Raw genomic sequence first — 55,521 nt, 5'->3', positions numbered from 1 at the left:
GCCGGGCGCCTCGCAGTGGGAGCGCTGCCGTTCCCTGTTCACCTCCGACGTCAACGCCGCCGTCCTCGGCTTCCACGACGGCGGCGCCGATGAGGTGATCATCAACGAGGCGCACTGGTCGATGCGCAACCTGCTGCTGGAGCAGCTCGACGACCGCGCCCAGCTGCTCACCGGCCGGCACAAGACGCTGTCCATGGTCGAGGGCGTGCAGCACGGCGACGTCGACGGCATCGCGTTCGTCGGCTACCACGCGGGCGCCGGCATGGAGGGCGTCCTCGCGCACACCTACCTCGCCAACTCCATCACTGGCGTGTGGCTGAACGACGTACGGGCGAGCGAGGGACTGCTCAACGCCCATGTCGTCGCCGAGTACGGAGTGCCGGTCGTGCTGGTCACCGGGGACGACGTCGCATGCGAGGACGCGCTCGGGTACGCGCCCGAGGCGCTGAAGGTCGCGGTCAAGGACCACGTGTCGCGCTACGCGGCGGTGTGCCGCACCCCCGCCCGTACCGCGGCCGACATCCGGGCGGCGGCCAAGGAGGCGGCCTTGCTGGCGGTGCGTCACGAACCCGTGCGGGGCGGCCCGTTCACCGTGGCCGTGGAGTTCGACGCCGAGCACCTGGCGATGTCCGCCACCGTCGTCCCCGGGGTGGACCGGATCGCGGAGCGGAAGGTGGCGTACACGAGCGAGACCATGTACGAGGGCATCCGCGCCTTCAAGGCGGTCACCACGATCGTCTCGGCCGCGGTGGAGGATCAGTATGGCTGAGCAGGTCGACGGACCCGCGCTGGACGAGGTCGTGACGTTCACGTCCGACCTCATCCGGATCGACACCACCAACCGGGGCGGCGGTGACTGCCGGGAGCGGCCCGCCGCCGAGTACGCCGCCGCACGGCTCGCCGAGGCCGGCATCGAACCGACCCTGCTGGAGCGCACCAAGGGGCGGACCAACGTCGTCGCCCGGGTCGAGGGCACCGACCCCTCGGCCGAGGCGCTGCTCCTCCACGGCCACCTGGACGTCGTGCCCGCGCAGGCCGCCGACTGGAGCGTGCACCCGTTCTCCGGGGAGATCCGCGACGGGGTCGTCTGGGGGCGCGGCGCCGTCGACATGAAGAACATGGACGCGATGATCCTGGCCGTCCTGCGCGGCTGGGCCCGGCAGGGCGTCCGGCCCCGCCGGGACATCGTCGTCGCGTTCACCGCGGACGAGGAGGCCAGCGCCGAGGACGGCTCGGGGTTCCTCGCCGACGAGCACCCCGCACTGTTCGAGGGCTGCACCGAAGGCGTCAGCGAGTCGGGCGCCTTCACCTTCCACGACGGCGACGGACGGCGGATCTACCCGATCGCGGCCGGGGAACGCGGCACCGCGTGGCTGAAGCTCACCGCCCGCGGACGCGCCGGGCACGGCTCCACGGTCAACCGGGACAACGCCGTGACCCGCCTCGCGGGCGCGATCGCCCGGATCGGCGCGTACGAGTGGCCGCTGCGGCTCACCCCGACCGTCCGCGCCGCCCTCACCGAACTCGCCGCGCTCTACGGCATCGAGACCGATCTCACCGACGTGGACGCGCTGCTGGAGAAGCTCGGACCGGCCGCCGCACTCGTCGAGCCGACCCTGCGCAACAGCGCCAACCCGACCATGCTGGACGCCGGTTACAAGATCAACGTCATTCCCCGCGAGGCCGTGGCGCACGTGGACGGCCGGTACATGCCCGGCGGCGAGGAGGAGTTCCGCAGCACCCTCGACCGGCTCACCGGGCCGGACGTGGACTGGGAGTTCCACCACCGCGAGGTCGCCCTCGAATCGCCGGTGGACTCGGCGACGTTCGCGGGCATGCGCGCCGCCGTCGAGGAGTTCGCACCCGAGGGCCATGTCGTGCCGTTCTGCATGTCCGGCGGCACCGACGCCAAGCAGTTCTCCCGCCTCGGCATCACCGGCTACGGCTTCACCCCGCTGAAGCTGCCGGACGGCTACGACTACGCGGCCATGTTCCACGGGGTCGACGAGCGGGTACCGATCGAGGCGCTGCACTTCGGTGTCCGCGTACTCGACCGGTTCCTGCGGACGGCCTAGGAGAGTGGGGGAGACGGTGCGGACGCTGGCCTACGGGGCGTGGCCCTCGCCCATCGACGCGGCCCTGACCGCCGCGCACGACGGGCACCCGGAGTACGTGGGCTTCGTCGGCGACGAGGTGTGGTGGACCGAGCCGCGCCCCGCCGAGGGCGGCCGGCGCACCCTGGTGCGGCGGCACACCGACGGCCGGGAGGAGTCGCTGCTGCCCGCGCCGTGGAACGTGCGCAGCCGGGTCATCGAATACGGCGGGCACCCGTGGGCCGCGCTCGACCGTGACACAGGACCGCTGGTGGTGTTCGTGAACTTCGCCGACCAGCGGCTGTACCGCTGCGAGCCGGGCGGTGAACCCCGCCCGCTCACCCCTGTGTCCCCCGTGGGTGGGGGACTGCGCTGGGCCGAGCCGCTGCCGCTGCCCGAACGGGGTGAGGTGTGGTGCGTGCTGGAGGAGTTCACCGGCGACGGGCCCACCGACGTGCGCCGCGTCCTGGCCGCCGTTCCCCTGGACGGATCCGCCGCCGAGGACCGGGGCGCCGTACGCGAACTCACCGACGGCCGGCACCGGTTCGTGACCGGGCCCAAGCTCTCGCCCGACGGGCGCCGGGCCGCCTGGCTCGCCTGGGACCATCCCCGCATGCCCTGGGACGGCACCGAACTGCTCCTCGCCGACGTCGCCCCCGACGGCACCCTGCGCGACGCCCGGACCGTGGCCGGCGGCCCCGGCGAGTCGATCGCCCAGGCCGACTGGACCCATGACGGCCGTCTGCTGCACGCGAGCGACCGCACCGGCTGGTGGAACCTCTACCTCGACGGGCAGCCGCTGTGCCCGCGCGAGGAGGAGTTCGGCGGTGCGCTGTGGAAACTGGGGTCGAGATGGTTCACCCCGCTCGACAGCGGTCTGATCGCCGTCGTGCACGGCCGGGGCGCCACCGCCCTCGGCGTACTGGACCCGGAGACCGGCGAGGTCGTCGACGCCGCCGGGCCCTGGACCGAGTTCGCCCCCACCCTCGCCGCCCACGGCGAACGGGTCGTCGCCGTCGGAGCCAGCCCGCGCAGCGCCTACGAGGTCGTCGAGCTGGACTCCCGCACCGGCCGGGCCCGGGTCGTCGGCGCCGAACACGACGACGCCGTCGATCCCGCGTACTACCCCGAACCGCAGATCCGCACCTTCACCGGCCCGGACGGCCGCGACATCCACGCCCACATCTACCCGCCGCACCACCCCGGCTGCGTCGCGCCCGGCGACGAACTGCCGCCCTACGTCGTCTGGGCGCACGGCGGGCCCACCGACCGCGCGCCGCTCGTGCTCGATCTGGAGATCGCCTACTTCACCTCGCGCGGTATCGGCGTCGCCGAAGTGAACTACGGCGGCTCCACCGGGTACGGCCGCACCTACCGGGAGCGGCTGCGCGAGCAGTGGGGCGTGGTGGACGTCGAGGACTGCGCGGCGGTCGCCCTGGCCCTCGCCGACGAGGGCACCGCCGACCGCGGCCGGCTCGCCGTCCGGGGCGGCAGCGCGGGCGGCTGGACCGCGGCGGCCTCGCTCACCACCACCGACGTCTACGCCTGCGGCACCATCAAGTACCCCATCCTGGACCTGGCCGGCTGGGGCACGGGCGAGACCCACGACTTCGAGTCGCGGTACCTGGAGGGCCTCATCGGGCCGCTCGCCGAGGTGCCCGCCCGGTACGCGGAGCGCTCGCCCGCCGCCCACGCCGACCGCCTCACCGTGCCGTTCCTGCTGCTGCAGGGCCTGGACGACGTGATCTGTCCGCCCGTCCAGTGCGAGCGGTTCCTGGCCCGGCTGGAGGGCCGGCGGGTGCCGCACGCCTATCTCGCCTTCGCGGGGGAGGGGCACGGGTTCCGCAGGGCGGAGACCATGGTGCGCGCCCTGGAGGCCGAACTCTCCCTCTACGCCCAGGTGTTCCGCCTGGATCCGCCCGGTGTCCCGACCCTGGAGCTTGCCGAGTGAACCCGTTGGTACGACCGCCCCGGCTCGCGCCCGGCGCCCGCGTCGCCGTCGTCGCGCCGAGCGGGCCGGTACCCGAGGAGCGGCTCCAGGCCGGGCTCGACATCCTGCGCGGCTGGGACCTCGACCCCGTGGTGGCACCCCATGTGCTTGCCCGGCACGGCGAGTTGGGCTACCTGGCCGGCACGGACGAGCAGCGTGCCGCCGACCTCCAGGGTGCATGGTGCGATCCGTCCGTGGCGGCCGTGCTGTGCGCCCGCGGCGGATACGGGGCGCAGCGCATGGTCGACCTGCTCGACTGGGAGGCGATGCGGGCGGCGGGCCCGAAGGTGTTCGCCGGTTTCAGTGACATCACCGTCCTGCACCAGGCGTTCGCCACCCGTCTGGGCCTGGTCACCCTGTACGGGCCCGCGGCCGCCGGCCTCGACTTCCTCAAGAGCGCCCGAGCCCAGGACCATCTGCGGGCCACCCTCTTCGAGCCGGAGTCCGTACGGACCGTCACGGCCGTTCCCCCGGGCGGCACCGCACTGATACCGGGCCGAGCCAGGGGCGTCACGCTCGGCGGCTGTCTCAGTCTGCTCGCGAGCGACCTCGGCACCCCGCACGCCCACCCCGGGGCGCGGGACGGGCTGCTGCTGATGGAGGACGTCGGCGAGAGCCCGTACCGCCTGGACCGCTGCCTGACCCAACTCCTGCGCACCGGCTGGCTCGACGGGGTCGCCGGCATCGTCCTCGGTTCCTGGGCAGGGTGCGGACCGTACGGGGAGCTGCGCGCGGTCCTCGCCGACCGGCTCGGCGGTCTGGGTGTCCCGGTTGTGGAGGAGTTCGGGTTCGGGCACGGCGTGGGCGCGCTGACCATGCCCCTCGGGGTGAGGGCCGAACTCGACGCCGGGTCGGGCACGTTGACGCTGGAGGAACCGGCCCTCAGCTGACGACATCCGCTTCTGAAATACCGTCGAGAACCCTCGTTTCGGTGATTGACGGCTCCTGACACGTGTCACACCATGACATTCGGCCAGTACCTACTGGTCGGTATCCGGGTTGCCCTCACCGTGGAGGTCCGAGTGTCCCGACGCGTGCCCAGAACCCGCGCAGTCCTCGCTCTCGCGCTGGGCGCCGCCCTGGCCGTGCCCCTCACCCTCACCCCGCCGGCGACCGCGGCCGACGCCTACACCGTCACGCCGCTGAAGTTCACCGTGCGGGCCGGCGGACGCGCCTGCACGGTCGACGCCGACCTGTACCGTCCCGCGGGCGTGGACCGCGAGCACCCGGCACCCGCCGTGCTCGGCACGAACGGCTTCGGCGGCAGCAAAACGGACGGCTCGACGGACGCCGTCGGCAAGGCCTTCGCCCAGCGCGGCTACGTCTCGCTCGTCTACTCCGGGCTCGGATTCGGCCGCAGCGGGTGTCTCATCTCCCTCGACGACCCGCACATCGACGGCGCCGCCGCCTCACGGCTGGTCGATTTCCTCGGCGGCACCCGCGCCGCCGACGACGGCACCACCGCCGACTTCGTCACCCAAGACGCACCCGGCGACCCACGCGTCGGCATGATCGGCGGCTCCTACGGCGGCGCCGTCCAACTCGCGACGGCCGCCGTCGACCACCGCCTCGACGCACTCGTCCCCATGATCACCTGGAACGACCTGGCGTACGCGCTCGATCCCAACAACGCCGTCGGCAGCGAGGACGTCCCCGGGGCCTTCAAGTGGCAGTGGACGAACGGCTTCTACCTCATCGGCGAGGGCCAGCCGCTGCTCCAGCCCGCTCTCGACCCCTCCCGCATCAACTCCCTGGCCTGCCTGCACTTCGTCACCGAGGCCTGCCGGACCGTCCACACCCTCAACGCCGGGAGCTACCCGGCCGACCGGACCGCCCGGCTGCTCGCCTACGCGCGCCGCGTCTCCCCGGTGTCCTACCTCGACCGCGTCGACACACCCACCCTGCTGGTCCAGGGGCAGGCCGACACCCTGTTCAACCTCAACGAGGCGACGGCGACGTACCGGACGCTGAAGGCACGGGGCACACCCGTCAAGATGATCTGGCAGTCCTGGGGTCACAGCGGCGGGCTCACCGGCCCGGCCGCCGCCGGGGAACTCGACCTCTCCAAGGGCAACCTGGAGACCAGCTACGTCGGCCGGCGCGTCCTCACCTGGTTCGACCGGCACCTGCGCAAACGATCCCACGTCGACACGGGACCGGCGTTCGCCTACCACCGCGACTGGATCACCGACCCGGACCGCACCTACGCCACCGCCGAACACCTTCCCGCCCTCAGCCGCACGCTGTACCTCTCCGGTGACGGCAAGCTCGTCGACGACCGCCGTAAGGTGGCCCGCGGCAGCCGCGGCTACACCAACCGGCTGATCCCCACGAGCCACTCGGACAGCTCGCTCGCCGGGCTGATCGGGCTGCCGGACTCACCGCCGAGCGACACCGAAGGCACCTACCTCGATTGGACGACCCCGCCGCTGGAACGCCCCCTCGACGTCGTCGGCGCCCCCCGGGCCACGCTCAAGGTCGTCTCCCCGAAGGCCGAGCGCACCCAGAACAGCTCCGACGCGGCTGACAAGCTCGTGCTGTTCGCCAAGCTCTACGACGTCGCCCCCGACGGCACCCGCACCCTGGTGCGCCGCCTGGTCGCACCGGTGCGCGTCCCGGACGTCACCCAGAGCTTCACCGTCACCCTGCCCGGCATCGTGCACCGGTATGACAGAGGGCACCGGCTGCGGTTCGTGATCGCCGCGAGCGACGACGCGTACTTCGGCAACCGGGGCATCAAACCGGTGACCGTGGTCAGCGCGCCGCGCGACACCGGGGTGCTGCGGCTGCCGGTCGCCGGCTCCTGACGCCCCGACTGGGGACGCACGGGCAGCGCGGTTACTGTGGCGGGGTGCCGCACCACGCATCCCGCCACCTCGCCGAAGGCCCCCGGGTGGGCATACGCCACTTCACCTACGGGGACGGTGCCGAGTTCACCGCCCGCGCCCGGGAGAGCAAGGACCTGCACCACCCGTGGCTCTTCCCGCCCACCACGGCACAGGCGTACACCGCCTACGCGGGCCGGCTCATCGAGGACCCGTCCAAGGCCGGCTTCCTCGTCTGCGAGAAGAACGACGGGGCCATCGGCGGCTTCATCAACATCAACAACATCGTCGAGGGCGGCTTCCAGTCCGGGGCGCTGGGCTACGGCGCCTTCGCGCACGCCGCCGGGCGGGGGCTGATGCGCGAAGGGCTGGACCTCGTCGTGGGGTACGCGTTCGGTCCGATGCGGCTGCACCGACTGGAGATCAACGTCCAGCCGGGGAACGCCGCGTCGATCGCCCTGGCCCGTGGCTGCGGGTTCCGTCTGGAGGGCTTCTCGCCGAAGATGCTCTTCGTCGACGGGGCCTGGCGCGACCACGAACGCTGGGCGATCACCACCGAGATGATCACAGGGCCGGGACGGCGCCGAGGCCCCGGCGGCACCTACGCGTGACGGTCCACGTACTCGTAGATCGACCCGTCCGGATGCAGGGCGATCAGGTTACGGCCCGCCGGTGAGGCGATCGGACCCGCGACGATGTGAGCACCCAGCTCGGTCAGCACCTTGTGGGTCTCGTCCACGTCCGTCACGGCGATCGTCGCGGCGACCTTGCGCAGCACCTCCAGTTCGGCCGGGGGGCCGCTCATCAGCAGGAAGCAGCCGATCGCCGCCACCTGGACACCTCCCCGCTCGAAGCGCTGGGCTCTGCCGCCCGCCAGTCGCTCGTAGAAGGGGATCGCGGTCTCGAGGTCGTCGACGCAGACGCGCAGTGTGGCACCCAGAATCTCCATACGGCTGAGCCTAGTTACGCGCAGGGGGCCGAGGGTACCCGGCCGGGCATGAAGCCGCTGGATCACCTGGAGCCTCTGGACAAGCACCTCGTCGACGAGCCGGCACAGGTGGCGCGCGAGACGGTACGAGAACAGCCGCGCGAGCAGACCCGCAAGCAGCGCCCCGTGCCCCCGCGGCCGACGGGCGACCCGGACGTACCCCGCCGCGGGGTGTGATGCCGGATGCGCACACCAGGGACATCGCACCGGCGCGGACGTGTGGTGGTGGTGACCGGAGCCAGCGGCGGTGTCGGCCGGGCCACGGTCCGGGCCTTCGCCGCCCGCGGCGACAGGATCGCCCTGCTCGCCCGCGGCCGTGAGGGACTCGCCGCCGCGGCGGACGAGGTGGAACGCGCCGGAGGCGAGGCGCTCGTCGTCCCCGTGGACGTCTCCGACGCCAAGGCCGTCGACGACGCCGCCCAGCAGGTCGTCGATGCCTACGGCCACATCGACGTCTGGGTCAACAACGCCTTCACCGGGGTGTTCGCGCCGTTCACCGAGGTCGCCCCGGACGAGTTCCGACGCGTGACCGAAGTGACGTACCTGGGCTACGTGTTCGGCACCCGGGCGGCCCTGCGCCACATGCTGCCGCGCGACCGCGGCACCATCGTGCAGGTCGGCTCCGCACTCGCCTACCGGGGCATTCCGCTGCAGTCGGCGTACTGCGGGGCCAAGCACGCGATCCAGGGCTTCAACGAGTCGCTGCGCTGCGAGCTGCTGCACGCACGCAGCGGGGTGCGGACCACGATGGTGCAGCTGCCGGGTCTCAACACCCCGCAGTTCGACTGGGTGCTGAACCGGATGCCGGGGCGGGCCCGTCCGGTCGCGCCCGTGTACCAGCCGGAGGTCGCCGCCCGGGCCATCGTGCACGCGTCGTCGCACGCACGGCGCCGGGAGTACTGGGTGGGCGGCTCCACCGCCGCCACGCTCCTCGCCAACGCGGTGGCCCCCGGCCTGCTCGACCGCTACCTGGCCCGCACCAACGTCGACGCCCAGCAGGAGGACGGCCCGCCCGAGGGGCCCGCCAACCTGTGGTCCCCGGCGGACGGGCCGCACGGCCGGGACTTCGGCGCCCACGGGCGCTTCGACGACGAGTCCACGGACGACAGCCCGCAGCAGTGGCTGTCCCGGAACCGGGGGTGGATGGGCGCGGCCCTCACCACGGCAGCCGCCGCCCTGACCGTACGCAAGCTGGCCGGCCGGGCGCGGCGCTAGGGTCTGTCGTTCGGACGGGGGACGGCACGAGGGGCGGTTGTCGCGGCACGCCCCGTCTGCCGGTTCGGAGGCGGCGGCCCGGGTGGGCCGAAACCTTGGGCGCCGGGAGCACCCCTGCCCGCACGGCACCGGCAGTCGGCCGGGCGGTTCGGCTTGTTCACCATCCAGCGGCCAATCGGTGGGGAGGCCTGAGGAACGCCTCCGTGAAAGACCGGGAACCGCGGCGTTCCGGAGACGGACACCGTCCCTTTAGCATGGATGCCGCGACCTCTGCCGGGCCTGCGGCAGCGTCATGCCGTAGCCACCCGTCGGCCCAGCCGGCACATGCGGAGGTGCGCCATGCCCGATGACCGCGAAATCCGTCACCGCGCCGTCGGCGCCGAGATCGCCGAGACCCTGGGCACCGCTCGCGGATGGCTACGGGACGCCGCCTGCCTGGGCGAGGATCCGGAGCTCTTCTTCCCGCTGGTGGAGCGGGAGACCGATGCCCAGGTCGCCCGGGCCCGCGCGGTGTGCCGTCGGTGCCGCGTCCTGCTCGCCTGCCGTTCCTGGGCCATCGAGCAGGGCGAGGACGCCGGTATCTGGGGCGCGACCACAGCACGGCAGCGTCGCGCCATCAGTCGCGAGAAGCGCGGCGGCATCGGCAGACGACCGGCGTCGTAGGACGATTCCTGGCGTGACGCAAGGCGACGGGTCGGTCGCCGAACGTGGCAAGCGGCGCGGCGGCCACGGCGGGCGGCCTGTCGCGGCACGGCGGCATCCGTACGGCCGTTTCGGACGGGCAGCCGCGCGGGCGCGGTGGTTGTCTGGCCCGGAGGACGTTCTTCCCGCCTGCAGGAGAAAGGTACGGCCGTGGCTTCTGAGCCCTCCCTCCAGTACACCGTCCCAGGCATGTCCGCCGAGGACAGTTCCGCCATCATCGAGCTGCTCCAGCGGCGGCTGCACTCGCTGAACGATCTGCACCTGACTTTGAAGCACATCCACTGGAACGTCGTCGGTCCGCACTTCATCGCGGTGCACGAGATGCTCGACCCGCAGGTCGAACAGGTGAGGTCCATGACCGACGATCTCGCCGAGCGCATCTCCACGCTCGGCGGTGTGCCCCAGGGCACGCCGGGGGCGCTGGTCGCCGACCGTACCTGGGACGACTACTCCATCGGAAGGGCGGAGGCCATCGAGCACCTGGGCGCTCTCGACGTGGTCTACACCCGGCTCATCGAGGACCATCGTGAGGCGATGGAAGCGACGGAGACCTCCGACCCGGTCACGCAGGACATCCTCATCGAGCAGTTGCGCGGGCTGGAGCTGTTCCAGTGGTTCGTCCGCGCCCACCTGGAAAGCAGCGGCGGGCGCCTGAGCACCGCCGACGCCAGGACGGAGCACGCGGCAGCCGACCAGGCGGCCGAACAGGCCCGCCGACAACCCTGAGCGGCGGGGGCGGCGCGCACCCTTCGCGTCGGTGGTGGGCGCGCGTCGTTCGGCCCGAGGACGGGGGCTTCGTCGTAGAGCCGACTGCGGGCCCTCTGAACCTCTCGCGGGCCTTCTCGCGCGACGCGCGGCGGCGCGTGTCCCCTCAACGGCCGACGGGGCCCGCTTCATCGCGGGCCCCGCCGCGGTCGTGCCGCCGTCAAGCGGGTGAGGGCTGTGTCCGCGTCCGGGCGGGCGTGGGCTCGAGACGGACGACGATGCCCTTCGACGTGGGCTGATTGCTGATGTCGGCGACACTGTCCAGCGGCACCAGGACGTTCGTCTCCGGGTAGTAGGCGGCGGCCGAGCCCTTGGCGGCCGGGTAGGGCACGACCTCGAAGTTCTCGGCCCGGCGCTCCGCGCCGTCCGCCCAGACACTCACCAGGTCGACGTGATCGCCCGGGGCGAGTCCGAGTTCTGTCAGGTCGGCCGGGTTGACGAGCACGACGTGACGGCTGCCGTGGATCCCGCGGTAGCGGTCGTCGTTGGTGTAGGGGACGGTGTTCCACTGGTCGTGCGAGCGCAGCGTCTGCAGCAGCAGGTGTCCCTCGGGCGCCCGGGGCACCACGCGCTCGTTGCAGGTGAACAGGGCCTTGCCGACCTTGTTGTTGAAGACACCCTCGTTGACCGGGTTGGGCAGTTGGAAACCTCCGGGGCGGGTCACCCGTGCGTTGAAGTCGTGGAAGCCCGGCACGACGCGGGAGATGCGGTCGCGGATGGTGCCGTAGTCGCCCTCGAACTCTTCCCAGGGGATCTCCGCCTTGCCGTCCAGGGTGCGGCGGGCGAGCCGGCACAGGATGGCGACTTCGCTGAGCAGCTGCCGGGAGGCCGGTTCGAGGCGCCCCTGGGAGGTGTGCACCTCGCTCATGGAGTCCTCGACGGTGACGAACTGCTCGCCGTCGGCCTGGACGTCACGCTCGGTGCGCCCCAAGGTCGGCAGGATCAGCGCGGTGTCACCGCAGACCGTGTGCGAGCGGTTGAGTTTGGTGGAGATATGGGCGGTCAGCCGGCACGAGCGCATCGCCTCCTCGGTGACCGCGCTGTCGGGAGCGGCGCGGACGAAGTTGCCGGCCAGGGCGAGGAAGACCTTGACGCGCCCCTCGCGCATCGCCCTGATCGAGTTCACCGAGTTCAGGCCGTGCGGGCGCGGCGGGTCGAAGCCGAACTCCTCCCGCAGGGCGTCGAGGAAGGTGTCCGGCATCCGCTCCCAGATGCCCATCGTGCGGTCGCCCTGGACGTTGCTGTGGCCGCGCACCGGGCAGGCGCCGGTACCGGCGCGCCCCAGGTTGCCGCGCAGCATCAGGAAGTTGACGATCTCCCGGACGGTGGGCACACCGTGTTTGTGCTGGGTGATGCCCATCGCCCAGCAGACGATGACGCGTTCGCTGTTCAGAACCTCGTCGCGGACCTTCTCGATCTTCTGGCGGGTCAGTCCGGTCGCCGTGTGCACGTCGTCCCAGTCGACGGTGCGTGCGTGCTGGGCGAACTCCTCGAAGCCGGTGGTGTGGGCGTCGATGAAGTCGTGGTCCAGGACGCTGCCGGGCCGCGCGTCCTCGGCCTCCAGCAGCAGGCGGTTGAGGGCCTGGAACAGGGCGAGGTCGCCGCCGGGCTTGATGTGCAGGAAGCGGTCGGCGATCTGGGTGCCGCGACCGACGACGCCGCGCGGTTTCTGCGGGTTCTTGAAGCGCCGCAGCCCGGCCTCCGGCAGCGGGTTGACCGCCACGATGCGGCCGCCGCCCCGCTTGGCCTCCTCCAGGGCGGAGAGCTGGCGCGGGTGGTTGCTGCCCGGGTTCTGCCCGACCAGGAAGATCAGGTCGGCGTGGTGGAGGTCGTCGAGGCTGACGGTGCCCTTGCCGCTGCCCAGGGTCTCGCTCAGGGCGAAGCCGCTGGACTCGTGGCACATGTTGCTGCAGTCGGGCAGATTGTTGGTGCCGAAGGCGCGGGCGAAGAGCTGCAGGACGAAGGCGGCCTCATTGCTGGCGCGGCCCGAGGTGTAGAAGACGGCCTCATCGGGGGAGGCCAGTGCCTTGAGTTCCTGCGCGAGGACGCCCAGAGCCTCGTTCCAGCCGATGGGCTCGTAGTGCCCGGAGCCGGGCCGCTTGATCATCGGCTCGGTGAGCCGGCCCTGCTGGTTGAGCCACATGTCGGAGCGGGCGGCCAGGTCCAGGACGCTGTGCTCACGGAAGAAGTCGGCGGTGATCCGGCGCGTGGTGGCCTCGTCATTGATGTGCTTGGCGCCGTTCTCGCAGTACTCGTTGCGATGACGTCGGCCCGGGGCCGGATCCGCCCACGCGCAGCCGGGGCAGTCGATCCCGCCCACCTGGTTCATGGTCAGCAGGTCCACCCCGGTCTTGCGCGGGGAGGTCTGCTCCAGGGAGTACCCCAGAGCGTGCGCGACCGCGGGGACTCCGGCCGCCCACTTCTTCGGCGGTGTCACGGAGAGGGAGGTCTCCGGCTCCTCGCCGGGCGGGTTCTGCATCGGTTCGCCTTTCTCTTGCCGTGTCCGTCTCGCCGGTCAGCCGACGGGCCACTGGGCCACGCGGCTCCTGGGCGGTTCCGGGTGATCGTGCTGTACACGGCCGTTGCGGATGGTGCCGCGCCAGGCCCCGCACTCCTGCCCCAGTCCCTCGATGAACCCCTTGAAGTTCATGAGTTCCCCGTGCACCAGCCGCGCGGTGAGCCGGACGGCCCGGGACGAGCCGGTGAGGATCCTCGCGGCTCCCTGCGGTTCCAGGAGCATCCGGACGGTGATCGCGGTGCCGCCGGACTCCGTCGCCGCGAACTCGATCTCGCCCTGGTGGGAGGGGCTCTGCTCCAGAGCGCGCCAGGCCAGGTAGGCGTCGGGGTCCTGCTCCACGATCTCGACCGTGAAGCGGCGGCGCAGGGGGCCGTAGCCGATGGTCCAGGCGGTCACGGTCGGCCTGATCTGCTCGACGCCGTACACCAGGCGCGAGAAGCGCGGAAAGGTCTTGAACTGCGTCCACTGGTTGTACGCCGTCCGCACCGGCACCGCGATCTCGACCGTCTCCTGGACGTGCCGCTCCCGCAGTGGACGGCGGCGCGTGACGCCGTCGCCGTCCGGGCGCATCCCCGGGGTGTCCGGTACGGCCTGCTGGGCGTCGTCTTCGTACGCCATCGTCGTCTCTCTTCCGGTGACGGAGCCGGGTGTCCGGCAACCCGCCTCCCCTCGTGCGTCAGGGCCTCTCTTCCGGTTCCCCCGTCGTGTATGTCGAGTCGCCCCGGTGCGTCGGTGTCCCGTGCCATCCCGGCCACGAGAGGGGCGGGTCTGGCACAGGCGCTTCCCTGCCGCGGCTGAGCCTGCCGGTCAGCGCCGGCCGTGCGGACGGTGTGGGGAGTCGTCGCCCCCATGCCGGCGGCGATCGTGTCGCCGGGGCCGGCCTCGCCGTCCGGCGAGAGGCCGGCGATGTGGTTGTCGAGCTGGTTCCGGACGGTGCGGTGCGGCAGCCGGCAGGGCGCCGAACCGCTCGGTCCCCTCCCAGCTTCACCCCCTGCGCGTCCACCCGCCACTCACCGTGATCCAGCAGGTGCTCGGCCATCGAGCCCAGGGCATCGGCGGGGGAGGGCGTGGAAGACGATCATGCCGTCGATCCGGTCGGCGACTCCCGGCGACCGGTGGGTATCCACGGGAGCTGCGTACGGTCACCGATTCGCAACAGACGGCGCAGAGCACAATGCGATCAGGCAACCGTGGCTGAATATGGTCTCTCAAGCTGACGCGGCTACGTAGTAATCGCTGCCGCCACAACGGGGGACACATCGTGATGATCACACGTTGCTACAGACCGATCGCGTTCCGGACGCTCACCCTGGGCGCCTGCGTGGCTGGGCTCATGGCGCTCACCGGCTGCTCCCCGGACTCCCCGAGCCCGGGCGGCACGGCAACGCCGGCCGTCACTTCCTCGCCGACCAAGGGAGAGCAGGGTACCGACGGGACCGCGTCCCCCCAGGCGCTGCCCGCCAACAAGGTCTCCCCTCCGGCAGGCGGCAAGGTGTCCCCACCCCCGGTACCAGCGGGGACACCCGCTGCGTCGGCCCCCGGCTCGACGGCATCCGCGGGCGCCGGTGGTGGGGACGACGGCTGCGATCACAAGATGCCGATCTCGCCGGATGAAATCGCCGTGTACCGCTACACACCCGAAGGCGGGTCCCTCAGTCTGATCATCCGGCACGGCAACTGGGGTTGCGGCACCCCGGATTCCGACGGCGCACCGTTCGAGACGGTCGGCAAGGAGACCTACCTGCCCATGGACCAGGCCGCGTACGTCACTGTCACCGATCCCATCGTGGCAAGCACCGAGAATCAGCCCATCGGCGTGCAGGAGTTTCTCAACTGGCTGGAAGCGCACCCCGACAGCGGCCTGGTCTTCCGCTACCACCTGGGCGCGGACGGAGCCATCGACCGTCTCGAGCAGGTCTTCACCCCCTGAACCGACATGGGCGCACGTCGCTGCCGAGAGAGTCAGAGGGCCTGCTGGAGCTGCGGCAGCACCTTCGTGCGGTAGAAGTCGAAGAAGCCGCGCAGGTCCGGGCCGATCTGGTTGACGTAGACCCGGTCGAAGCCCGCGTCGGCGAACTGCTTCAGCTCCGCCACGTGTTCGTCCACGTCGTCACCGCACACCCGGTTCTCCCGCACCATGTCCTCGGTGACGAGCTGCTGCGCCTGCTCGAAGTGCTTGGGGGAGGGCAGCACCTGGCCCAGCTCGCCCGGCAGCTGCTCGTTCGCCCAGAGCCGGTGGACGGTTCGGACGGCCTCGTCCTTGTCCGTGTCGTAGCAGACCTTGGTGCCGCCGCTGACCAGCTTTCCGCCGCCTCCGCCCTTGCGGTACTGCTCCACCATCGCCTCGTCCGGCATGACCGAGATGTAGCCGTCGCCGACGCGGGAGGCGAGCTGGGTCGCGGCGGGGCCGAACCCGGAGATGTCGATCGGGATCGGCTCGTCCGGGACGGTGTACAGGCGGGCGTTCTCGACCGTGTAGTGCGGCCCGTGGTGGTTGACCTCCTCGCCGCTGAACAGCCGGCGCATCACCTGGATGGCCTCCTCCAGCATGTCCAGCCGGACGTGCGCCGGGGGCCAGTGGTCGCCCAGGATGTGCTCGTTGAGCGCCTCACCGGAGCCGACGCCGAGCCGGAAGCGGTTGTTCGTCATCACCGCACTGGTCGCCGCGGCATGCGCCACCACCGCCGGGTGCATACGTACGGTCGGGCAGGTCACCGCCGTCTCGATCGGCAGGGACACCGCCTCGGACAGCGCGCCGATCACCGACCACACGAACGGGCTCTGGCCCTGCTCGTCGTTCCAGGGGTGGTAGTGGTCGGAGATCCACAGCGCCTGGAACCCGGCCTGCTCGGCCATCCGCGCCTGCTCGATCAGCTCGGCGGGCCCGTACTGCTCGCACGAGAGGAAGTAGCCGTACTCGGGCATGGGAAAGTGCCTCCGCGACGTCGGCGGTCCGTATCCCGCACCGGGTACCCGAGCAAGGGGCCGGAAACCGGCGGCGTGCGGGTGAGCAGGCTCCTTGCCGACGTTTGGGTGCCCTGGCCAGGGGGACGCGGAAGGCTCCCGAGCCACGCGACAGCGCCGGAGGCGAGCGACCGTGAGTCGACCCCGCATCCTGATCGTCGGTGCCGGCTTCGCCGGGTACCGCACGGCCCGCACCCTGTCCCGGCTCACCCGGGGCCGGGCCCACATCACCCTGCTCAACCCGACCGACTACTTCCTGTACCTGCCCCTGCTGCCCCAGGTCGCCGCCGGTGTCCTGGAGCCGCGCCGGGTCACGGTCTCCCTCTCGGACTCGCTGCCGGACGTGCGGCTGGTGCTGGGCGAGGCCGACCGCATCGACCTCGACGAGCGCACGCTGCACTTCACCGGACCCGAGGGGGAGGACGGCACCCTCGCCTACGACCGGCTGGTGCTCGCCGCGGGCAGTGTCAACAAGCTGCTGCCCATTCCCGGTGTCGCCGAGCACGCGCACGGCTTCCGAGGGCTGCCCGAGGCGCTGTACCTGCGCGACCACGTGACCCGGCAGGTGGAGCTCGCGGCCTCCTCCGACGACCCCGAGACGCGCGCCGCGCGGTGCACCTTCGTGGTGGTCGGCGCCGGGTACACGGGCACCGAGGTCGCCGCGCACGGGCAGATGTTCACCGACGCGCAGGTGCGCAGGCATCCGCTGCGGCAGGGCATGCGGCCGCGCTGGATGCTGCTGGACGTGGCGCCGCGGGTGCTGCCCGAGATGGACGAGAGGCTCTCCGCCACCGCCGACCGGGTGCTGCGGCAGCGGGGCGTCGACGTGCGGATGGGGACCTCCGTACAGGAGGCCACGCACGACGGGGTCGTGCTGACCGACGGCGAGTCCGTGGCGACCCGGACGCTGGTGTGGTGCGTGGGCGTACGTCCCGACCCGCTGGTCGAGTCCCTCGGGCTGCCCATGGAGAAGGGGCGGCTGCTCGTCGACCCGCACCTGCAGGTGCCCGGGCGGCCGGAGTTGTTCGCGTGCGGTGACGTGGCCGCGGTACCCGATCTGGAGAACCCGGGGAGCTTCACGCCGATGACCGCGCAGCATGCCTGGCGGCACGGCAAGATCGCTGCGGAGAACGTCGCCGCATCGCTCGGTCTCGGCGGTGCGCGCAAGCCCTACCGCCATCGTGACCTGGGCTTCGTCGTCGATCTGGGCGGGGCGAAAGCCGCCGCCAATCCGCTCGGCGTGCCCCTGTCCGGCGTACCGGCGGGCGCGGTGACGCGGGGCTACCATCTCGCCGCGATGCCCGGAAACCGCGTCCGGGTCGCGGCCGACTGGCTGCTGGACGCCGTACTGCCGCGCCAGGCCGTGCAGTTGGGGCTCGTACGGTCCTGGTCGGTGCCGCTGGACACCTCGTCGCCCGAGGTGGCCCGGGCGCCGGGCGGGCCCGGGCAGCGGCACGAGGCGAGCGCCCGGTCCGGGCCGGGGGCGGCGCTCGCGGCCGACACGGACGACGGGGGCACCGGCGCCGGTCCGGGCCGGTACCGGGCCCCCGGTGAGCCCGCGAAGGGGCAGCCCGGATCCGGGGCGACGCAGGTACGGCCCGGATCCGGGGCCGCGGAGCCGCGGTCCGAGTCGGAGACGGCGAAGGGCCGCCCGGCCGCGGGCCGCGCCGGCTCGGGACACGGGCAGCTGCGGTCCGAGTCGGAGACGGCGAAGGGCCGCCCGGCTGCGGGGGCTACGGGGAGTGCGGCGGCCGCGAGGGCTGCCGACGAGCCTGCGAGGAACCAGCCGGGTGGTGAGCCTGCGAGGAACCAGCCGGGTGGTGAGCCTGCGAGGAACCAGCCGGGTGGCGAGCCGGCCAGGAACCAGCCGGGTCCCGCGCATCCGCCCGACCCCGGTCAGCCGCCCCTGGCCCCCCATCCCGCCCCCGGCCCCGTCAAGCGAACCGACGTCCCGGACGACCCGGACGACTCCACGAAAGGAGACTCATGAACACCGGTGAACTCACCGACCTCGGACAGCAGCTGCGGGTGGACAGCGTCCGCGCCGCCGCCGCGGCGGGATCCGGGCACCCGACATCCTCGATGTCCGCCGCCGATCTGATGGCCGTCCTGTTCGCACACCACCTCCGCTACGACTTCGACCGCCCCGCCCACCCGGGCAACGACCGCTTCGTCCTGTCCAAGGGCCACGCCTCCCCGCTGCTCTACTCCGCCTACAAGGCGGCCGGCGCCATCGACGACGAGGAACTGCTCACCTTCCGCAAGCTGGGCAGCCGCCTCGAGGGGCACCCCACCCCGCAGCGCCTGCCGTGGGTCGAGACGGCCACCGGCTCGCTCGGGCAGGGACTGCCCGTCGGGGTCGGCATCGCGCTGGCCGGCAAGCGGCTCGACCGCACCGACTACCGCACCTGGGTGCTGTGCGGCGACAGCGAACTGGCCGAGGGGTCCGTGTGGGAAGCCGCCGAGCACGCCGGGTACGAGCACCTGGACAACCTCACCGTGATCGTCGACGTCAACCGCCTCGGCCAGCGCGGCCCCACCCGGCACGGCCACGACCTGGACGCCTACGCCCGCCGCTTCCAGGCCTTCGACTGGCACACCATCGAGATCGACGGCCACGACGTGGACGCCGTCGACCGCGCCTACGGCGAGGCCGTCTCCACCAAGGGCCAGCCCACCGCGATCCTCGCCCGCACCCTCAAGGGCAAGGGCGTCGAGGGCGTCCAGGACCGCGAGGGCCTGCACGGCAAGCCGCTCCCGGAGGCCGAGGAGGCGATCACCGAACTCGGCGGCCCGCGCGACATCCGTGTCCGGGTGCAGGAGCCGGCCACCGCCCGCATGCTGCACTCCGTCCACACCGGGAACTTCGAACTCCCCAAGTGGGACAAGGGCGAGGAGATCGCCACCCGCAACGCCTTCGGCGAGGCGCTCGCCGCCCTCGGCACCGGCCGCGGCGACATCGTCGCCCTGGACGGCGAGGTCGGCGACTCCACCCGCGCCGAGTTCTTCGCCAAGGAGCACCCCGACCGCTACTTCGAGTGCTACATCGCCGAGCAGCAGCTCGTGGCCTCGGCGGTCGGGCTCGCGTCCCGCGGCTGGGTGCCGTACGCGACCACCTTCGCGGCCTTCCTCACCCGCGCGTACGACTTCATCAGGATGGCGTCCGTCAGCGGCTCCGGCATCAACCTCGTCGGCTCGCACGCGGGCGTCGCCATCGGCCAGGACGGGCCCAGCCAGATGGGCCTGGAGGACCTGGCGATGATGCGGGCGGTGCACGGCTCGACCGTGCTGTACCCGTGCGACGCCAACCAGACCGCACGGCTCGTCGGCGCGATGGCCGGCCTGGAGGGCGTCCGCTACCTGCGCACCTCGCGCGGCGAGAGCCCGGTGATCTACGCCCCCGGCGAGGAGTTCCCGGTCGGCGGCAGCAAGGTGCTGCGCTCCTCCGGCCGGGACCGGCTGACCCTCGTCGCGGCGGGTGTCACCGTGCACGAGGCGCTGGCCGCCGCCGAGGCCCTGGAGCAGGAGGGCATCGCGGTGCGGGTGATCGACCTGTACTCAGTGAAGCCCGTCGACCGGGCCACCCTGCGCCGTGCTGCCGAGGAGACCGGCTGCCTGGTGAGCGTGGAGGACCACCACCCCGAGGGCGGCCTCGGGGACGCGGTCCTCGACGCCTTCACCGACGGACGCCCCGTACCGCGCCTGGTGCGGCTCGGCGTACGGAGCATGCCGGGCTCGGCCTCCCCGGAGGAGCAGCTGCGTGCCGCGGGCATCGACGCGGACTCCATCGCGGCGGCCGGGCGGCTGCTGGTGGAGGAGGCGGTCGTGCGGTGAGCGGCGACGACGGCACGCGCAGGGTGCGGGCGGGCCGCCGCACGGTGGAGGTGCACCGGCCGGACAAGGTGCTCTTCCCCGGTGGCGGTGACGCCAAGGAGTACACCAAGGCCGACCTGGTGGACTACTACCGGGCCGTCGCGCCCTTCATGCTGCCGCACCTGCGCGGCCGGCCGCTGATGCTGGAGAGGCGCCCGGACGGCATCGACGGCCCGACGTTCATGCAGAAGAACACCCCGGACCACTACCCCGAGTGGATCGAGCGCGTCGAACTGGCCAAGGAGGGCGGCACCGTCCGCCACGCCGTCTGTGACGACACCGCCACCCTCCTCTACCTGGCCGACCAGGCGAGCATCACCCTGCACCGCTGGCTGTCCCGCTCCGAGAGGATCGACCACCCCGACCGGCTGGTCTTCGACCTCGACCCTCCCCCAGTGCCTGAGGGGCCTGGGGGGACTCCGAGGGACGACTTCGAGGCCGTACGCGAGGCCGCCCGGCTCCTCGGGGAGCTGCTCGACGAGCTGGAGCTGCCCTCGGCGCTGATGACCACCGGCTCGCGCGGGCTCCACGTCATCGTGCCGCTCAACGGCCGGCACGACTTCGACGAGGTGCGCGCCTTCGCCCGGGACGTCGCCGACACCCTCGCCGGCGCCCACCCCGACCGGCTCACCACCGCCGCCCGCAAGAAGGAACGCGGTGAGCGGCTCTACCTCGACATCCAGCGCAACGCCTACGCCCAGACCGCCGTCGCGCCCTACACGGTCCGGCCCCGCCCGGGCGCGCCGGTGGCCGCCCCCATCACCTGGGACCAGTTGGACGACCCAGAGCTGCACGCCCGCCGCTGGACCGTCGCCGACGCCGTCGAGCAGGCCCGCACGAACCCCTGGTCAGACCTGCTGAGCCGCGGCCGGGCGCTGGGACCGGCCCGGCGACGGCTGGACGCCCTGCGCGGATGAGACCCCCCGGCGATCTCCCGGTGGGTGTCAGATGCATGCGCCTGTAGAGGTTTGGCGAACACTCTTGCGGCCACACGGAGGGGGAGGTGGCCATGTCGAACACAAAAAACACGCAAGAGTCACAGAGTTCACAGAAGTCTCAGGACTCTCAGAATTCGAGCAAGACGAACGACAACCAGAAGGCCGACAGCCGGCCGAGGCCGATGGAGGTGCTGCGTCAGGCGCGCGGCCAGCTCGCGGAACTCACCGGCATGGAGGCCGAGTCCGTGTCGTCCTTCGAGCAGACGGAGGAGGGCTGGGCGCTGGAGGTCGAGGTTCTCGAACTCGAGCGCGTGCCCGACACGATGAGCCTGATGGCGAGCTACCAGGTGGAGCTCGACGCAGAGGGGCAGCTCACGGGTTACCGGCGCGTCCGCCGCTATGAACGCGGTCGATCCGACGCGCGCAGGTCCGGCGGCCGCTAGGCCGCCCGACCACCCGACCCGCACTCACACACGAGGAGGAACATCCGGCATGACTGTCGTACCGGCACAGCAGTCCGGCGGCGGAGGCGGCAGCAGCGGTCTCTATGACGTGCTCGAACTGGTTCTTGACAGGGGGCTCGTGATCGACGCGTTCGTCCGTGTCTCCCTGGTGGGCATCGAGATCCTCAAGATCGACGTACGCGTCGTCGTCGCCAGCGTGGACACCTATCTGCGCTTCGCCGAGGCGTGCAACCGGCTCGACCTGGAGGCCGGGCCCCGCAAGGACCCGGGCCTGCCAGACCTCGTCGGCGAGATGACCGAGTCCGGCGCCCGCGGCAAGTCCAAGGGGGCGCTGTCCGGCGCCGCCGAGACGATATCCGACGCCTTCAAGCAGGCGCGCACCGAGAGCGAGAGCGAGGCCGAGTCGCGTCCGCGAGCCCGCAAGAGCACGTCGTCCCGCCGTAAGGAGGAGCAGGAGTGAGCACTTACGTCTACGGCATCGCGGCGAGTTCGCACCCTTCCCTGCCCGAGGGCATGGGCGGCGTCGGCGACCCGCCCCGCGAGGTGCGCATCCTGCGGGAGGGCGACCTGGCGGCCGTCGTCAGTGAGGCGCCCGAGGGGCTGCGACCCAAGCGCAAGGACCTGCTCGCCCACCAGAACGTGCTCAGCGAGGCCGGTGCGGCCGGCTGCGTGCTGCCCATGCGGTTCGGCAGCGTCGCCCCGGACGACAACTCCATCACCGGGGTGCTCGCCGAGCGCGCCGAGCACTACAAGGAGCGGCTGCGGGCCCTGGACAACCGGGTCGAGTACAACGTCAAGGCCAACCACGTCGAAGAGGCCGTCCTGCACCAGGTGATGGCCGAGAGCCCCGACATCCGTGGGCTCGCGGAGGCCAACCGGCAGGCGGGCGGCGGCAGTTACGACGACAAGATCCGGCTCGGCGAGCTGGTCGCGGCCGCGGTCAAGGCCAAGGAGGCCGATGACGGTGCCGCCGTGCATCGCGCCCTGGAGTCGGCCGCCGACGACGTGAGCGTGGGCCCGGAGTCCACCGGCTGGCTGGCCAACGTGTCGTTCCTGGTGGACCGGGATGCGGCCGAGTCCTTCCTGGCCGCGGTCGAGCAGGTCCGCAAGGACATGCCGCACCTGGAGGTGCGGGTCAACGGTCCGCTGCCGCCGTACAGCTTCGTCGAGCCCGGCCCTGCCGAGCCCGCGGGCACCGTGGCGAGCGGAACGGACACCGGAGCGGGGTGACGTCGTGGGCCTGATCTCTGAGGTGCTGCTGCTGCCGTTCGCACCGGTACGCGGCAGTGCCTGGGCCATCAAACAGGTGGTGCAGGAGGCTGAGCGGATCTACTACGACCCCGCCACGATCCGGGCCGAACTGGCCCGCCTCGAGGAGCAGATGGAGGCCGGAGAGATCACTGAGGAGGAGTTCGACCGTCTTGAGGACGACCTCCTCGACCGGTTGGAGATCGCTTCGCGCGGCAGCGCGGGAACAGGCAACGGGACAACACAATGAACCGAACGGGACTGGGTCTCGCCATAGGGGCCGGATACCTCCTGGGACGGACCAAGAAGCTGAAGATGGCGATGGCCGTCGGCGGGCTGGTCGCCGGGAAGAAGCTGAACCTGAGCCCGCGCATGGTCGCGGATCTGCTCCAGCAGCAGCTGCGGAACAACCCGCAGTTCAAGGAGATCGGCGACCAGCTGCGGCAGGACCTGCGCGGGGTCGGCAAGGCCGCCTCGGGCGCCATGGTCGAGCGGCAGATCGACGCCCTCGCCGACCGGCTGCACGGTCGTACCGCGCAGGTGCGCGACCAACTGTCGGGCGTGGTGCCCGGAGGTCAGGACGAGGACGCCGAAGACGCCGAGTACGAGGACGAGGAGCCCGCGGACTCCGAACTCGACGAGGACGAAGAGCCCGAGGGTGACGAGCCCGAGGACTCCGGTGCCGATGAGGAAGAGGAAGAGGACGAGGAAGAGGACGAGGAGCCGGAGGCTGAGAAGGCCCCCGCCAAGAAGGCGCCGGCCAAGAAGGCGGCGAAGAAGGCTCCCGCCAGGAAGGCCCCCGCCAAGAAGGCTCCCGCCAAGAAGGCGGCGAGCCGCAAGACGGCGGCCAAGAAGACCTCGGCCGCCAAGAAGGCGACCTCCGGGGGCAGGGGCGGTAGCGCCCGGTCCCGACTGCCGAAGGGAGGCGGTGAGGGATGAGCGACACACTCGGCTCGGCGAAGTCCGCCGCCAACGGAGCGGCGAAGAACCCGCTCACCGACCTGGCCCACAGCGAGGCCGCAGACCGGCTCAAGGCCGAGTTGCAGGAGTATCTCGCCGCCCAGGCCACCCGCATGCTCACCGGTGCCGGCCGCAAGCTCGGCGAGACCACCGGCAAGCTGAACGACATCGCCGAGGGCAAGAGCCCCGGTTTCGCCAAACTCGCCCTCGAGGGCGGCCGCAAGATAGCCGAGGGCAAGGGGCCCCTGCGCTCCGCACTGGAGCTGGGCGGCTCACGCATCAAGGACAAGGTCACGGGCGCCTTCAAGGGCCTGGGCGGCAAGGGCAAGGGCAAGGGCCGTTCCGGCAACAAGCCCACGGTCATCATCGAGCACATCGATGTCGGCGTACCGCTGCGCACGGCGTACGACCAGTGGACCCAGTACCAGGACTTCAGCACCTTCGCGAAGGGTGTCAAGGCTGCGAGCAAGGCCGACGACACCACTTCCGACTGGCAGTTGAAGGTCTGGTGGTCCAACCGCAGCTGGAAGGCGACCACGACCGAGCAGGTCCCCGACGACCGCATCTCCTGGACCTCCGAGGGGGCCAAGGGCACCACGAAGGGCGTCGTCTCCTTCCACCGGCTCACCGACAACCTCACCCGTGTCCTGCTCGTCATCGAGTACTACCCCTCCGGCTTCTTCGAGAAGACCGGCAACATCTGGCGTGCTCAGGGCCGCCGGGCCCGGCTCGACCTCAAGAACTTCGTCCGCTTCATCACGATCAAGGGCGAGGCGGAGGACGGCTGGCGCGGCGAGATCCGCGACGGCGAGGTCGTCCGCAGCCATGAGGACGCGCTCGCCGAGGAGGAGTCCGAGGAGGGCTCCGAGGAGGAGCGCCCTGAGGGTGAGGACGCCGAGGAGGAGCGCCCCGAGGGTGAGCACGCCGAGGGCGAGGAAGCCGAGTACGACGAGGAGGAGCCGGAAGAGGAAGGCGAGGAGGAAGAGCCCGAAGGCGAGTACGAGGACGACTCCGAGGCCGAGTACGACGAAGAGGACGAGGAGGAGCCCGAGGAGGAGCCCGAGGACGAGGAGCAGCCCGAAGGGGAGTACGACGAGGACGAAGTGGACGAGGACGAGGAAGTCGAGGCGGGGAGCCGGCGATGACGACGCCCAGCAGGATGCCCGAGCCCTACGGTCAGGGAAGCAGTGCCAACCTCGCCGACATCCTTGAACGGGTGCTGGACAAGGGCATCGTCATTGCGGGCGACATCCGGATCAATCTGCTCGACATCGAACTCCTCACCATCAAGCTGCGGTTGATCGTCGCGTCGGTCGACAAGGCGAAGGAGATGGGCATCGACTGGTGGGAGACCGACCCGGCCCTGAGCTCACGGGCCCGTCGTGACGAACTGACCCGTGAGAACGCCGAGTTGCGCGAGAGGCTGGCCCGGCTGGAGGAACTGGAGCCCGGCCTCGCGGAGAAGAAGGAGGCACCGTGACCGGACTGCGGTACGTCTACGCCGTCTGCCGCCCCTTCGGCACACCCCTCCAGGCCCAGCTGACCGGGGTCGCGGGTGATCCACCCAGAGCACTGACTCACCACGGCCTGGTGGCCGTGGTGAGCCACGTGCCGGAGCGGGACTTCGCCGAGGAGCCGCTCCGGCGCCATCTGGAGGACCTGGACTGGCTCACCGAGACAGCCCGCGCCCACCAGGGCGTCATCGACGCGCTCACCACCGTCACCACCCCGTTGCCGCTGCGTCTGGGCACCGTCTTCCACGACGACAGCGGCGTGCGGATGATGATAGAGGCCCGCGAGGAGGACTTCCGGCGCACGCTCGACCGGCTGGAAGGCCGGGTGGAGTGGGGCGTCAAGGTCTACGCCGAGTCCGAACCGCAGGAGAGCGCCCCGCCGCAGCAGAAACCCGCGTCGGGCCGGGACTACCTGCGCCAGCGGCGTGTGCAGACCAGGTCCCACGAGGAAATGTGGCAGAAGGCCGAGGCCTTCTCGACCCGGCTGCACGAAGAGCTCTCCGCCTTTGCGGAGGATTCCCGGATGCATCCCCCGCAGAATCCCGCGCTTTCCAAGGCGACCGGGCGGAACGTACTGAACGCCGCCTATCTCGTTCCGCGTGCGCATTCCGAGGAATTCGTGGAACTGGTGGACCGCACGAAGGGGGAGATGCCCGGAATGCGCATCGAACTCACCGGCCCCTGGGCGGCTTATTCCTTCGCCGGGGAGACCACATGAACGACGGGGAGAATCCGTGACCCTAGTGGAACGCCGTGAGGTCGCCCTCGTGGACCTGCTCGACCGGCTGCTCGCCGGCGGCGTCGTGATCACGGGGGACATCACGCTGCGCATCGCCGACGTCGATCTCGTCCGCATCGACCTCAACGCGCTCATCAGCTCGGTGAACGCCCAGGTTCCCTCACCGTTCGAGGAGTTGCTGTGACCGCCCCGGAGAACCCCCGCAGGCGCTCCAACCACATGGATCTGGAGCCCGACACGGTCGAGCGCGACCTGGTCAAACTCGTGCTGACGGTGGTGGAGCTGCTGCGCCAGCTCATGGAGCGCCAGGCGCTGCGCCGGTTCGACGTGGGGGACCTGAGCGAGGAGCAGGAGGAGCGGATCGGGCTCACGCTCATGCTGCTGGACGAGCGGATGACGGAACTGCGCGAGCGCTACGGACTGCGGCCCGAGGACCTCAATCTGGACCTCGGGCCGCTCGGACCGCTGCTTCCGCGGGACTGACTCCCACTCACCCCTCTCCCCGGGGCCAAACCCCCTCCCCGGGGCCAAACCCGGGGAGAGGGGCACTCATTCACCACCTGTACCAACGGCCCCTGCCGCCGGCTGCCGACGTGCCGCGGACGAAGAAGCCCAGCAGCCACAGGACGAGAACCGCGAGGGCGATCCACCAGAGAATCTTTACTGCAAATCCGGCGCCGAACAGAACCAAAGCCAGAAGCAGCACCAGCAGGATGGGAACCATAATTCGAACCCCTTGCTTTCAGGGTGTCCGCGAAACTGGGTTTCAGGCTTCCTTTCGGCAGAGAATTTCTCCGTGCAGCACGCTGAACCATCCGTCCTCCTGCGTGCCCCACCGGCGCCAGGCCTCGGCCACCGCCCGCAGCTCCGCGTCGTCGGCGTGCCCGCCCAGCCGGGCCCGGTCCGCGTACGCCGACGCCAGCGTGCGGTCCGCCCACAGCCCGCTCCACCAGGCCCGCTCCGCGGGTGTGGCGAACGTCCAGGTGCCGGAGGTCGCCGTGATGTCCGTGAAGCCGGCCTGCTGCGCCCAGGCCTTCAGCCGGCGTCCGGCGTCCGGCTCGCCCCCGTTGGCCCGGGCGACCCGGCGGTAGAGGTCCAGCCAGGCGTCGAGCCCCTCGGATGCCGGATGCCAGGTCATGGCCGCGTAGTCCGCGTCCCGCACGGCGACGATCCCGCCGGGCCTGACGACCCGCTTCATCTCGCGCAGCGCCCGCACCGGGTCACCCACGTGCTGAAGCACCTGGTGGGCGTGGACCACACAGAACGTGTCGTCCGGGTAGTCCAGCGCGTGCACGTCGGCGACCGCGAAGTCGATGTTGGCCAGACCTCGCCCGGCCGCCGTGGCGCGTGCCCGGTCCAGGATCTCCGGGGCCCGGTCGACGCCGGTGACCCGCCCGTCGGGCACCAGCTCCGCCAGGTCGGCTGTGATCGTGCCCGGCCCGCAGCCGATGTCCAGGATCTTCATGTGGGGCCTGAGCGAGGGCACCAGGTACGCGGCCGAGTTGGCGGCGGTCCGCCAGGTGTGCGAGCGCAGTACGGATTCGTGGTGCCCGTGGGTGTAGACGGCGGTGTCCCGGGATTCCGGCATGGCGGATCCCACCCCTTCCGGTCGGGTCGGCAGGAGATCACCGTACGCGGGGCAACCGCATATTGAGACTTGAATCCTGCTATATGGACTGACTGTGCGTCAGGTCGAGGAAGCTGGACACACCAGCGGCGGCCGGGATCATGAGCGTGGGGCGGGAGGGGGCGTGGTGCGCCCCGGCGACCGGATCGAGGTGGAGCTCCCGAGCGAGCCGCGCCGGCCGATGGAGCGGGTCTGACCGGCACCCCCGGCGCCGAAACCCGTTTGCCCCGGAGACCCGCGCCCGCACAGAATCGCGCCCATGGGACACCTCGAAGCCGCGCACCTGGAGTACTACCTGCCTGACGGAAGGGCGCTGCTGGGTGATGTCTCGTTCCGGGTGGGGGAGGGGGCCGTCGTGGCCCTCGTCGGGCCCAACGGCGCCGGCAAGACCACTCTGCTCCGGATGCTCGCCGGTGAGCTCAAACCGCACGGCGGCTCCGTGGTCGTCGGCGGCGGGCTCGGCGTCATGCGGCAGTTCGTGGGATCCGTACGCGACGAGACGACCGTGCGGGACCTGCTCGTGTCCGTCGCGACGCCCCGCATCCGCGAGGCGGCCCGGGCCGTGGACACCGCCGAGCACGCCATCATGACCGTCGACGACGAGGCCGCCCAGCTGGCGTACGCGCAGGCCCTCGCCGACTGGGCCGAGGCCCGCGGCTACGAGGCCGAGACGCTGTGGGACATGTGCACGATGGCCGCGCTCGGGGTGCCGTACGACAAGGCGCAGTTCCGGGAGGTCCGCACCCTCTCCGGCGGCGAGCAGAAGCGGCTCGTCCTGGAGGCGCTGCTGCGCGGCACGGACGAGGTGCTGCTCCTCGACGAGCCCGACAACTACCTCGACGTCCCCGGCAAGCGGTGGCTGGAGGAGCGGCTGAAGGAGACCCGCAAGACGGTTCTGTTCGTCTCCCACGACCGTGAACTCCTCGCCCGCGCGGCCCAGCGGATCATCTCCCTGGAACCCGGCCCCGCGGGGGCCGACGCCTGGGTGCACGGGGGCGGTTTCGCCACCTTCCACGAGGCCCGGCGCGAGCGCTTCGCCCGCTTCGAGGAGTTGCGCAGGCGCTGGGACGAGAAGCACGCGCAGCTGAAGAAGCTCGTGCTGACGCTGCGTCAGGCCGCGGCCGTCAGCCATGAGATGGCCTCCCGCTACGCGGCCGCGCAGACCCGGCTGCGCAAGTTCGAGGAGGCCGGCCCGCCGCCGGAGCCGCCGCGCGAGCAGGACATCAGGATGCGCATCAAGGGCGGCCGTACGGGCGTCCGGGCGGTGACGTGCGCAAAGCTGGAGCTCACCGGCCTGATGAAGCCCTTCGACCTGGAGGTCTTCTACGGCGAACGGGTCGCCGTCCTCGGCTCCAACGGCTCCGGCAAGTCCCACTTCCTGCGCCTGCTCGCCGGTGACGACGTGGCGCACACGGGGGACTGGAAGCTGGGCGCCCGGGTCGTGCCCGGCCACTTCGCGCAGACGCACGCCCACCCGGAACTGGAGGGTCGCACCCTCCTCGACATCCTGTGGAAGGAACACGCACAGGACCGCGGCGCCGCGTCCTCGCGACTGCGCCGCTACGAACTCACCCAGCAGGCGGAGCAGACGTTCGAGCGTCTCTCCGGCGGCCAGCAGGCCCGCTTCCAGATCCTCCTGCTGGAGCTCCAGGGCGTGACGGCGCTGCTGCTGGACGAGCCGACCGACAACCTGGACCTGGAGTCCGCCGAGGCGCTCCAGGAGGGCCTGGAGGCCTTCGACGGCACGGTCCTCGCGGTCACCCACGACCGCTGGTTCGCCCGCTCCTTCGACCGCTTCCTCGTCTTCGGCAGCGACGGCCGGGTCCGGGAGACCCCGGACCCGGTCTGGGACGAACGCAGAGTGGAACGCGCCCGCTAGCGGGGACGCGCCCCGTCAGGGGCGCGGAGAACCGCGCGACCAGCCACGACGTACCCGCACACGCGACGGGTGAAGCAACGCCGCGCAGGCCGGCCGCGCGGAAGCCCCGCTCACTTCCAACGCAGCAGTGCGCCGAGGCCCCCCACCGGCACCTGCTCCTGGGCGACAGCCAGCGCGGGCGCGTCCGTGGCCACCGCGGAACGGATCAGCGCGTCGTCGGCCCGGGCCGGCCACGAGTGCTGCTCGCCCAGGACCTTCAGGTCCGTGCGGCGCACCGCGAGCTGGTCGGGATCCTCCCCGATCCACACCTCGCGGTGCGCGTCGGGCCCGTCCACCCTGACCAGCAGCTCGTCGATGCGGTGCTCCCGCGCCGCCTCGACGAGGGCCGGCACGCCTTCGACGGCTCCGGCCCGGCCCTCGTCGTCCGGGGTGCGGGCGGCGCGGAAGCGCTCCAGTTCCGCCTCGGCCTGCCGCCCCACGTGCTCGGCCCGGGCCCGCTCCACGTCCTCGTCGAGCAGCCGGCTGCCCGTCCCGTGCGGGGCCTCCACCACCAGGTCGTGCAGCCGCTTGGGCAGCCGCTCGTGCACGGACCGCCGCTCCCGGTCGTCGCCGACGAGAATCAGCAGGTCGGCCTTGGTCTCCTCCTGGCACACCGCGAGCGCGTCGGCGATCTCCGCGGCGTTGTGCTCCCAGGTGTTCTCCACCCGCAGCTGGAAATGCCGCTCGGACCAGTCCGCGGAGCTCGTCCGGTGCACCGGCCACTGCCGCCCGGTGACGCTCCCGGCGTCCTCCCGGCCCAGCGCGTTGCGCAGCTCGAAGTCCGCGCCCTTGCGGTCGACGTACGCCACCACGCACACCGGGTCCTCCCCGGCCAGCTCCAGCAGCGGCGCGACCCGCGGCAGCGGCGCCCATTCGGCCCAGTCACCGCCCTGCGGCGGACGGACCAGCGGCGGGTCGAGGACGACCTGGCCGGCGCGGGCGAAGAGGGCCCGGCCGTGCGGCTCCGAGGAGTGCTTCAGATCCTCGATCGCGCTGCGCACGGCCTGGCACGTCGCCTCGTCCGCTCCCTGTTCGGCCAGTTGCCCGGCCATCGCCTGGGCGGTCAGCTCCCGCTCGTGGGGAGTGCCCTCCGTGTGCCGTGAGGTATCGACGTACACGGAGGCCCAAGGCCCGGGGTGTTCGTACAGTGGGTGCAGAAAGGCGAGATCCATGGTTCCTCCCGGATGCCGCTCGGGGGTAGTGCTCAGTTACTCCGGGGGCGGGTACCCGGACCGCAGAGACGAACACGACGAGCGGGGCGACACGATGACCGGAGTGGACCCTGACCGGCTGGACGACCAGCAGCTCATGAAAGAGCTGGAGACCATCCACCGCACGCGCCACGACACACTGCTCTACGGCTCGAACGACGCGCTGCACGCCCACAACGAGCGCATGGCGCAGCTCGAGGGCGAGTATCTGCGCCGCAACCCGCGCCGTCCGGTGGCCGCGGGCCGCACACGCGAAGGGGCCCGGGAGCGGGGGAGCGGGGAGTCGACGACTCCCATGACCCCCGGCACCTGAGCCCCTCGCACGCGAGCGGAGCGTGCCCACCGGCTCGCGTGCACCAACCTGTGCACCGACCTTCTCCGCCGCCTCACAGGCGTGAGAGGGCCGGTGGGAACCCCTCATGGCCGAACCGGACGGGGTTCTCCTGCTTGTGGTCGGCGGGAGACGCCGTCAGGCGGCCTCCTGTGCGAAGACGTCCAGGAAGGTCTCGCAGAACGCCTTCAGATCGTCCGGCTTGCGGCTGGTGACCAGCTTGTTCGCACCGTGGTCACAGACCTGCACCTGCTGGTCGACCCACGTGCCGCCCGCGTTGCGGATGTCCGTCTGCAGGCTCGGCCAGGAGGTGAGCTCCCGGCCGCGTACGACGTCCGCCTCGACCAGCGTCCACGGCGCGTGGCAGATCGCCGCCACAGGGCGGCCGTGCTCGAAGAAGTCCCTGACGAACGCGACGGCCTTGTCGTCCATCCGCAGGAAGTCCGGGTTGGCGACACCGCCCGGCATCACGAGCGCATCGAACGAATCCGGTGCGGCGTCCCCCACGACCTCGTCCACGGGGAAGGTGTCCGCCTTGTCGAGGTGGTTGAAGGCCTGGATCTCACCCTGCTGCGTCGACACCAGCACGGGCTCGTGACCGGCGTCCTTCGCGGCCTGCCACGGGTCGGTCAGCTCGACCTGCTCGACGCCCTCGGGCGCGACCAGAAACGCGATACGCATGATGTCGAAGTCCTTTCCCGGCGCGGACGGCGCTGCAGCGCCCCGCGTCGCTCCCTGCGTGGTTCTCGTGTTTCTCGTGTTTCTCGTGGTCTCGTTCTTCGTGTCGCCGGTGACGCCGACCGGCTCGGCCCGATCCGGGCTCACGCATCGCCCCGGGCGTCCGGGGCGGCCCGGCTGATGTCGGCGAGTGCCGACGCGGGGTCCTCGGCCTCGGCCACGTCGCCGAGGCTCACGATCCCGACCGGCAGCCCGTTCTCCACCACGGGCAGCCGGCGTACCGCGTGCTCGCGCATCAGCTCCACCGCGGTCGCCACCCGGTCGTCCGGCGTCACCGTCACCGGATTCCTGGTGCACACGGTCTGCGCGCTGACCGTCGTCGGGTCGGCGCCGTCCGCGACGGCCCGTACGGTGATGTCACGGTCGGTGAGCACACCGATCACGTCCTGCCCCTCGGCCACCACCACGTCGCCGATGTTCTGGGTCCGCATCAGCTGCGCCGCCTCCACGAGCGAGGCGTCCGGGCGCACGGCGACCACCCCCGCTGTCATCACGTCCTTCACGTACTCGGCCATCACCTGGGCCTTCCCTCCGTTTCCAAGCCGGTGGGGGCACCGCGGCGGACCGCGGTGCCCCCGACGTGGTCCCTACGCGTACTCCTCCGGACCGGTCTCACGGGCCCGGACGAGGGCCTGGGCCAGCTCCTGGACACTGGCGTAGCGCTCCTGGCGCGGCAGACCCTCCAGGGCCTCGACGAGGGCGTCGGGCGCCTGGTGGCCGCGCAGCTCGCGGGTCAGCTCCCGCGGACTCGCGGGGAACGCCCTGCGACCCAGGATCCGGGCCAGTTCCAGCCGCACCGACTCCAGTGACGTCGGAGCGCGGCTCGGCGTCACCGGCCCGTGGGCGACCTCGGGGTCGTCCTCGGCGGCCGGCTCCGGGTCGTGCCACTCCTCACTGCGCGTGGGGTGCCCGGACCTGAGCAGACCCTGCAGTTCGTGTTTCATCTCGTCGTCCCGGTGGACGCTCAGCCGGTCGCTGCCTCGCTGCATGTCTCCCTCCAGACGTTCGGGGGCCCGCACCGCGTACCCGAACACCGGAGGGCGACACAGGTTCCGTCCGTCCGATCGCCGCTGTCCGGACTGGTTTGCGCCACGGCCCGCGGGAGACCCGGATCACACCCCCCACACCTCCCTGGGGAAGGACACGTCATGGCGTTGCTCGCTGTGCTCATCCCGCTGCTCATGCTCGGAGTGGTGCTGGTGCTGGGCCGTTACGAGGAGCTGCTGCTGCCGCAGGACGACGGCGACCGGCGTGAACCGGCCGGCGTTTCGCCCACCGCCGCGGTGGTCACGTCTTCTCCCGCCCCGGCCGGAACTGCTGCACCTTCGCCTTGAAGCCCTGCTCGACCATCGGTCCACGGTCCGCGCCATCCTTCGTCCAGGGCGTCCTCGCCGTGCCGCTGCCCGGCGAACGCCGCCCCACCGACTTCAGGACCGGCGCGGCGGTCGCCTCCAACCGGCCCCAGGGGACGACTGGCGCGCCCCTTCATGGCCCGCAGCTCCCATGCGACCTGACCAGAGCTGCCGACGGTACGAGTCACGGTACGAGTCACGCTGCGCGACGGCGCAAAACCTCTCCGGGTTTGCGGGTGGGGGCCGGGGGCAGGCGCCCTTCAGTGCTTCGGACAGGAGGCACGCCCGTGGGAGCGGCGTCGCGCGCCGCCACCGAGGCCCTGTCCCACAGCGGATGCGCTTCCACGGTGACCGGCCCATTGCATTGATCAAGGGAATTGCGACGCATCATGCCGACCCGAATCCGTGCGCAGAAGCACCCCCACGACGACGCCCCCGACACCGCCGAGGCCTTCCGCAGGCTCACCTCGATGCCCCCCGGCCCGGAGCGCGACGCCCTCCGCGACGAGATCGTCGAGGCCTGGCTGCCCATGGCGGACCGCCTCGCCGGACGCTTCCGCAGCCGCGGCGAGAACTTCGAGGATCTGCGCCAGGTCGCGGCCCTCGGCCTGGTCAAGGCCGTCGACCGGTACGACCCCGAGCGCGGCAACGCCTTCGAGAGCTACGCCGTGCCGACCATCACCGGCGAGATCAAGCGGCACTTCAGGGACCACATGTGGACCCTGCACGTGCCCCGCCGCGTCCAGGATCTGCGCAACCGGGTGCGGGCCGCCGGCCGGGACCTGTCCCAGAGCATCTCCGGCCGGCAGCCCACCGTGGCAGAACTCGCCGCACACGCGAACATGAGCGAGGAGGACGTCCGGGCCGGCCTGGAGGCGCTGGAGAGCTTCACGGCGCTGTCCCTGGACGCGGAGCTGCCCGGCAGCGAGGACGGGTACTCCCTGAGCGACGCGCTGGGGTCCACCGACCCCGCCCTGGACACGGTCGTCGACCGCGAGTCCGTGAAGGCCAGGCTGGCCGCCCTGCCCGAGCGGGAGCGGGCGATTCTCTACATGCGGTTCTTCGGCGACATGACGCAGAGCCGGATCGCCGAGGAGCTGGGGATCTCGCAGATGCACGTGTCCCGGCTGATCAGCCGGTCCTGCGGGCGGGTGCGGGAGCAGGTCATGCGGGATGTCGCCTAGCGCCACGGGGGTCGACGCGGTCGTGCGGGTGCGGGCCCGTGGTGGCTCGTCGCGCCCACGCCGCGGAGCCGCACACCGATACAGCCCCGCGCCCCTGGGTCGCTCGATTCACCCGGTTGAGTGGCACTGTCCCGCCAATGGGGCCGCGCCGCGGGCGACGCTGTAGAGGCCTGGCTGTCATGGCAGAGGGGTATCACCACCGAAGGAGTCCCCTCGATGCGCCGCAGCCTGTACGCCCTGTCCGTTTCCGTCCTGGCGGGCTCAGCCCTGGTGGGCTTCGCGCCGGCCGAATTCTCCGAACCGACCGCCGAGGTCAGTCCCGCCACCGTCCAGCCCGGAGGCACGCTCACCGTCTCGGTCAGCTGTGACCCGACCGAAGGGCCGCCGCCCGACAGCATCGACGCCACCTCGCAGGCCTTCGACGAGGGCACGGTGCCGCTTGAGCTCGTCACCGGCAACGACGACGAGGAATCCGGCCCGGCCTACCGCGGCACGGCCCTGATCTCCTCGGCGGAGAGCTTCGAGGGTGACCCGGACGCCCAGGGCGAGGACTCGGCGTGGACCGTCGACGGCACCTGCCCGGCCGCTCCCGGCGGCGAGGGCACACCGTGGAGCGCGACGTTCACCGTGACCCATGGCTCCGTACCCCACAAGCCGTCGCACCGGCCCACGCACCCACCCGCCCACAAGCCCTGCCCCGAGCCCCCGCACCACCGCGAACCACAGCACAGCGAGTGCGAGCCGGCGGCCGTCCAGCGTGGAGTACGGGCCGGTGACGGCGGTGCCTTCACCGACTCCGTGCCGGCCCTGGTGGCGGGCGGCGTCCTGATGGCGGGCGCGCTCGGTGCCGCCGTGCACCGGCTGCGCAACCGGGAGAGCGACCCCTACCGCTGACCTGCCGGGGCCGGTCCACCGCCCGGGACGGCAACGGCTTCCCACGGCCGGGCCGCCCATGCTGTGACCATCGCGACCCGGCCGGCGCCCATGGGGCGGTGACACCCGGGGTACTCGGTGGCCGAGGACACGAGCCGCGCCGTACGGAACACCCGGACGGCGCACGCGCCGAGGGCGGCACGACACGGCGGCACCAGGCACTGGCACTGCGGAGGTACGGATGCGGCGGACGGCCCTCGAAGGTCACGGCCCCGTCCGGTTCGGGCCGCCGCTCCCCGAGGACGGGCTGCCGGTCCTGCCGGAGCTGTCCGCGGTGCTCGCCGCCTCGGCGTCCCGTGGCGGCCACGAGCCGGTCGGCGGCGGCCGGGCCCTGCGCGAGGCCGCCTGCGGCTACTGGGACCGGCGCGGACTGCGCTGCGACCCCGACCGGGTGGCGTCCGCCCCCGGCGCGCCCGCCCTGCTGCTCGCGCTGACCGCCGCCCTCGGCGGTGACGTTCTCGTGCCGAGACCTTGCGCCGCCTGGTGGGCGCCGTACGCACGTCTGCTGGGGCGCCCCGCCTTCCATGTGCCGACCCCGCCGGAGAGCGGCGGCGTACCCGACCCGTACGCCCTGCTGGAGACCGTGCGCCGGGTCCGCGCCGAGGGTGGCGACCCGCGGTTGCTCGTGCTGTCCGTCGCCGACGACCCCACCGCGACCGTCGCCCCTCCGGAACTGCTCCACGAGACCGTCGAGGCCGCCCAGGGCGAGGGCCTGCACCTGGTCAGCGACGAGACCTGGCGCGACACCCTGCACGACCCGCGCGAGACGGTGCTGCTCAGTCCCGCCGAGATGGTGCCCGACCGGGTCACCGTCGTCACCGACCTGGCCGGATCCCTGCTCCCGGCCGGCTGGCCCGCCGCCGTGGCCCGTTTCCCGGCCGGGGAGGACGGGGCCGGCCTCCACGCGCGCGTCCTCGACGTCCTCACCGCCCTCGACGCCCGCGTCGCCGCGCCCGTCGCCGCGGCGGCCGGGCACGCCCTCGGGGAGCCGGAAGCGGTCACCGCACGCGTGGCGGCCGCTGTGCGCCTGCACACGCTCCTGGCCGAGGCGGCGCACACCGCCGTCGTCGGTGCCGGCGCCCTCGCCCGGCCCCCGCGGTCAGGCCGTCATCTGTACGTGGACCTGGCCCCGCTGAGCCCCGCGCTGACCGCGCACGGCATCGGCGACGCACAGGAACTGGAGGACTTCCTCACCGCACGCCTCGGCATGCCCGCCCCGGGCGGGCACCGCTTCGGCGACGACCTCGAAGCCCCGCGCGTGCGGCTTTCCACCGGCGCACTGGTGGCCGGGTCCGACGCCGAACGCGCGGAATGCCTCACCTCACCCACACCGTTGGAACTGCCGCACGTGCACCACGCGTTGATCCAGCTGAAGTCGGTCTTCGACGATCTCCGCGACGACGCCGAGCGATGGGAGCCTCCTCGATGACGCAGCAGTCCGAGTCGACCACCAGCGCGACCCCCCGGGCAGCCGACGAGCCCGCGCTCCCGTCGCCCCTCGCACCCCCGTACTCGCCCCTGGCCGAACCCCGGCCCCTGGCCGAGCGGCGGGTGTGGCCGCGCACCTTCCACGACCGACTCACCGCGCCGCTCCCGGGGTTGAAGGCCATGGCCCGCTTCGCCCGCGAGGGCGCGGTGAGACCCGGCCCGCAGGGCCTGGCCGACATCCCCCGGCTGCCCTACGCTCCGGCCCCGCTGCCCCGCGTCGACGCCCGCACCGTCGCCGTCACGTGGGCGGGCCACGCCAGTTGGGTGCTGCGCATCGGCGGACTGACGGTCCTCACCGACCCGGTGTGGTCCCGCCGCATCCTCGGCACCCCCGCCCGCATCACCCCCGTCGGCGTCCCCTGGGAGGAACTGCCACGCGTCGACGCCGTCGTCATCAGCCACAACCACTACGACCACCTCGACGCTCCCACCCTGCGCCGTCTCCCGCGCGACACCCCGGTGTTCGTCCCGGCCGGGCTCGCCCGCTGGTTCCACCGCCGCCGCTTCACGCGCGTGACGGAGCTCGACTGGTGGGAGGCGGCCGAACTGGACGGCGTGCGCTTCGACTTCGTCCCCTCCCACCACTGGTCCAAGCGCAGCCTCACCGACACCTGCCACAGCCTGTGGGGCGGATGGATCCTCACCGACCGAGGCGGCCGGCGTGTCTACTTCGCGGGCGACACGGGCTACGGCCACTGGTTCTCCCGCATCGGCCGCCGCTATCCCGGAATCGACCTGGCTCTCCTGCCCATCGGCGCCTACGACCCCCGCTGGTGGCTCCGTGACGTCCACTGCGACCCCGAAGAGGCGGTCCGTGCGGCCCAGGACCTGGGCGCGGCCAGGATGGCCCCCATGCACTGGGCCACGTTCGTGCTGTCGGCCGAGCCGGTCATGGAGCCCCTCACGCGCGTACGCGCGGCGTGGGAAAAGGCGGGCCTGCCCCGAGAAAACCTCTGGGACATGCCAGTGGGGGCGTCAAAGGTGCTGTAGGGGAGCGGCTTTGAGGGGGCGCGGCGAACGGCGCGAGCGGCCACGGACGTCCCGCACCCGGAGACCACACCGGCTCCCACGGCGCTACCGCATCCGCCGAACCACCGTCGGCGCCACGCTGATCAGCACGGTCAGCACGATCGCCGCCAGCACACCCTGCCACGGCTCGGCGAACAGCGACCCTCCGAGTATCCCGATCACCTGGTACGTCGCGGCCCAGGCCAGACACGCCGGCAGGTTGCCCCGGGAGAACCTCCGCAGCGGCCACTCCGCCAGCAGACAGGCCAGCATCACGGGGATACGCCCCGCCGGCACCAACCGGGACAACACCAGCACCGCCACCCCGTGCGCGCCGAGTTTCTCCTGCGCCTGCTCCAGCCGGTCCTCCGGCGCACGCGACCGGATCGCCTCCAGCCACCGCGACCCGTTCTTCGACTTCAGTCCGCGCCGCCCCAGCCAGTACAGCGCCGCATCGCCCAGGAACGCCGCCAGTGACGCCGTCACGAACACCATCGCCAGCGAGAACGGCGCCGTCCGGTGCACGGCGACCACCGCCGCCGAACTCACCAGCGCGCCGGTCGGAATCACCGGCACCAGCGCCCCGGCCAGCACCAGCACGAAGAGCGTCGGATAGCCGATCGCCTGCTGCGTGGACTCCGGGACCAGGGACACCGGTGTGACGGCCGACGCCGCGAGCGCCACAGGCGCGGACCAGTTCACCGCGCGGCTTCCAGGCGCACGCTCTCCCCGTGCCCGAGCCGATGCACCGAAACCGCCGGTGCGTGCCGGGCCGCCAGCCGGACGAACTCGTCCCCCGGCGCGTGGAACTCGTGGGGGCGCACGGCGTCCATGCCGATCGGCCAGTACGTGCCGTAGTGCACCGGCACCGCACTGCGCGGCGCCAGCCGTGCCAGCGCCTGCGCCGCCCGGCCCGCGTCCAGGTGCCCCTCGCCCAGGTACGGTCCCCAGCCGCCCACCGGCAGCAGTGCCACCTCGACCGGCCCGACCTCGTCGGCCATGTCGTCGAACAGCCCGGTGTCCCCGGCGAAGTACGTCCGGGCCTCGCCGGATATGACGTAGCCGAGCGCGGGGGAGCGGTGCGGCCCGAACGGCAGCCGCCGACCGTCGTGCCGCGCGGGCACGGCCCGTACGACGATGTCGCCGACCCGCGTCTCGTCGCCGGGCGCCACCTCGCTCACCCGCAGGTGCGTGAGCCGGCGCAGACCCGGCACCGCCCGGCGCGCGCCCCGGGGGACGAGCAGGCGCGTTCCTTCGGCGAGCCGCATCAGCGACGGCACGTGCAGGTGGTCGGCGTGCAGATGCGACACCAGCGCCACGTCCGCGTGCGGGGCGCCCGGAGGCGGCAGGGCTCCGCGCCGGCGGCGCAGGTGTGCAAGCCGGCGTGCGAACAGGGGATCAGTGAGCACGCGCACGTTCGAATCCTCGACGGTGCAAGTGGCGTGACCCCACCAGGTGATCTCCACCGGCACTTCTTTGCCTCCTTCGCGCGACTCCCCGAAGCCTACGTGCAGGAGTAGGGTCGGCGGCGAAACCGGAGGTGAGGGGGGGACGCCATGGTGCCGGTGCGGGTCACGGCGATCGCGAGTCTGACGCCGCTGGAGGAGCTGGACGACGATCCGTTCCTCGTCGACTCCCGCAGTCAGCACGCCATGTGCGCCCGCTGGGCCGCCGAGCGGGGCTACGTCGTCAGCCGGGAGTTACTGGTCCGGGGGCTGCGGCCCGACCACGGCGCCCTGTGGGACGGCGTCCGGCCCGGACTCGACCTGTTCGTCGCGCCCAGCCGACGGGTCCTGGAGACCGCGCTCGCCTCCGTCGAGGAGTTCACCGCCGAATGCGCCCGGCGCGGTGTACGGGTGGAGACGGTGGGGCATGCGGAGCCTGCGTACGACGCGGCGATGAAGGCGTGCGTGCACCGGCGGCTGTCGATGCCGACGGCCGGTTACGACGGGCGCTGACGCCGTCCCCACGCCGGTGTGCGACCTGGGGACGAAACCGCCCGGCCGGGCGTTGAGACACTGTGGGGGAGGGCTCGCCGCGGCTGCGGGCCAGGGACGTGAGGTGGCTGGGCGTTGCGGGGCGTGCGATGGCGGCGGGTCGCCAGTCAGGTGGGGCGGAGCGTCGCCGTATGGGCGGTCTCCACCCTCACCATGCTCGTACTCGCCGGGATCCTCCCCGACTTCCGGCTCCGCTCGGAGAACGGCGACAGCGCGACCGACATAGCCGTCACGGCGGCCTTCGGGGCCGGTGCCTTCGGTCTGCTGTCGGCCCTGGTGTGGCCGCTGCTCGTCCGGCTGCTGCTGCTCGTACCGGCGCTGGTGCTGGGACTGCTGGTCTTCTTCCTCAACGGCGCCCTGCTGCTGCTCGCCCTGCAGCTGAACCCGGCCGAGCGCGGCGCCGCCGCGCCGGAGACCGCCGTCGTCGTCGCCGCCGTGATGTCCGCGGTGGCGTCCGCGACCGGCGCCGCCCTGGCCGTGCGGGACGACGACGCCTATCGCCGCAGGCTCTACCGCCTCTCCGATCGCCGCCGCCGGTCCGGAACGCCCTCACCGGCCGGCCCCGGCACGGTCTTCGTGCAGCTCGACGGCGTCGGCCACGACACCCTGCTCGACGCGGTCGGCAAGGGACTGATGCCCACCGTCGGCCGCTGGCTCGCCATCGGCGACGGCGGCCGCCCCACCCACCGGCTCACCGCCTGGCGCACCGACTGGTCCAGCCAGACCGGCGCCAGCCAGCTCGGCATCCTGCACGGCAGCAACCACGACGTCCCCGCCTTCCGCTGGTACGAGAAGGACACCCGCGAGGTGGTCGTCTGCAACCGCCCGACCAGCGCCGCCGAACTCCAGCGCCGAGCCGTCGAGCACGCGGGGCACGGCGGGCTGCTCACCGTCGACGGCGCCAGCCGGGGCAACCTGTTCAGCGGCGGCGCCGAACAGCAGGCGCTCGTGCTGTCCATCGCGGCCCGCCGCCGCAGCCGGGAGAACCGTTCCCGCGCGGGCTACTTCGCCTACTTCTGCGACCCGGCCAACGCCGTGCGCACCGCGCTCTCCTTCATCGCCGAGGTGGGCCGCGAGATCGGCCAGTCCACCCGCGCGAGCCTGCGCAAGCAACGCCCGCGCGTCTCCCGCGGCGGCCTCTACCCCCTCGTGCGGGCCTTCGCGACGGTCGTCGAGCGGGACGTCGTCGTCGCCGCCGTGACCGGCGACATGCTCGTCGGCCGCACGGCCGTCTTCGCCGACCTGGTGGCCTACGACGAGGTCGCCCACCACTCCGGCCCGGCGAGCCGGGACGCGCAGAAGGTCCTGGAACGTCTCGACCGCTCGCTCGCCCTGATCGAGAGCGTCGCCGAGCACGCCCCGCGTCCGTACCGGATCGTCGTGCTGTCCGACCACGGCCAGAGTCCCGGCGAGACCTTCCGCTCCCGTTACGGCCTCACGCTCGGTGACCTGGTCCGGGCCGGCTGCGGCATGCCCGTACCGCGCAAGGCCGAGCGCACCCGCAGCGGCGCGGAGGCCCGCGCCGCCGTGCGCGCCGCGCTGCACTTCCCCGTCGCGGAGAGCGGCGAAGAGCACCGCCCCACGCGCGACTCCGAGCCGATCGTGCTGGCCTCCGGCAACCTCGGCCTGGTCTCGTTCCCGGACGTCACGCACCGGATGAGCAAGGAGGAGATCGACGCCCGCCACCCCGCGCTGCTGCCGACCCTCGCCAACCACCCCGGCATCGGCTTCCTGCTGGTGCGCAGCGAGCAACACGGCGGTGTCGTCCTCGGCGCGTACGGCGCCGAGATCCCCCTGGCCGATCTCGACGACAACCCCGGCCCGCTCGCCCCCTTCGGCCCGGGCGCGGCCGACGCGATACGCCGTACGCACTCCTTCCCGCACACCGCCGACATCATGGTCAACTCCTTCCACGACCCGGCCGACGGCGAAGTACTCGCCTTCGAGGAGCAGATCGGCTCCCACGGCGGCCTCGGTGGCGCCCAGGGCAGACCCTTCCTGCTGTCCCCGCTCGGCGTCTCGGCACCGGTCGGCGAGGGCGAGGAACTCGTCGGCGCCGAGCACGTGCACCGGGTACTGCGGCGCTGGCTGCGCGAGTCGAACGGACCGCAGGTGCCGCTGACGGCCGCCGAGGAGGAGCACGCAGCCTGACAAGATGCGCACACCGCGCAGCACGCACACCGCCAGAGGGCAGGTCCTCCGCGTGAGTTGAGCAGTAGTGTGATCGGATGGGGGACACGGGGCCCGGCGACGGGCCCGCACGCGAGTCCGTACGCGAAAGGAAGAACTCGTGGCTACCACGCGCTCCGCACACACCGTCTGGGAAGGCAACCTGCTCGAGGGCAACGGCGTCGTCACCTTCGACTCCTCCGGTGCCATCGGCGAGCAGCCGGTCACGTGGGCCTCGCGCGCCCAGGAGGCGAACGGCAAGACCAGTCCCGAGGAGCTGATCGCGGCCGCCCACTCCAGCTGCTTCTCCATGGCCTTCTCCAACATCCTCAACAAGGCCGGGACGCCGCCCACCAAGCTCATCACCTCGGCCGACGTCTCCTTCCAGCCCGGTGAGGGCATCACCGGCATCCACCTCACCGTCGAGGGCACCGTCCCCGGCATCGACGAGGCGGCCTTCCAGGCGGCCGCCGACGAGGCCAAGGTCGGCTGCCCGGTCAGCCAGGCCCTCAAGGCGACGCCCATCACGCTGACCGCCAAGCTCGCCTGACCCGCCACCTCCTCGGCGCGCGGGCCGGCCCACCGGGCGGCCCGCGCGCCGTCGGTTCACCGCCCCCGGCCGGGGTAGGAACCGGACGCCTCGAACGCCGGGCCGGAAGGAACGCGATGCTGCCGGGAACGTCCACGCACGCGACGGTGCTCGACTCCGCCACCCGGGACCGGACCCGCGTCCTGCTGCTGTTCGGCCTCTCCGGACGGCTCCGCCCCCGCGACACCTCCCTCGGCGACCTCGTCGACCGCTACGACTACGGCCGCTTCGCCTCCCACCTCATGACCAGCGCCCTGCCGCCGGCCTTCTTCGGCGTCAACGGCACCAACGTCGACGAGCACCCTGGCTTCCCTTCGTCGTCCTCGTCGTGATCGGATACGCCCTGCTCAGACGGGTCCGCACCCGCTCCGGCCCGCTGCTGCCCGCGCCCGACGACGACTTCGTGCGCGTGCCGCCTCCCCGCTCGCCCTCCGGGAACCGACGACCATGACGCCACACCCCGCCGTCTCCGCCCACCGGGGAGGCTCCGAGCGAGCCGGCCCCGCCACCTGGGAGGCGTACGAGGACGCGATCGCGTCCGGTGCGGAGTACGTCGAGTTCGACATCCGCCGTACCGGGGACGGAGTCCTCGTCGTCTACCACGACCCCCGGGTCGGCCCCGCCGGGCCGCCGCTGTCCGCGCTCACGCACGCCGAGCTGTGCGAGCGGGCCGGATACGCCGTGCCCGTGGTGGACGAGGTCATGGCGCTGATCGCCGGGAAACTCGTGGCCCACCTCGACCTCAAGGAGGTCGGCTACGAGCAGGAGGTGATCGACCGGGCTCTCGCCCTGCTCGGCACGGACGGGCTGGTCGTGACCACGCTGGAGGACCGTTCCGTCGCCGCCGTCACCCGGGGCTTCCCCGGCGTACGCACCGCCCTGTCCCTGGGGCGGGACCGTCGGGAACTCGCCCTGTCCCGGCTGCCCGGGACCCGGCTGAGCGAGCTGTTCCCGGCCCGCCGCATCAGGGCCTGCGGGGCACACGGCGTCGCCGTGCACCAGCGGCTGGCCAGGACCCACGTACTGCGCGAGGCGACCCGGCACGGCCTGTTCACCATGGTCTGGACCGTCAACGACGACACGCTCATGCGGGCCTTCCTCGCTCACCCGCGTGTCGACGTGCTCGTCACCGACCGGCCCCGGCGGGCCGTGGCGCTGCGCGGCCCGATCACCCCCTCGCGGCATTGACAACAGCGCACTCAAGTTTTGTGCTGGAGTGTGTGGAGTGTCGTCGCCCTGGCGGAAGGGGACAGCGATGGGACGAGCGGTCGGAGTCGACCTCGGAACCACGAACTCGGTGGTCGCCGTGCTGGAAGGCGGCGAGTCCACCGTCATCGCCAACGCGGAGGGGGCCCGGACCACACCCTCGGTCGTGGCGTTCGCCAAGAACGGCGAAGTGCTGGTCGGGGAGGTGGCCAAACGGCAGGCCGTGACGAACGTGGAGCGCACCGCCCGCTCGGTGAAGCGGTACATGGGCGACGCGCACTGGCGCTTCCCCGGCGAGGGCGATGTGGACGGCACCCGCTACCGTGCGCAGGAGCTGTCCGCGCGGGTGCTGCAGAAGCTCAAGCGGGACGCGGAGTCCTACCTCGGCGAGGACGTCACCGACGCCGTGATCACCGTCCCCGCCTACTTCGACGACACCCAGCGGCAGGCCACCAAGGAGGCCGGTGAGATCGCGGGCCTGAAGGTGCTGCGCATCATCAACGAGCCGACGGCCGCGGCCCTCGCCTACGGCCTGGACAAGGAGAACGACCAGACGGTCCTCGTCTTCGACCTCGGCGGCGGCACCTTCGACGTGTCGCTGCTGGAGATGGGCGAGGGCGTCATCGAGGTGAAGGCCACCAACGGCGACACGCACCTCGGCGGCGACGACTGGGACCAGCGGATCGTCGAGTACCTGATCAAGCGTTTCAAGGGCCAGACCGGCGTCGACCTCGCGAGCGACAAGATGGCGGTGCAGAGGCTGCGCGAGGGCGCCGAGCGGGCCAAGATCGAACTCTCCAGCTCGACCGAGACGACGATCAACCTGCCCTACATCACGGCCTCCGCCGAGGGGCCCCTGCACCTCGACGAGAAGCTGACCCGGGCCCAGTTCCAGGAGCTCACCGCCGATCTGCTCGACCGCTGCAAGGCCCCGTTCCACCAGGCGGTCAAGGACGCCGGCGTGAAGCTCTCCGCGATCGACCACGTGATCCTCGTCGGCGGCTCGACCCGGATGCCCGCGGTGACCGACCTGGTCAAGGAACTGACCGGGAAGGACCCGCACAAGGGCGTCAACCCCGACGAGGTCGTGGCCGTGGGGGCGGCGCTCCAGGCGGGCGTCATCCGCGGCGACGTCAAGGACGTGCTGCTGCTCGACGTCACCCCGCTGTCCCTGGGCATCGAGACCAAGGGCGGCATCATGACGAAGCTCATCGAGCGCAACACGACCATCCCGACCCGGCGTTCGGAGATCTTCACGACGGCTGCCGACAACCAGCCCTCGGTCGGCATCCAGGTCTACCAGGGCGAACGGGAGATCGCGGCGTACAACAAGAAGCTCGGCGTCTTCGACCTGACGGGCCTGCCGCCGGCGCCGCGTGGTGTACCGCAGATCGAGGTGGCGTTCGACATCGACGCCAACGGCATCATGCACGTCTCCGCCAAGGACATGGCGACCGGCCGCGAACAGAAGATGACCGTCACCGGCGGCTCGGCCCTGCCCAAGGACGACATCGACCGCATGATGCGCGAGGCCGAGCAGTACGCCGAGGAGGACCGGGAGCGCCGCGAGGCCGCCGAGACCCGCAACCAGGCCGAGCAACTCGTCTACCAGACCGAGAACTTCCTCCGCGAGAACGGCGACCGGGTCCCGGCCGACACGAAGTCCGAGGTCGAGTCGGCCGTCGCCGGGGTGAAGGAGCGCCTGGAACAGCAGGCGGACACCGCCGCCCTGCGCGCCGCCGTCGAGAAGCTCGCCTCCGTCAGCCAGAAGATGGGCCAGGCGATGTACGCCCAGGCCCAGCAGGCCCCCACCGAAGGGCCCTCCGGCGCATCGCACGACGAGGAGGGCGTGGTCGACGCGGAGATCGTGGACGAGGAGAAGAACGGCCCGGACGCGAAGGGAGGCGCCGCCTAGCCGACTCCCTCCGGGAAAACACTTTCTGAGATGTCAGTGCCCCCTGTTAACCTCCAGCGGCTCGTGTGACCGGCGGGCCGAGGGAAGTTCACAGGGGAGGGACAGTTGGACGCACTGAAGAGATCCGGCGGGCACAGACTGCTGGCGGTGGGGTGTGCGGTGGCGGCCGTGATGACGACCGGCACCGGCGTGGCACAGGCCGCGGACAACCTGCCGCCGAAGCAGCCGCTCGTCCAGGATCTGGAGACGGGGCACAAGGAGTGCGCGGCGGGGGACCAGAGGGTGTACGTCTCCGGGCCGCCCGTCCTGAGCGCGGTCCTGTACGACCCGGAGGAGGACAACCACCCTGCCGAGGCCAACCTGGTCAAGGGCGAGTTCGAAGCCCGGTGGACCGACGCCGACGGGGTGGAACAGCGGCTCACGCACACGACGCACGAGACGCTCTCTGGCGATCCGCAGCGGTGGCACATGCCGGAGGGCTCCGTCCCGCCCAACACCGTCATCTCCTGGCGGGTCCGCGCGAACGACGGCAAGGCGACCTCCCCCTGGAGCTCCGAGGGCGCCGGCTCCGCCTGCGAGTTCGTCTACGACGACGAGAACCCGGAGAAGGCGACGATCTCCTCGCCCGAGTACCCGGAGAACGTCTCCTGGGTCGACGGAGTGGGCGTCTACGGCCACTTCACCATGGACTCGCCCTCCGACGACGTCGTGTCCTACACCTACGGCTTCATCGGCGGCCCCTACGGAACCGTCCGCCCCGAGCGGCCCGGCGGGCCGGTGACCATCCCCTTCCTGCCCCTCGACTCGGGCCCCGAGAGCCTGACCGTCCGGGCCATCGACCGTGCCGGACGCAGCAGCGGCCAGTCGTCGTACGACTTCCTGGTGAAGTCCGGCCGCGCGCCCGTGGCCCACTGGCCCCTGGCGGACGCGAAGGGAGCCACGTCCGCCGACGCGGAGGTGGGCACCGGTGCGGTCGCCGGCTCCGGCGTCACCTTCGGCGCCCCGGCCCCCGCGCGCACGAAGCTCACCGCGACGGCGACCCTGGACGGCAGCAGCCACGGCTACCTCACCACGGACGCCCCGGCCGTCGCCGACCCCCGCGAGAGCTTCGCGGTCAGCGCCTGGGCACGCCCGGCCGGGACCGACCGGAACATGACCGTCGCCGGCCAGGACGCGGGGGAGTCGGCCGCGTTCGCCCTCGGTCTGAGCGCCCGGGGCGAGACCCCGGCCTGGTCGTTCACCGTCGGCGGCGCAACGGTGTCGGGCGGTGCGCCGGAGACCGGCGAATGGGCCCATCTGCTGGGCGTGTACGACGCCGAGACGGGCAAGGCGCAGCTGTACGTCAACGGCCATGAGGTGGGCACGAGGGCCGAGGCCACGCCCACTGCCACCGCCGGCGCCTTCCAGATCGGCCGGGTCCGCGACGGAAACGGCTACCACGACCGCTGGCACGGCGAACTGGGCGGCGTCAGAGTCCACGACCGGGTGGTCGTGCCGGACGAGGCTGCCGAACTGGCCCGCCGCGAGCCGTCGTTGCGCGGGCACTGGTCCCTGGAGACGGCCCCGGACGGCGCCAGCCCCGACCTGAACGGTGGCGCGCCCCTGAAGCTGGGGCCCGGTGCGACGATCTACCGCGTCCCGGACGGCTCGTGCGAGTGGTGGCTGGACCCGGACTGCACGCCCGCGCCGCAGCCTCTCGTCGGCGACGGCCACCTGGCACTCGACGGCAAGACCGGTCACGCGATCGCCGAGGGGCCCGTGGTCGACACCTCGGACAGCTTCACCATCGGCGTGGTCGTGCAGCTGGCGGACAGGGAGCCCGAGCGCCCCATGACCGTGCTGTCGCTGCCCGGTGAGCACACCGACGCCTTCAAGGTGCGTTACCAGCCCGAGCAGCAAGCCTGGCAGCTGGTGATGCCGCACAAGGACGAGCGGGGCGCCCCCGAGACCGTGGTGGCCCGGTTCGCGAGGGCGGACGGCCGTGACGGCATCGGCCACCGTGTCGCCGTGGTCTACGACGACGCGACCGACAAGGTGAAGCTCTACGTCGACGGCCAGACCGGCGCCGACGCGACAGCGGACCTCCCGAACGGCTGGCGCGCCTCCGGCCCCCTCCAGATCGGCCGGGCCCGGACGGGCGACGGCTGGGGCGAGTACCTGCACGGCGACGTGGACGAGGTGCGCGCCTTCGCCGGCGCTCTCCCCGACGGCCGCGTCCCGTAACCGGGCCAGGTCAGGGACCGGTGTGCGCGGACGGCAACGTCGCGCACACCGCGTCCAGGACCGTCGCGTACGGCGTGCCGAAGTCGGTGAGGCCGCACCGGAGCTGGTCCAGGCCGTCGCGGTGGTCCACCAGCAGCTCCGTGGTGCCGGTGCGGGCCGCGAACTCCAGCACCGCGGGCAGGAAGTCCGGCGGCTCCTCACCGGTGGTCTCCAGACCGTGCGCGCGGTAGAGCTCCTCGGAGGGCGCCGGGGCGGCCTCGCGCCAGGCGCTCAGATACAGGCTGTGCTCCTGCCCGGCCTCGAACACCTCGACGTAGTGCGCGGCCAGCTCCCTCGGCGGGGTGACGGCCGCGTGGTCGGCGAACTCCCGCAGCTGGGGGGCGGCTTCGCGCAGCAGTGGCAGCCGGGCGCGGAAGTCGTCGTCGGGGTACATCAGGCACAGCGCGGCCGCCTGGTACAGCACCTCGAATCCGGGCATCGGACCTCCTCCGCGAGCGTTTGCCTGCCCGCCCGTCATTCCGACGCTAGGGGCGGACCGGGGAGCACACCTGCCGACGGCGCCCGTACGGGTCAGAACCCGTCCCATGAAATCTGCGTGGGCAGGTGTACGCCGCGTGTGGCACAGGGAAGACGATCATCGCGGCGGCGTCGGCGAATCGGGCGGAGGCGAGCGGCTCAGTAGCGCTCGCGGTACTCCCGCAGCAGTTCCTCCGTGCGCTGTGCGGAGCCCGCCCGTGCCGTCATGTGGTCCAGCACCTCCAGATGCGCGGAGACCTCCTTGCGGGAGTCCAGGTACAGCGCGCCGGTCAGGTACTCCGTGAAGACCATGTCGGGCAGCTCGGGCTCGGCGAAGCGGAACAGCGAGAACGGCGCGTACGTGCCCGGATGGGGGCCGTCCGCGAATTCGGCGACCTGGAGGGTGACCCGGTCACGCCCGGCGTACTCCAGCAGCTTGTCCAGCTGCTCGCGCATCACCCGGCCGTCCGCGCTCACCGGGCGGCGCAGCACCGTCTCGTCCATGATGACCCACAGGTGCGGCGGGTTCGGGCGGTCCAGGAGCCGCTGCCGCTCCATGCGCAGCGACACATGCCGGTCCACGGCGTCCGGCCCGGCGTTCGCGATGGTGCCGGCCTCCAGCACGGCTCGCGCGTACCCCTCGGTCTGCAGCAGCCCCGGCACGAAGTGCGGCTCGTACGACCGGATGATCCGGGCCGCTCCCTCCAGGCTCACGTACAGGCTGAACCACTCCGGCAGCACGTCGTGGAACCGCTGCCACCAGCCCGGCCGGTTCGCCTCCTCCGCGAGGTCGACGAAGGCGGCGGTCTCGTCCTCGGCCACCCCGTACGCCGTCAGCAAGATCTGCACGTACGGGATCTTCAGCGCGACGTCGGCGGTCTCCATCCGCCGGACCGTCGCCGGAGCGACCCGCAGTACCTTCGCGGCCTCGTCACGACTGAGGCCCGCGGCCTCACGCAGCTCCTGCAACCGCTTGCCCAGGACCACCTGGCCCACGGTGGGTGCGGCCCGCCGTTCACTCACGCCACGCCTCCCCAACGTGCCCAAGCCTGCGATCAGTCTGTCACGGTCGGTCGTCGGCACGACAGGGGCGGGAGCGAGAAGATCGCCGGAAGCGGAGGAGCGGCGCGGGCATTACCCCGCGGGTAATCGACCCGACGTCACCCGGAAGGGATCGTGGACGTACCGGTTCCCGGGCCGGCGCACTCCGGTCCGGGAACCGGACCCAGCCGCCGCACCACGACCCGACGGAGGGTGATTCTCCATGTCCGCGATCCAGCTCGCCGCACTCGCCCGGACCTCCGAACCGCAGTCGATGCTGCGCCGCTTCCTCGCCCTGGACGCCGTCGTGACCGGCGCCAACGCCCTCGCCTACCTCGCCTTCTCCGGTCCGCTCGGACGGTTCCTCGGGGCCGACACCACGCTGCTCCTCGCCGTGGGTGCGTTTCTCGCCGTCTACGCGGCGGGGGTGGGCCTGCTGGCCGCCCGAAGGCAGCCGCCGGCGCTCGGCGTACGGGCCGTCGTCGAGGCCAACCTCGCCTGGGCGGCGGTGAGCCTCGCCGCCCTGGCACTGTGGCTCACACCGAGCACGGCGGGCGCCGTGTGGACCGTGCTCCAGGCCCTGGCCGTGGCCGGCTTCGCCGTCCTTCAGCACACGGCCCTGAGGAACCGTCAGGACGTCAACGTCTGAAGGTACTTGACCGTCGCCGGGTCGGCCGGGAGCAGCGTCTCGATGGCCAGCTCGGCGACCGTCACGTCCATCGGCGTGTTGAACGTGGAGATCGAGGAGATGAACGACAGCGTCCGTCCCTCGTGCTCGATCCGCAGCGGCAGCGCGAAGTGCGGAACCGGCTCCGAGGGCTCGTCCGCCGGATCCTCCTCGGGCACGGGATACGCCGCCACCTCCTCGTACAGCGCCCGCAGCGGCTGCGAACGGTGCAGGGCGATCTGCCGCTCCATCTGCTCCAGCAGATGGCCCCGCCAGGCGCGCAGATTGCGGATGCGGGGCGCGAGGCCCCGCGGGTGCAGGGCCAGCCGCATCGCGTTGAGCGGTGGTTCGAGCAGCGACTCACCGACACCGTCGACCAGCGTCATGACCCCCCGGTTGGCGGCCACGACGTTGTACAGCGCGTCCACCACCAGCGCCGGATACGGCTCATAGCCGCTGATCAGCCGCTCGATTCCCTCGCGCAGCGCGCCCAGCGCCGGGTCGTCCAGCGGGGTCTCCGGGTAGCGGGGGGCGTAACCGGCCGCCAGCAGAAGCGCGTTGCGCTCCCGCACGGGCACGTCCAGATACTCGGCCAGCCGCAGCACCATGTCCTCGCTGGGCCGGGAGCGGCCGGTTTCGACGAAGCTGATGTGCCGGGCCGAGGAGTCCGCGCGCAGGGCCAGCTCCAGCTGACTGACGCGCCGCTGCTCCCGCCAGGCCCGCAGCAGCGGGCCCACGCCCCGCTCGGCGGTGGACGGGTGAGTGGTCATGCCGGGACCGTAGCCGAGAACGGGCCGCACCGGACAGACGCACCCTCGTGACCAGGGCCCCGGCCGCCCCGCTGTGGCAGGCTGAGAGGACATCGAGGACACCGCAGTCCGGGAAGGAGCGCAGCCCATGCCCGTCGAACCGCTGTCGCAGAAGGAGGTCGAGGACCGGCTGGCCGAGCTGCCGGGCTGGTCGCTCGACAGGGACCACCTCATCCGCTCCTACCGGCTCGGCTCGCACTTCGCGGCGACGGCGATGGTCGTGCACATCGCCCAGGTCCAGGAGGAACTGAACCACCACTCCGACCTCACGCTCGGCTACAACACCGTCTCCCTGGCCGTCCACACGCACAGCGCGGGCGGTGCCGTCACCGAGAAGGACTTCGAGCTCGCCCGCAGGGTGGAGGACCTCGCCCCCGGGCACGGGGCACACTGACCGGGTGCTCGACTACGACAAGGAAGCGGAGCGCTACGACGCCTCGCGCGGCGGCGAGCCCCGGGCGGCCGCCGCCGCGCAGGCCGTGCTGAGCCTCGTACCGCCGGACACGCGCAGTCTGCTCGACGTCGCCTGCGGCACCGGCATCGTGACCCGCCGGATCGCCGCCGCCCGCGACCGCATGCGGGTGACCGGCGTCGACCTCGCCGCCGCGATGGCCCGGCAGGCCTCCACCCGGCTCCCCGGTGCCGTCGTACGCGCCGACAGCCGTCGGCTGCCCTTCCGGGACGGGCAGTTCGACGCCGTGTGCAGTGTGTGGCTGCTGCACCTGGCCGCCGGGCCCGCAGAGGTGCGGACCATCGTCGGCGAGTGCGCCCGGGTGCTGCGTCCCGGCGGGATCTACGTCACCACGGTCGACAAGGCCGCCTCGCACAACGTGGGGAGCGACATCGATGTCGTGCTGTCCTCCCGGCCGCTCAGCCCGGTCCGGGACGCGGCGGCGGACATCGAGTCCTGCGCCGCCGCCCACGGCCTGGTGCCGGCCGGGCAGGCCCGCTTCACCGGTCACGGCCAGGGCCGCAGTCCCCGGCGTACGATCGCCGACCTGCGCCGGGGCTGGTTCGTCACCCTGCCGCCGGGTCACCCGCTCGCCGACGGATTCGCCGCCCGGCTCGCGCAGCTGCCCGACCAGGACCGGCCGCGCCCCGACCCGGTGTTCGGCCTGAGGGCGTTCCGCAAGACCGAGTGAATCCGGCGACCGTGCCGTCTGGCTGAAGCCACCGCTGAAGTCGCTGTTGAGCTGGGCGGAGCACCATGGGCGGCGGCGACATCCAGTGCTCGATCACGGAGGAGCACGGCGGCGGCGGGTATGAGGACGCGTTTGCGGGTCCAGGACGGCCGGGGAGCCGGCGGGGAGGGGTGCGGCCCGAAGCCGGGCGGCGGCGGAAGCCGGGTGTACGACATGGACCCCCCTGAGGTGTTTCGGGGGAGGTGAGCGTAACGGGAGATATGAAGAAAATGTGAGCTGTGTGCGGGTAAGGTGATCGATTCATGATCGTTCCGGGTGGCGGAGAGGGCGCATACCCTGTCCGGTACGCGCCCTCGGATCACCCGGTCAGTCGACAGTGCAGCTCTGCTGTCCCAGCTTGAAGGCGGCCGGCTTCGTGTTCGTGCCCGACCGCTGTGCCGTGAAGCCGAAGCTCACCGACGACCCCGCCGCCACGTTGGCGTTCCAGCCGATGTTCGTCGCCGTCACCGCCGAACCCGACTGTGCCGCCTCAGCGTTCCACGCCTGCGTCAGCTTCTGGCCGTCGGCGAAGGTCCAGCCGAGAGACCAGCCGTTCCAGGCGGTCGTACCGGTGTTGGTGAGCTGGACGTCCGCCTGGAAACCGTCCGGCCACTGGCTGGTGACCTTGTACGTCACCTTGCAGGGCCCCGCCGGGTCGGGGCCGGGGCCCGGGTCCGTCGTGCCGCCACCGGAGCTGTCGCCGTAGACGACGCCCCGTCCGTTCGTGGAGACGTAGACGCGGCCGTACACCCGTGGGTCGCCGGTGATCGCCGCGCCCGTCCAACCCCACTGGTGGGCGTCGTCGTTGATGCGCGTCCAGCTCGCGCCCTTGTCCGTGGAGCGGAAGATGCCGCGTACGCCGCCGATCTTCGCGCTGGTGTACAGCGTCTGGTAGGAGGCGCCGGGCGCCGCCTTGCCGAAGCCGATGGTGTCGGCCTGCTCGACATCGGAGAGCTTGGTGAAGCTCGTCCCGCCGTCCGTGGAGTGCCACAGCCCGTACGAGCCGTCCGTCGCGCCGCCCGCCAGCCACACGTCGCCCTTCCCGCCGGGCAGCGCCTTGAAGCGGACGCTGTCACCGCTCGGCAGCCCGGTGGCCGGGGACTCCTTGAAGGTCGCGCCGCCGTCCGTACTGACGTAGAACCTCCCGGACTTGAAGCCGTAGAAGGTCTTCGGGTCGACGCGGTCCGACTCGACGATCGCCCCGGCGGGGATCCCGCCCGACGCCTGCCATGACGTGCCGAAGCCCGTCGTGTGGTGCACGCCGGCGCCCTCGGGGCTCCACACGAACCGGCTGCCGTCGGCCGCGGCCGCGACCGTGCCGCCCCCGCTCACGCCCGAGGGGTCGGTACCGGCGAACCAGTTGGCGCCGTTGTCCGTCGAGAACGCGATGTGCGGCCCCGAGTCGAGGTTGCCCACCCGCACGACGGTGTTCGGGCTGGACTCGGCGAAGTCCAGGCTCGTCGTCGTCGTGAAGTTCGGCTGGGTGAACATCATCGGCGGGACCTTCGCCAGATCCGTGTGGCGGAAGCCGCCGATGTCACCCAGCGCGCTCAGCAGCGGGGCGCCCGACGGAGGAGAGGCGAGGTCGTTGACCGCCGTCTCCTCCAGTCCCCGGACCATCGGCTTGACGGTGAACTTGCCGCCGCTGTCCCAGTTCCCGAGGTTCTCGGTGCCGTAGATCGTCGCACCCGTCCCGTACATCATGCGGTTCGAGTCGAACGGGTCGATCTCCAGGGCCTCGGTCATCCAGCCCAGCTTCGGCGTCTGCTCGGGCGGCTGCGGGTTCGCGCCCCAGGTGAGCCACGGCGCGGACGAGACGTCCATCGTGTAGCGGTTCTCGCGGTCCGGGTACGACGTGTAGTCCCACGCCTTGGTCCAGGTCGCGCCGCTGTCCGTGGAGCGGAAGATCTGCGTGTCCGGCCACCAGGCGCTGTACGCGGTCGCCATCACCGTACCCGGCTTCTGCCGGTCCACCGTCAGCCCGCTGAATCCGTAGAAGGTGTCGGCCTCCGCGACCGGGCTGATGTTCGTCCAGGCCCCCGTGCCCGTCGCGTACCGCCACAGTCGGCCCTTGCCGCCGTCGTACGGGCCGCCCTTGTCGCTGTACGCGAGGTACAGGTGGCCGTTCTTCGCGTCCAGCACGCCCTTGTGGGCGAGGTGGCCGGTGGGCTGGCCGGCCAGTCGCTGCCAGGTGGCGCCCGCGTCCGTCGACCGGTACACCGCGTTGTCCTTGTCGGCGACGCCGACGTAGATCGTCTTCGTGGCGTTGCCGGAGGTGCCCGTGGACTCGTCGAAGGTGACCCAGACGATGCCCTGGTTGTCGCTGGAGTAGCCGGACGTGTCACCCGGGTCCGCCACGTAGTTGCCCACGTTGGGGAAGTTCGCGACCTGCGACCACGTCACGCCCGCGTCCGTCGACCGCCACAGCCCCTTGCCGCTGGGCGCCCCCAGGTAGAGCACGCTGTTGCGGTTCGGGTCGACGGCCAGCCGCTCGCCCATGCCCCGCCCCGGCATGTTGCCGCCCAGTTTGAACGGCAGATCCGTCTTCTTCCAGGTCGCGCCCCGGTCGGAGGAGCGCATGACCGCGCCGTTCTTCGGGTCCCAGCTGTTGGTGTACGTGCCCACCGCCGCGTACACCCGGTTCGGGTCGACGGAGTCGGACGCGATGCCGATGACGCCCGTGTGACCCCAGTCGTCCCAGCCGACCGAGTCCAGCAGCGGCGTCCAGGTCTTCGAGGACTCCTGCCAGCGGTAGGCGCCGCCGATGTCGGTGCGGGCGTAGGCCAGGTTCTTCTCGGAGCGGTTGAAGACGATTCCCGGGACGAAGCCACCGCCGTCGATGCGGGCGTTCTTCCAGGTGTAGGTGTCCGCGGCGAGCTTCGTCGCCGTGGGATCGGCGGCCAGGGCGGGGGCGCCCGAGAGCAGGCCGGCCGCCAGCGCCAGCACGGCCGTGAGGATACGGGTTCTTCGCACGGTGGGGTTCCTTCCGCGGGAGGGGGAACGTGCGAGGGCCGGGCGACTCCCGTGCGGGGAGCCGCCCGGCCGTGGTGGCCCCGCGTCAGGTGCGGGGCCAGGTACGCGGAGCTTCGGACGCACCTGCTGTTTCAGGGGCACGGGGAACTGCGCGACCAGTCACGACGGACCCGCAGCCGAGACCCGCCCACCCGCGGAGCGCCCGGCGGGGGCTATTCGAGAAGCTCCGCGTACGAGCCCATGGCCAGGGCGATGTCCGCCTGGGCCCAGAACCGGTGGTACGTGAACGACGGCACCGCGCCGCCCTTGAGGTAGGCCTCGATCTTCGACCAGGCCGGGTCGTTCTTGTAGAAGGACCGGATCGAGTCGAACGTCGACGACGAGTTGATCGCGTCACCGTTCGGCATCGTGCCCGTCCAGCCACTCGGGATGTACACCCGGTCGTCGAAGCGGCTGTAGTCGGCCCGGTTCTCCGGGACCGCGATCCCGAGGGCGTCCTGGTGGTTGGCCCACATGCCGTCCAGCAGCTTCTTCGCCGCCGTCGCCGCTTCCGTGTCACCGGAGCGGTCCGCGTAGTACGTCAGGGTCTTGGCGAACGCGGCCGCCACACCGACGTCGTTGGTGTAGTCGGCGACGGTGACGTGCAGTC

Annotated in this window: 57 protein-coding genes and 1 pseudogene (1 of these 58 only partly in view); 41 read left to right on the top strand and 17 right to left on the bottom strand. The window is 71.9% G+C overall.

Annotated elements, in window-relative coordinates; all coding sequences use genetic code 11:
• The 6 genes from ACZ7EG_RS38835 to ACZ7EG_RS38810 all read left to right on the top strand — a co-directional run.
• Positions 1–769, top strand: the 3' portion of a protein-coding gene (locus tag ACZ7EG_RS38835) for a M55 family metallopeptidase (RefSeq protein WP_471089373.1). The gene continues 65 nt to the left of window position 1, outside the view; only the last 769 of its 834 coding nucleotides appear in the window; its start codon lies beyond the left edge, outside the window; its stop codon occupies positions 767–769.
• Complete coding sequence (locus tag ACZ7EG_RS38830) at positions 762–2,075, top strand: M20/M25/M40 family metallo-hydrolase (RefSeq protein WP_471089371.1); 1,314 nt, start codon at positions 762–764, stop codon at positions 2,073–2,075. Before ACZ7EG_RS38835 ends, ACZ7EG_RS38830 begins: the two co-directional genes overlap by 8 nt.
• A gap of 4 nt (positions 2,076–2,079) precedes the next feature.
• Complete coding sequence (locus ACZ7EG_RS38825; protein ID WP_471089369.1) at positions 2,080–4,044, top strand: S9 family peptidase; 1,965 nt, start codon at positions 2,080–2,082, stop codon at positions 4,042–4,044.
• Positions 4,041–4,973, top strand: a complete 933-nt coding sequence (locus ACZ7EG_RS38820; protein ID WP_471089367.1) for a S66 peptidase family protein — start codon at positions 4,041–4,043, stop codon at positions 4,971–4,973. The genes ACZ7EG_RS38825 and ACZ7EG_RS38820 overlap by 4 nt, the downstream gene beginning before the upstream one ends.
• A 120-nt stretch (positions 4,974–5,093) precedes the next feature.
• Entirely contained in the window at positions 5,094–6,890 is a 1,797-nt protein-coding gene (locus ACZ7EG_RS38815) for a CocE/NonD family hydrolase (RefSeq protein ID WP_471089410.1), read from the top strand.
• Between the two features lie 44 nt (positions 6,891–6,934).
• Entirely contained in the window at positions 6,935–7,519 is a 585-nt protein-coding gene (locus ACZ7EG_RS38810) for a GNAT family N-acetyltransferase (RefSeq protein ID WP_471089365.1), read from the top strand.
• Here ACZ7EG_RS38810 and ACZ7EG_RS38805 read toward each other — a convergent pair.
• Entirely contained in the window at positions 7,510–7,857 is a 348-nt protein-coding gene (locus ACZ7EG_RS38805; protein WP_104780926.1) for a VOC family protein, read from the bottom strand. The two genes, ACZ7EG_RS38810 and ACZ7EG_RS38805, sit on opposite strands and share 10 nt — an antisense overlap.
• On the opposite strand from ACZ7EG_RS38805, the pseudogene ACZ7EG_RS38800 reads away from it, so the two are divergent.
• The 4 genes and pseudogenes from ACZ7EG_RS38800 to ACZ7EG_RS38785 all read left to right on the top strand — a co-directional run.
• Positions 7,741–8,019, top strand: a pseudogene (locus ACZ7EG_RS38800) (phage holin family protein); the annotation flags it as partial. The gene ACZ7EG_RS38805 and the pseudogene ACZ7EG_RS38800 sit on opposite strands and share 117 nt — an antisense overlap.
• Positions 8,020–8,079: 60 nt before the next feature.
• The gene (locus ACZ7EG_RS38795) at positions 8,080–9,111 is read left to right on the top strand and encodes an SDR family oxidoreductase (protein WP_471089362.1); all 1,032 of its coding nucleotides are present in this window, start codon (positions 8,080–8,082) and stop codon (positions 9,109–9,111) included.
• 339 nt (positions 9,112–9,450) lie between these two features.
• Positions 9,451–9,774, top strand: a complete 324-nt coding sequence (locus ACZ7EG_RS38790; protein WP_471089360.1) for a WhiB family transcriptional regulator — start codon at positions 9,451–9,453, stop codon at positions 9,772–9,774.
• Positions 9,775–10,002: 228 nt separating this feature from the next.
• On the top strand, positions 10,003–10,539 hold the full coding sequence (locus ACZ7EG_RS38785) for a Dps family protein (RefSeq protein WP_471089408.1): 537 nt from the start codon (positions 10,003–10,005) through the stop codon (positions 10,537–10,539).
• Between the two features lie 199 nt (positions 10,540–10,738).
• Here ACZ7EG_RS38785 and ACZ7EG_RS38780 read toward each other — a convergent pair whose 3' ends face one another.
• Together ACZ7EG_RS38780 and ACZ7EG_RS38775 are read right to left on the bottom strand one after the other, a co-directional pair.
• Positions 10,739–13,057, bottom strand: coding sequence for an FdhF/YdeP family oxidoreductase (locus tag ACZ7EG_RS38780; protein WP_471089358.1), 2,319 nt, complete (start codon positions 13,055–13,057; stop codon positions 10,739–10,741).
• Between the two features lie 36 nt (positions 13,058–13,093).
• Complete coding sequence (locus ACZ7EG_RS38775; protein WP_471089356.1) at positions 13,094–13,714, bottom strand: SRPBCC family protein; 621 nt, start codon at positions 13,712–13,714, stop codon at positions 13,094–13,096.
• Between the two features lie 976 nt (positions 13,715–14,690).
• Between ACZ7EG_RS38775 and ACZ7EG_RS38770 the strand changes: the two genes are divergently transcribed.
• Positions 14,691–15,026: a hypothetical protein gene (locus ACZ7EG_RS38770; RefSeq protein WP_471089354.1), complete on the top strand. Its 336-nt coding sequence runs from the start codon at positions 14,691–14,693 to the stop codon at positions 15,024–15,026.
• A 32-nt stretch (positions 15,027–15,058) separates the two neighbouring features.
• On the opposite strand, the gene ACZ7EG_RS38765 is transcribed toward ACZ7EG_RS38770, so the two are convergent.
• Positions 15,059–16,021: an LLM class F420-dependent oxidoreductase gene (locus ACZ7EG_RS38765; RefSeq protein WP_471089352.1), complete on the bottom strand. Its 963-nt coding sequence runs from the start codon at positions 16,019–16,021 to the stop codon at positions 15,059–15,061.
• 172 nt (positions 16,022–16,193) lie between these two features.
• On the opposite strand from ACZ7EG_RS38765, the gene ACZ7EG_RS38760 reads away from it, so the two are divergent.
• The 13 genes from ACZ7EG_RS38760 to ACZ7EG_RS38700 all read left to right on the top strand — a co-directional run bounded on the left by ACZ7EG_RS38760 (position 16,194) and on the right by ACZ7EG_RS38700 (position 26,279).
• Positions 16,194–18,050 (top strand): NAD(P)/FAD-dependent oxidoreductase, encoded by a 1,857-nt coding sequence (locus ACZ7EG_RS38760; RefSeq protein ID WP_471089350.1) that lies wholly within the window; start codon positions 16,194–16,196, stop codon positions 18,048–18,050.
• Complete coding sequence (locus ACZ7EG_RS38755) at positions 18,047–19,894, top strand: transketolase (protein WP_471089348.1); 1,848 nt, start codon at positions 18,047–18,049, stop codon at positions 19,892–19,894. The genes ACZ7EG_RS38760 and ACZ7EG_RS38755 overlap by 4 nt, the downstream gene beginning before the upstream one ends.
• A complete protein-coding gene (gene ligD, locus ACZ7EG_RS38750; RefSeq protein WP_471089346.1) occupies positions 19,891–20,850 on the top strand; it encodes a non-homologous end-joining DNA ligase in 960 nt (319 codons plus the stop codon). The genes ACZ7EG_RS38755 and ligD overlap by 4 nt, the downstream gene beginning before the upstream one ends.
• Before the next feature lie 92 nt (positions 20,851–20,942).
• The gene (locus ACZ7EG_RS38745) at positions 20,943–21,314 is read left to right on the top strand and encodes a gas vesicle protein GvpO (protein ID WP_471089406.1); all 372 of its coding nucleotides are present in this window, start codon (positions 20,943–20,945) and stop codon (positions 21,312–21,314) included.
• A 49-nt stretch (positions 21,315–21,363) separates the two neighbouring features.
• On the top strand, positions 21,364–21,795 hold the full coding sequence (locus ACZ7EG_RS38740; RefSeq protein ID WP_471089344.1) for a gas vesicle structural protein GvpA: 432 nt from the start codon (positions 21,364–21,366) through the stop codon (positions 21,793–21,795).
• Positions 21,792–22,565 (top strand): GvpL/GvpF family gas vesicle protein, encoded by a 774-nt coding sequence (locus ACZ7EG_RS38735; RefSeq protein WP_471089342.1) that lies wholly within the window; start codon positions 21,792–21,794, stop codon positions 22,563–22,565. Before ACZ7EG_RS38740 ends, ACZ7EG_RS38735 begins: the two co-directional genes overlap by 4 nt.
• A gap of 4 nt (positions 22,566–22,569) precedes the next feature.
• Positions 22,570–22,833 (top strand): gas vesicle protein GvpG, encoded by a 264-nt coding sequence (locus tag ACZ7EG_RS38730; protein WP_107454425.1) that lies wholly within the window; start codon positions 22,570–22,572, stop codon positions 22,831–22,833.
• Entirely contained in the window at positions 22,830–23,522 is a 693-nt protein-coding gene (locus ACZ7EG_RS38725) for a DNA primase (protein WP_471089339.1), read from the top strand. The genes ACZ7EG_RS38730 and ACZ7EG_RS38725 overlap by 4 nt, the downstream gene beginning before the upstream one ends.
• Positions 23,519–24,688, top strand: a complete 1,170-nt coding sequence (locus ACZ7EG_RS38720; protein WP_471089337.1) for an SRPBCC family protein — start codon at positions 23,519–23,521, stop codon at positions 24,686–24,688. Before ACZ7EG_RS38725 ends, ACZ7EG_RS38720 begins: the two co-directional genes overlap by 4 nt.
• Positions 24,685–25,023 (top strand): gas vesicle protein, encoded by a 339-nt coding sequence (locus ACZ7EG_RS38715; protein ID WP_391130370.1) that lies wholly within the window; start codon positions 24,685–24,687, stop codon positions 25,021–25,023. The genes ACZ7EG_RS38720 and ACZ7EG_RS38715 overlap by 4 nt, the downstream gene beginning before the upstream one ends.
• Entirely contained in the window at positions 25,020–25,775 is a 756-nt protein-coding gene (locus ACZ7EG_RS38710) for a GvpL/GvpF family gas vesicle protein (protein WP_471089335.1), read from the top strand. The genes ACZ7EG_RS38715 and ACZ7EG_RS38710 overlap by 4 nt, the downstream gene beginning before the upstream one ends.
• Positions 25,776–25,791: 16 nt before the next feature.
• Positions 25,792–25,980, top strand: a complete 189-nt coding sequence (locus tag ACZ7EG_RS38705) for a gas vesicle protein (protein ID WP_471089333.1) — start codon at positions 25,792–25,794, stop codon at positions 25,978–25,980.
• 35 nt (positions 25,981–26,015) lie between these two features.
• Complete coding sequence (locus ACZ7EG_RS38700; RefSeq protein ID WP_031108664.1) at positions 26,016–26,279, top strand: gas vesicle protein K; 264 nt, start codon at positions 26,016–26,018, stop codon at positions 26,277–26,279.
• Positions 26,280–26,349: 70 nt separating this feature from the next.
• Here the strand turns inward: ACZ7EG_RS38700 and ACZ7EG_RS38695 are convergent, their stop codons facing one another.
• Positions 26,350–26,520, bottom strand: coding sequence for a hypothetical protein (locus ACZ7EG_RS38695; protein WP_031136400.1), 171 nt, complete (start codon positions 26,518–26,520; stop codon positions 26,350–26,352).
• Between the two features lie 42 nt (positions 26,521–26,562).
• Complete coding sequence (locus ACZ7EG_RS38690) at positions 26,563–27,384, bottom strand: methyltransferase domain-containing protein (protein WP_471089330.1); 822 nt, start codon at positions 27,382–27,384, stop codon at positions 26,563–26,565.
• Between the two features lie 298 nt (positions 27,385–27,682).
• On the opposite strand from ACZ7EG_RS38690, the gene ACZ7EG_RS38685 reads away from it, so the two are divergent.
• Positions 27,683–29,302 carry an ATP-binding cassette domain-containing protein gene (locus tag ACZ7EG_RS38685; RefSeq protein WP_471089328.1) on the top strand — a complete coding sequence of 540 codons (1,620 nt, stop codon included), beginning with the start codon at positions 27,683–27,685 and terminating at the stop codon, positions 29,300–29,302.
• Positions 29,303–29,412: 110 nt separating this feature from the next.
• On the opposite strand, the gene ACZ7EG_RS38680 is transcribed toward ACZ7EG_RS38685, so the two are convergent.
• Positions 29,413–30,513 (bottom strand): baeRF2 domain-containing protein, encoded by a 1,101-nt coding sequence (locus ACZ7EG_RS38680; RefSeq protein WP_471089326.1) that lies wholly within the window; start codon positions 30,511–30,513, stop codon positions 29,413–29,415.
• A 94-nt stretch (positions 30,514–30,607) separates the two neighbouring features.
• Between ACZ7EG_RS38680 and ACZ7EG_RS38675 the strand changes: the two genes are divergently transcribed.
• Positions 30,608–30,865: a DUF6158 family protein gene (locus tag ACZ7EG_RS38675; protein ID WP_471089324.1), complete on the top strand. Its 258-nt coding sequence runs from the start codon at positions 30,608–30,610 to the stop codon at positions 30,863–30,865.
• 156 nt (positions 30,866–31,021) lie between these two features.
• On the opposite strand, the gene ACZ7EG_RS38670 is transcribed toward ACZ7EG_RS38675, so the two are convergent.
• The 3 genes from ACZ7EG_RS38670 to ACZ7EG_RS38660 form a co-directional block, all read right to left on the bottom strand.
• A complete protein-coding gene (locus ACZ7EG_RS38670; RefSeq protein ID WP_471089322.1) occupies positions 31,022–31,564 on the bottom strand; it encodes a type 1 glutamine amidotransferase domain-containing protein in 543 nt (180 codons plus the stop codon).
• Positions 31,565–31,704: 140 nt separating this feature from the next.
• On the bottom strand, positions 31,705–32,136 hold the full coding sequence (locus ACZ7EG_RS38665; protein WP_471089320.1) for a CBS domain-containing protein: 432 nt from the start codon (positions 32,134–32,136) through the stop codon (positions 31,705–31,707).
• Positions 32,137–32,208: 72 nt separating this feature from the next.
• A complete protein-coding gene (locus tag ACZ7EG_RS38660; RefSeq protein ID WP_471089318.1) occupies positions 32,209–32,610 on the bottom strand; it encodes a DUF2795 domain-containing protein in 402 nt (133 codons plus the stop codon).
• Positions 32,611–32,769: 159 nt separating this feature from the next.
• Between ACZ7EG_RS38660 and ACZ7EG_RS38655 the strand changes: the two genes are divergently transcribed.
• The 5 genes from ACZ7EG_RS38655 to ACZ7EG_RS38635 all read left to right on the top strand — a co-directional run bounded on the left by ACZ7EG_RS38655 (position 32,770) and on the right by ACZ7EG_RS38635 (position 37,568).
• Complete coding sequence (locus ACZ7EG_RS38655; RefSeq protein WP_471089316.1) at positions 32,770–32,955, top strand: hypothetical protein; 186 nt, start codon at positions 32,770–32,772, stop codon at positions 32,953–32,955.
• A 407-nt stretch (positions 32,956–33,362) separates the two neighbouring features.
• A complete protein-coding gene (locus ACZ7EG_RS38650) occupies positions 33,363–34,157 on the top strand; it encodes an RNA polymerase sigma factor SigF (protein WP_471089314.1) in 795 nt (264 codons plus the stop codon).
• Positions 34,158–34,373: 216 nt separating this feature from the next.
• Positions 34,374–35,051, top strand: a complete 678-nt coding sequence (locus tag ACZ7EG_RS38645) for a hypothetical protein (RefSeq protein WP_471089312.1) — start codon at positions 34,374–34,376, stop codon at positions 35,049–35,051.
• Positions 35,052–35,271: 220 nt separating this feature from the next.
• Complete coding sequence (locus tag ACZ7EG_RS38640) at positions 35,272–36,519, top strand: aminotransferase class I/II-fold pyridoxal phosphate-dependent enzyme (RefSeq protein WP_471089310.1); 1,248 nt, start codon at positions 35,272–35,274, stop codon at positions 36,517–36,519.
• Positions 36,516–37,568, top strand: a complete 1,053-nt coding sequence (locus ACZ7EG_RS38635; RefSeq protein ID WP_471089308.1) for an MBL fold metallo-hydrolase — start codon at positions 36,516–36,518, stop codon at positions 37,566–37,568. The genes ACZ7EG_RS38640 and ACZ7EG_RS38635 overlap by 4 nt, the downstream gene beginning before the upstream one ends.
• 84 nt (positions 37,569–37,652) lie before the next feature.
• On the opposite strand, the gene ACZ7EG_RS38630 is transcribed toward ACZ7EG_RS38635, so the two are convergent.
• Together ACZ7EG_RS38630 and ACZ7EG_RS38625 are read right to left on the bottom strand one after the other, a co-directional pair.
• Entirely contained in the window at positions 37,653–38,288 is a 636-nt protein-coding gene (locus tag ACZ7EG_RS38630) for a DedA family protein (RefSeq protein WP_471089306.1), read from the bottom strand.
• On the bottom strand, positions 38,285–39,058 hold the full coding sequence (locus ACZ7EG_RS38625; protein ID WP_471089304.1) for an MBL fold metallo-hydrolase: 774 nt from the start codon (positions 39,056–39,058) through the stop codon (positions 38,285–38,287). Before ACZ7EG_RS38625 ends, ACZ7EG_RS38630 begins: the two co-directional genes overlap by 4 nt.
• 84 nt (positions 39,059–39,142) lie before the next feature.
• Between ACZ7EG_RS38625 and ACZ7EG_RS38620 the strand changes: the two genes are divergently transcribed.
• From ACZ7EG_RS38620 to ACZ7EG_RS38590, 7 genes are all read left to right on the top strand, one after another.
• Positions 39,143–39,544 carry a hypothetical protein gene (locus ACZ7EG_RS38620; RefSeq protein ID WP_471089302.1) on the top strand — a complete coding sequence of 134 codons (402 nt, stop codon included), beginning with the start codon at positions 39,143–39,145 and terminating at the stop codon, positions 39,542–39,544.
• A 114-nt stretch (positions 39,545–39,658) separates the two neighbouring features.
• The gene (locus ACZ7EG_RS38615; RefSeq protein WP_471089300.1) at positions 39,659–41,734 is read left to right on the top strand and encodes a phage holin family protein; all 2,076 of its coding nucleotides are present in this window, start codon (positions 39,659–39,661) and stop codon (positions 41,732–41,734) included.
• A gap of 139 nt (positions 41,735–41,873) precedes the next feature.
• Positions 41,874–42,302: an OsmC family peroxiredoxin gene (locus ACZ7EG_RS38610; RefSeq protein ID WP_062930137.1), complete on the top strand. Its 429-nt coding sequence runs from the start codon at positions 41,874–41,876 to the stop codon at positions 42,300–42,302.
• 116 nt (positions 42,303–42,418) lie between these two features.
• Entirely contained in the window at positions 42,419–42,673 is a 255-nt protein-coding gene (locus ACZ7EG_RS38605; RefSeq protein ID WP_471089297.1) for a hypothetical protein, read from the top strand.
• 115 nt (positions 42,674–42,788) lie between these two features.
• Positions 42,789–43,529 carry a glycerophosphodiester phosphodiesterase family protein gene (locus ACZ7EG_RS38600; protein ID WP_471089295.1) on the top strand — a complete coding sequence of 247 codons (741 nt, stop codon included), beginning with the start codon at positions 42,789–42,791 and terminating at the stop codon, positions 43,527–43,529.
• Positions 43,530–43,596: 67 nt separating this feature from the next.
• Positions 43,597–45,462, top strand: coding sequence for a molecular chaperone DnaK (gene dnaK / locus ACZ7EG_RS38595; protein ID WP_471089293.1), 1,866 nt, complete (start codon positions 43,597–43,599; stop codon positions 45,460–45,462).
• 171 nt (positions 45,463–45,633) lie between these two features.
• Positions 45,634–47,685 carry a laminin G domain-containing protein gene (locus tag ACZ7EG_RS38590; protein ID WP_471089403.1) on the top strand — a complete coding sequence of 684 codons (2,052 nt, stop codon included), beginning with the start codon at positions 45,634–45,636 and terminating at the stop codon, positions 47,683–47,685.
• Positions 47,686–47,695: 10 nt separating this feature from the next.
• On the opposite strand, the gene ACZ7EG_RS38585 is transcribed toward ACZ7EG_RS38590, so the two are convergent.
• Positions 47,696–48,163 carry a nitrate reductase molybdenum cofactor assembly chaperone gene (locus ACZ7EG_RS38585; protein WP_471089291.1) on the bottom strand — a complete coding sequence of 156 codons (468 nt, stop codon included), beginning with the start codon at positions 48,161–48,163 and terminating at the stop codon, positions 47,696–47,698.
• 197 nt (positions 48,164–48,360) lie between these two features.
• Positions 48,361–49,224 (bottom strand): helix-turn-helix domain-containing protein, encoded by an 864-nt coding sequence (locus ACZ7EG_RS38580; RefSeq protein ID WP_471089289.1) that lies wholly within the window; start codon positions 49,222–49,224, stop codon positions 48,361–48,363.
• A gap of 241 nt (positions 49,225–49,465) precedes the next feature.
• Between ACZ7EG_RS38580 and ACZ7EG_RS38575 the strand changes: the two genes are divergently transcribed.
• Positions 49,466–49,891, top strand: a complete 426-nt coding sequence (locus ACZ7EG_RS38575; RefSeq protein WP_471089287.1) for a hypothetical protein — start codon at positions 49,466–49,468, stop codon at positions 49,889–49,891.
• Here ACZ7EG_RS38575 and ACZ7EG_RS38570 read toward each other — a convergent pair.
• A complete protein-coding gene (locus tag ACZ7EG_RS38570; RefSeq protein ID WP_471089285.1) occupies positions 49,873–50,679 on the bottom strand; it encodes a helix-turn-helix domain-containing protein in 807 nt (268 codons plus the stop codon). The genes ACZ7EG_RS38575 and ACZ7EG_RS38570 overlap by 19 nt on opposite strands.
• A 127-nt stretch (positions 50,680–50,806) precedes the next feature.
• Here ACZ7EG_RS38570 and ACZ7EG_RS38565 point away from each other — a divergent pair, with 127 nt between their 5' ends.
• Together ACZ7EG_RS38565 and ACZ7EG_RS38560 are read left to right on the top strand one after the other, a co-directional pair.
• The gene (locus tag ACZ7EG_RS38565) at positions 50,807–51,112 is read left to right on the top strand and encodes a 4a-hydroxytetrahydrobiopterin dehydratase (protein WP_298552392.1); all 306 of its coding nucleotides are present in this window, start codon (positions 50,807–50,809) and stop codon (positions 51,110–51,112) included.
• Between the two features lie 4 nt (positions 51,113–51,116).
• Positions 51,117–51,860: a class I SAM-dependent methyltransferase gene (locus tag ACZ7EG_RS38560; RefSeq protein ID WP_471089282.1), complete on the top strand. Its 744-nt coding sequence runs from the start codon at positions 51,117–51,119 to the stop codon at positions 51,858–51,860.
• Positions 51,861–52,226: 366 nt separating this feature from the next.
• Here ACZ7EG_RS38560 and ACZ7EG_RS38555 read toward each other — a convergent pair whose 3' ends face one another.
• Together ACZ7EG_RS38555 and ACZ7EG_RS38550 are read right to left on the bottom strand one after the other, a co-directional pair.
• Positions 52,227–54,872: a cellulose binding domain-containing protein gene (locus ACZ7EG_RS38555; protein ID WP_471089280.1), complete on the bottom strand. Its 2,646-nt coding sequence runs from the start codon at positions 54,870–54,872 to the stop codon at positions 52,227–52,229.
• A gap of 212 nt (positions 54,873–55,084) precedes the next feature.
• Positions 55,085–55,521 (bottom strand): glycoside hydrolase family 48 protein (locus tag ACZ7EG_RS38550; protein WP_471089278.1); only part of this gene is annotated, 437 nt, incomplete at its 5' end.

Source organism: Streptomyces sp. NPDC037100 (genome assembly GCF_055606225.1).
This window is presented reverse-complemented; position numbering and strand designations above follow the sequence as displayed.

Coding starts and splice junctions, on each gene's coding strand:
- ACZ7EG_RS38680 (WP_471089326.1), bottom strand. CDS start 30,513: ATGGATCTCGCCTTTCTGCACCCACTGTACGAACACCCCGGGCCTTGG.
- ACZ7EG_RS38635 (WP_471089308.1), top strand. CDS start 36,516: ATGACGCAGCAGTCCGAGTCGACCACCAGCGCGACCCCCCGGGCAGCC.
- ACZ7EG_RS38690 (WP_471089330.1), bottom strand. CDS start 27,384: ATGCCGGAATCCCGGGACACCGCCGTCTACACCCACGGGCACCACGAA.
- ACZ7EG_RS38590 (WP_471089403.1), top strand. CDS start 45,634: ATGACGACCGGCACCGGCGTGGCACAGGCCGCGGACAACCTGCCGCCG.
- ACZ7EG_RS38700 (WP_031108664.1), top strand. CDS start 26,016: ATGGATCTGGAGCCCGACACGGTCGAGCGCGACCTGGTCAAACTCGTG.
- ACZ7EG_RS38795 (WP_471089362.1), top strand. CDS start 8,080: ATGCGCACACCAGGGACATCGCACCGGCGCGGACGTGTGGTGGTGGTG.
- ACZ7EG_RS38725 (WP_471089339.1), top strand. CDS start 22,830: ATGAACCGAACGGGACTGGGTCTCGCCATAGGGGCCGGATACCTCCTG.
- ACZ7EG_RS38585 (WP_471089291.1), bottom strand. CDS start 48,163: ATGCCCGGATTCGAGGTGCTGTACCAGGCGGCCGCGCTGTGCCTGATG.
- ACZ7EG_RS38790 (WP_471089360.1), top strand. CDS start 9,451: ATGCCCGATGACCGCGAAATCCGTCACCGCGCCGTCGGCGCCGAGATC.
- ACZ7EG_RS38675 (WP_471089324.1), top strand. CDS start 30,608: ATGACCGGAGTGGACCCTGACCGGCTGGACGACCAGCAGCTCATGAAA.
- ACZ7EG_RS38740 (WP_471089344.1), top strand. CDS start 21,364: ATGACTGTCGTACCGGCACAGCAGTCCGGCGGCGGAGGCGGCAGCAGC.
- ACZ7EG_RS38620 (WP_471089302.1), top strand. CDS start 39,143: ATGGTGCCGGTGCGGGTCACGGCGATCGCGAGTCTGACGCCGCTGGAG.
- ACZ7EG_RS38660 (WP_471089318.1), bottom strand. CDS start 32,610: ATGCAGCGAGGCAGCGACCGGCTGAGCGTCCACCGGGACGACGAGATG.
- ACZ7EG_RS38765 (WP_471089352.1), bottom strand. CDS start 16,021: ATGCCCGAGTACGGCTACTTCCTCTCGTGCGAGCAGTACGGGCCCGCC.
- ACZ7EG_RS38830 (WP_471089371.1), top strand. CDS start 762: ATGGCTGAGCAGGTCGACGGACCCGCGCTGGACGAGGTCGTGACGTTC.
- ACZ7EG_RS38805 (WP_104780926.1), bottom strand. CDS start 7,857: ATGGAGATTCTGGGTGCCACACTGCGCGTCTGCGTCGACGACCTCGAG.
- ACZ7EG_RS38745 (WP_471089406.1), top strand. CDS start 20,943: ATGTCGAACACAAAAAACACGCAAGAGTCACAGAGTTCACAGAAGTCT.
- ACZ7EG_RS38575 (WP_471089287.1), top strand. CDS start 49,466: ATGTCCGCGATCCAGCTCGCCGCACTCGCCCGGACCTCCGAACCGCAG.
- ACZ7EG_RS38770 (WP_471089354.1), top strand. CDS start 14,691: ATGCCGATCTCGCCGGATGAAATCGCCGTGTACCGCTACACACCCGAA.
- ACZ7EG_RS38785 (WP_471089408.1), top strand. CDS start 10,003: ATGTCCGCCGAGGACAGTTCCGCCATCATCGAGCTGCTCCAGCGGCGG.
- ACZ7EG_RS38640 (WP_471089310.1), top strand. CDS start 35,272: ATGCGGCGGACGGCCCTCGAAGGTCACGGCCCCGTCCGGTTCGGGCCG.
- ACZ7EG_RS38655 (WP_471089316.1), top strand. CDS start 32,770: ATGGCGTTGCTCGCTGTGCTCATCCCGCTGCTCATGCTCGGAGTGGTG.
- ACZ7EG_RS38570 (WP_471089285.1), bottom strand. CDS start 50,679: ATGACCACTCACCCGTCCACCGCCGAGCGGGGCGTGGGCCCGCTGCTG.
- ACZ7EG_RS38565 (WP_298552392.1), top strand. CDS start 50,807: ATGCCCGTCGAACCGCTGTCGCAGAAGGAGGTCGAGGACCGGCTGGCC.
- ACZ7EG_RS38605 (WP_471089297.1), top strand. CDS start 42,419: ATGCTGCCGGGAACGTCCACGCACGCGACGGTGCTCGACTCCGCCACC.
- ACZ7EG_RS38650 (WP_471089314.1), top strand. CDS start 33,363: ATGCCGACCCGAATCCGTGCGCAGAAGCACCCCCACGACGACGCCCCC.
- ACZ7EG_RS38670 (WP_471089322.1), bottom strand. CDS start 31,564: ATGCGTATCGCGTTTCTGGTCGCGCCCGAGGGCGTCGAGCAGGTCGAG.
- ACZ7EG_RS38600 (WP_471089295.1), top strand. CDS start 42,789: ATGACGCCACACCCCGCCGTCTCCGCCCACCGGGGAGGCTCCGAGCGA.
- ACZ7EG_RS38665 (WP_471089320.1), bottom strand. CDS start 32,136: ATGGCCGAGTACGTGAAGGACGTGATGACAGCGGGGGTGGTCGCCGTG.
- ACZ7EG_RS38695 (WP_031136400.1), bottom strand. CDS start 26,520: ATGGTTCCCATCCTGCTGGTGCTGCTTCTGGCTTTGGTTCTGTTCGGC.
- ACZ7EG_RS38755 (WP_471089348.1), top strand. CDS start 18,047: ATGAACACCGGTGAACTCACCGACCTCGGACAGCAGCTGCGGGTGGAC.
- ACZ7EG_RS38780 (WP_471089358.1), bottom strand. CDS start 13,057: ATGCAGAACCCGCCCGGCGAGGAGCCGGAGACCTCCCTCTCCGTGACA.
- dnaK (WP_471089293.1), top strand. CDS start 43,597: ATGGGACGAGCGGTCGGAGTCGACCTCGGAACCACGAACTCGGTGGTC.
- ACZ7EG_RS38685 (WP_471089328.1), top strand. CDS start 27,683: ATGGGACACCTCGAAGCCGCGCACCTGGAGTACTACCTGCCTGACGGA.
- ACZ7EG_RS38715 (WP_391130370.1), top strand. CDS start 24,685: ATGACGACGCCCAGCAGGATGCCCGAGCCCTACGGTCAGGGAAGCAGT.
- ACZ7EG_RS38720 (WP_471089337.1), top strand. CDS start 23,519: ATGAGCGACACACTCGGCTCGGCGAAGTCCGCCGCCAACGGAGCGGCG.
- ACZ7EG_RS38775 (WP_471089356.1), bottom strand. CDS start 13,714: ATGGCGTACGAAGACGACGCCCAGCAGGCCGTACCGGACACCCCGGGG.
- ACZ7EG_RS38645 (WP_471089312.1), top strand. CDS start 34,374: ATGCGCCGCAGCCTGTACGCCCTGTCCGTTTCCGTCCTGGCGGGCTCA.